The following is a 54,382-nucleotide window of genomic DNA, read 5'->3' as shown; positions in this document are numbered from 1 at the left end:
GCACTCGTTCGTGGTGACCGCGGCCCCCGGCACCGGCCAGCTCGACACCGCCGTCAACACGGTGGGCACCCTCGTGGCCGCCGGCCGGACCGTCCTGGTCCTGGGGGAGCGGCGCACCACGCTCGCCGCGTTCGGGCGGCGGATGGACGGGCTGGGCCTGGGCACCGCCGTGCTGCCGCTCTCCTCCCAGCTCAGCGACACCGACGTGGCCCAGCAGCTCGTCCGGGCGGTCGCCCGCAACGAGCGCGCCGAGCGCCCGGACCTCGCCGAGCTGCACGAGACGCTGCGCACCAGCCGGGACCGGCTCGCCGAGCACGTGCGGTCCCTGCACACCGTGCGGCCGCGGTGGTCCGTCTCCCCGTACCGGGCCGTGCAGGCGCTCGCGGAGCTGACCTCCCGCCGGCCGGCGCCCGCCACGGCCGTGCGGTTCCCGCGCTCGGTGCTCGACGCCGTGTCGGAACGGGGCGACGTCGTCGCCCGGCTCGAGCGCGCCGCCGAGCTCGGGGCCTTCGACGCGGGGACCCTCGCCGGGCCCTGGACCGGGGCGCGCCTGGTGAACGAGGACGAGGCCCGCCAGGCGCACCGGCTCGCCCAGTCCCTGCTGCTGGAGCTGACCACCCTCGAGACCGGGATGCGGCACGTGCTGGCCACCGGCGGGCTGCGCGGCGGCACGACCGTCCCGGAGTGGGGCCGGCAGCTGCGCCTGCTGCAGGAGGTCCAGGACTCCCTGACCCGCTTCACCCCCGACATCTACGACCGCCCCGTGACGGACCTCGTCGCCGCGACCGCCGGATCCGGCTGGCGGCGGGAGCACGGGATCGAGATGACCGGGCTGCAGCGCTCACGGCTGCGCAAGGCTGCGAAGGAGTACATCCGGCACGGGGTGCACCTCTCGGACCTGCACAGCGCCCTGCTGCGCGTGCAGTCGGAGCGGGAGCGGTGGCGGGAGTGGGCCACCTCGTCCACGCACCCGATGGTCTCCGAGCGGGTCGAGGAGCTCGTGGCGGTCCAGGCCCGCTTCGTGGAGGACCTCGAGGGCCTGGCCATCGCCCTCGAGGGCTCGCCCACCGGCGACGACCTCCTGGGGCAGCCGATCGACCGGCTGCGCGAGACCCTGGACGGGCTCATCAACGACGAGGAGAACCTCGCCGTGCTGCCCGAGCGCACCGTCCTGCTGGACGAGCTGCGTGGTCAGGGCCTCGGCGAGCTCGTGGACGACCTCATCCGGCGCACCGTGCCCCGCGCCGAGGTCCCCGGGGAGTTCGACCTCGCCTGGTGGCAGTCCACGCTCGAGGCCATGGTCACCGGCGACGACTTCCTGGCGATGCCCGAGGGCCACACGCTGCGCAAGGCGGAGTCCTTGTTCCGCCGGGCCGACGCCGCGCACGTGGCCTCCGGGGCCGGCCGTCTCCTGTGGGAGCTCGCCGACCGCTGGCAGCGCACCGTGCGGCGCTCCCCGCGCGCGGCGGCCGCCCTGCGCCCGATGCTCCGGGCCGGCGCGGCCCCGCTCGAAGAGGTCAGCACCTCGGCCGGCGAGCTGATCGGCTCGCTGGTGCCCGTCTGGACGGCCAGTCCGCTGGTGCTCTCCGCGGCGCTGCCCGAGGACCACGAGTTCGACGCCGTGGTGGTGCTGGACGCCGAGAGCTCCCCGCTCGCGGCGGTGCTGCCGGCGCTGACCCGGTGCCGGCAGGTCATCGCGTTCGGGGATCCGCACCTCGGCCGGCCGCAGCCGTTCACGGTGGCGCCCACCGCGGTCCCCGCCCCGGGCACCCAGCCGGTGGTCGAGGTGGACAGCGCCTTCGACGCCCTGTCCCGCGTGGTGCCGGAACGGACGCTGCGGACCGTGTACCGGTCCATGGACGAACAGGTCTTCCGCCACCTCAACGATCAGTTCTACGGCGGACGACTGAGCAGGCTCCCGCACGGCGAGTCCGTCACCGGGGCCACGCCCGTCCTCGACGTCGAGTACGTCCCGGACGGCGTGGGCGCCCTGACCGCCGGGATCGAGGGCATCCAGGCGCCCGCCGCCGAGGTGCGGCGCGTCGTGGACATGGTCTTCGAGCACGCGGCCCGCCACCCGCGCCGGTCGCTGGCCGTGGTCACGGCCAGCGCCGTGCACGCCGCGCGGATCGCCCAGGCCGTCCGGCAGCGGATGCGCGAGGAGCCCGCCGCCGCGGCCTTCTTCGCCCCGGGCCCCGAGTCCTTCCGGGTGGTCGACCTGCACCGGGCGGCGGGCATCGTGCGGGACACGGTCATCTTCTCGCTGGGCTTCGGCAAGACCGCCAACGGGCGCACCGTGCCGTACCTCGGGGCACTGTCCGAGCGCCACGGCCGCCAGCACTTCGTGCTCGGCATGACCCGGGCCCGCCACACCACCCGGATCGTGACCTCCCTGCACCCGGGCGAGATGGAGGGCAAGGGCCTGCAGCACGGGGCCCGGGACTTCGCCCGCGTGCTCGCCGCGCACCTCGGCGGCCCGCCCCCGGGGGAGGAGCGCGCCCGGGACACCCACGACGACGCCCTGGTGGTCGACCTCGCCCGCCGGCTCGAGGAGCGCGGGGCCTCGGTGCGGCTGGACTACGCGGGCGTCCTCGACCTGGTCGCCTGGGCCGGCACGGAGTCGATGTCCGCGGGGGCCGCGGTGCCGGGCCGTGCCGGCGACGAGGACCGGCCGCTGCGGATCCCCGTGGCCGGGCAGTCCGACGGCTCGGCGGAGAACGCCGCCCTGTCCGTGCGGGAGCGCTCGCGGCTGCGGCCCCAGCAGCTCGAGCGCACCGGCTGGAACTACCTCACGCTGTGGACCATCGAGGTCTTCACCGACCCGGACACCGTCGCCGAGCTGATCCGTCGGTATCTCGGCCTGCCCGCCGGCCCGCAGCGGAGCACCCGTGCCGGCTGATCCGTCCCGCCTGCCCGGCGGGGCACCCGTGCCGGGCGAGCCGGAGGACTCCACGCCCGGGCAGGACGTGCCGCCGCGCCCGCGCGGACGCGGTCCGCGGCGAGCCACCGGAGGAACGTTCACCGGGGCGGAGCCGCGCCTGCCCGGCCTGGACGGTCGGGCGCCCCGGGCGGAGGGGGAAGGCGCGGACGGGAGCGGGGAGCGGGCCCACGAGGAGTGGCTCAGGGCGCAGCGGCCTCCGCACTGGGACTGACCGGCGCCGGAACGAGCACCACGGTGGTGCGCCCGGTGCCGCTGGTGCCCGCGAGCTGCGCGGCGCCCTCCTGCGGGGCCCCCACCACCAGCAGTCCCTCCTCCTCGGACGCCGCGGTCCCCGCGAGCAGGCCGCCGTCCCCGCCGGAACCCGCGGCGGGGACCCACAGCACGGGCAGGCCCCGACCCAGCACGTGGCGGTCGCCCGGTGCGGCACCGTCGGACAGGTGGACGACGTCCACGTGGTCGCCCGCGCGCACGTGCCGCAGCACTCCGGGATCGTCGATGCGCAGGGTCACCGCCGTGACGCCCTCGGCCTGCCCGGTCAGCAGGCCCGGTCCCACGAACGCGGTCTCCGTCAGCGGCTGCCCGGGGCCCGCGGCGCCCGCGAGGACGCGCCCGGACAGCTCCGCCGGATCGGCGACAGCGCCCTCCGGCGCCAGCCCGGGCGGATAGGCGGCCACCACGAGCTGCTCCGGAGCGACCACGGTTCCCGCGGGCAGCGCATCGGCGGCGGTGACCACCGGTACCGTCCTGGTCTGGGGCGGTCCGAGCCGCAGGACCACCAGGCCCACCGCGAGCCCGAGGAGCAGCGCGGCCACCAGCCGGCGGCGCCGGGACAGCACCGAGCGCAGATGCAGGGACAGCGGGTAGCGGCGTCGGACGGTCCGGGGGCGTCGGCTCATGCGCCGCACACTACGGGGACGGCGCCCCGGCCCCGGATGCGCCGGGAACGCCTGGGGAGGGGCGGGGGCCGCGGCCCGGAGGACTTCTTCCGTGCAGTCCGGACGCCGGGACAGCGTCCGGAGGCCCGGTCAGTCGGAGGGCACGCCCGCGCTCGTGGCCGCGGACGACGAGGACGCGCCCGCGGTCGCCGGGGCCTCGGCCTTCGCGGCGGCCGCCGCCGGTGCGGCCCCGTCGGAGGAGGACGTGGACGCGCCCGAGTCCGCGCCCGAGTCCGCGCCGCCGGAGCGCGAGTCGTTGCGGTAGAAGCCGGAGCCCTTGAACACCACGCCCACCGTGTTGAACTTCTTGCGCAGACCCCCGTCGCACTCCGGGCAGACGGTCAGGGCGTCCTCGCTGAACGACTGGCGGATGTCGAACGCGTGGCCGCAGTCCTTGCAGGCGTAGGCGTAGACGGGCATGGATCCTCCTCGGAAGCGTCGACGAGTGCGCTCGCTGGCACTCGAAGGGGTCGACTGCCGATCCTACCGCGTTCCCGGCACCGGGCCGGCGGGTCCGTCCAGGCGCACGGTCCCGTTCTCCGTGAGGGCCAGCGGCACCGGGGCGTCGAGCTCCTCGACCGGCACGGTCCCGGCCGGGAGGACCTCGTCGGCGAAGACGCACACCGCGGTGCGCAGCTCCGGGTGCGCCGTGCGCGGCAGCGCGGCGAGGAAGCGGTCGTAGTAGCCGCCGCCGAAGCCCAGCCGCGCGCCGTCGGGCGACACCGCGAGCGCGGGCACCAGCAGCAGGCCCACCGCGTGCATCACCTCGGCGCCGTGGCGGGCGCCGACGGGCTCGCGCAGACCGCCGGCGCCGCCGGTCCGCACGGGGGTGCCCGGCGACCACCGTGCCCACGCGAGCCGGCGCCCGGGCTCGCACACGGGCACCCAGATCCGGTGGCCGCGGTGGTGGGCGGTGACGAGGGCCGGCTCGAGGGGCGGTTCCGTGGCCAGCGGGAGGTACGCGGCGACGTCGAGGTGTGGGCGGTCGGCCAGCAGCTCCGCGAGGTGCCGGTCGAACGCGACGGCGGCGTGCGCCCGGGCGGCCCGGGAACGCCGCGCACGGGCCGCCAGCAGCTCCCGGCGCAGGTGGGCCTTCGCCTCGGCGGGGCCACGGGGGTCGGTCATCGTCGTGTCCGCTCCTGTCCGGCGATCGGGCCGGGGGCGGCGCCCCGGACGCACCGGCCCTCCCGGGCCGGTGGTGCGAGGCTAGCCGCGGCCGCCTCGGCGGGCAACCGTGCCCGGCCGGGAATCCCCTGGCCCGCGCCCCCGATCCGTTAGCCTGAGCCCATGAGTGGAAACAGCAACCCCCGGACGGTCCGGAAGGCCGTCATCCCCGCCGCCGGGCTCGGCACCCGATTCCTGCCCGCGACGAAGGCCATGCCCAAGGAGATGCTGCCGGTCGTGGACCGCCCGGCCATCCAGTACGTGGTCCAGGAGGCGGTCGACGCCGGCCTCCAGGACGTCCTGATGATCACCGGTCGCTCCAAGAGGGCGCTGGAGGACCACTTCGACCGGGTGCCGGCCCTGGAGCACCAGCTCGAGGAGTCGGGCAAGACCGAGCTGCTCCGGGAGGTCGAGCACGCCTCCGAGCTCGGCGAGATCCACTACCTGCGCCAGGCGGACCCCAAGGGTCTGGGCCACGCGGTGCTGCGAGCCAAGATCCACATCGGCGACGAGCCCTTCGCGGTGCTGCTGGGCGATGACCTGATCGACGCCCGGGACGCCCTGCTGACCGAGATGATCGCCGTTCAGGAGCGCACCGGCGGTTCCGTCGTGGCGCTCATGGAGGTCCCGCAGGAGCAGATCAGCGCCTACGGCTGTGCCGACGTCACGGCCGTGGCGGGCGAGGAGTACGTGCGGATCAACGGGCTCGTGGAGAAGCCGTCCCCTCAGGAGGCTCCTTCCAACCTGGCCATCATCGGCCGCTACGTGCTGCACCCGGACGTCTTCGAGGTGCTCGAGAGCACCGCCCCCGGGCGCGGCAACGAGATCCAGCTCACCGACGCGCTGCAGACCCTCGCCCAGCGCGAGGGCGAGGGCGGCGGGGTCTACGGGGTGGTCTTCAAGGGACGGCGCTACGACACCGGGGACAAGCTCAGCTACCTCAAGGCCAACATCATCCTGGCCTCGGAGCGCGAGGACCTCGGGCCCGAGCTGTGCGAGTGGCTCAGGGAGTACACCCGGACCCTGCCGGTCGGCTGAGAGGCCGCGCTGCCGTGGCCGGACAGCTCCGGTGGCCCGTCACCGTCTCGTGGGGGGACCTTCGGCTGCGCCCGCTGGCCCGGGGCGACCGCCGCGAGTGGGACGTCGTGCGCGCCCGCAACCGGGACTGGCTCGACCCCTGGGAGGCGACGAACCCGGCACCCGGTGGGGCGTCGCCCACGTTCGGGCAGTTCGTGCGCACCCTCGACCGGCAGGCCCGGCAGGGCACGGCCCTGCCGTTCCTGATCACGGAGCGGGTCCCGGGGACGGAGCGGTTCGGTCTCGTCGGCCAGCTGACCGTCTCCGGGATCTCGTGGGGGTCGTTCCTGTCCGCGACTCTGGGCTACTGGGTGGACCGGGACCAGGCGGGGCGCGGCGTGGCCCCCATGGCGGTCGCCATGGCCACCGACTACTGCTTCCAGGGCGTCGGGCTGCACCGGATGGAGATCAACATCCGGCCGGAGAACACCAAGTCCCTGCGGGTGGTGGAGAAGCTCGGGTTCCGGGACGAGGGGCTGCGCAAGGACTTCCTGCACATCGACGGGCGCTGGACGGACCACCGCAGCTTCGCGCTCACGGCGCCGGAGGTGCCCGGAGGACTCGTCCGCCGGTTCACGGGTTCGGACCGCCCCGCCGTGTGGCAGTGACGCGACCGGTCGTGTCCACAGGGATACCCACAGGCGCGCCCGAGCGGTAGTAGGCTGTCGCTCACGGCCCGAGCCCGGGCCCCGGACACGCCGGCGCAGCGCGCCGGCGGCTCTCGTCCGCTCGATCCAGCGACCACGAAGGCAGGACCGCGACCATGATCTGGGTGAGCAGCTCGGCCGTGCTGGCCGTGGTGTGCGCGCTGTCGATGTTCTGGGTCGTGCCGCGACTGCAGCGCCGCCGGGAAGCCCTCGTCGAGGCGCAGGTCGAGGTCACCGGCACCGGTCCCGCCCCGGACGGTCCCCCCGCGCCGATCGAGCAGCCCTCACCCGCGTCCCGCCGACGGAGGAACAACATGGCGACCACCGACACCGTCTCCCGGCCCGCCGACGGAAACCCCGGACGCTCCCGAGGACGACCCCTGCGCATCAAGCGGGACCGCGCCGGCATCCTCCTCGCCGGGTGCGCCGCCCTTCTGGCCGCCCTGGTCACCGCGGTCGTCGCCCCGTTCTCCGCCGCAGTGAGCTGGCCGTGGCCGGTCTTCCTGCTGCTGGTCGGCACCGGCTCCGTCCTGGCTCTGCGCTACCTGGCCGTCCAGGACCGGGCCGCCCGCCGCGCGTCGCGTCCCGCGGTGCGGGCTCCGGAGGCGGAGCCGCACGCGCCCCGGCAGGACGTCGCCCTGTTCGACAACGAGCACGCCGTGGCGGAGGAGGCCCGCGACCAGTCGCGACAGGCCGCCGAGGGTCTCGACCTGCCCACCCCCGAGGAGCAGCCCCGGATGCCCGCCCCGGCGGCCTTCACGGTCGAGGAGCTGCGGGCCGAGGCGCTCCGGGTGGCTCGCGAGTCCGCCCCCGCTGCCCCGGCCCGCACGTGGGAGCCGGTGCCCGTGCCGCGGCCGACGTACGCCGAGGCCCTTGTCGTCCAGCGCCCCGAGCCGGAGCCCCTGCCGGTGCCGGAGCAGCCCGCCGCCCGCTCCGCGAGCCTGAAGGACGCCGTGCGCACGGGCGAGGAGCAGAGCCGCGCCGCCCTCGACCTCGACGACGTCCTCAAGCGCCGCCGCGCCTGAGCACACGCTCTGCGCGACCCGGCCGGACGATCCGCCGCACACCCTCCGGGAGCGTGCGGCGGTGGCGTTTCCCGGGGCCCGGCGCCGTCCCGGTATCATCGCCACAACGGCCGGTCGTCGGTTCCGGCGGCCGGTGGCCCCGACCAGGAGGACACCCATGACCGCCGTCGCCCACCGCGAGGTCGAGCGCAAGTACGAGTTCCCGGAGGGCACCGAGGCCCGAGTGGACTGGAGCGGGCTGGAGGGGTGCACCGTCTCGGCGGAGCCCGTGGAGCACCGCATGGAGGCCGTCTACTACGACACCCAGGACATGGCCCTGGGGCGGCGGCTGGTCGCGCTGCGCCGGCGCAGGGGAGGGGCCGACGACGGGTGGCACGTGAAGTTCCACGGCCCGGGTGGACGCCACGAGGTGCAGGTGCCTCTGCTGCGCACGCCGGACCGGATGCCCGCGTCCGTGCGGAACCTTCTCGCCGGGCTGACCGGGGGACAGGAGCTGCGCCCGGTCGCGACCCTCCGCACCGTCCGGAAGGTGCACCTGGTCAGCGACAGCACGGGGTCTGGGGTCGCCGAGCTGGCCGTGGACGTGGTCGACGCCGTCGACGAGCGCACCGGGACTGCGCGGTCGTGGTCGGAGTGGGAGGTCGAAATCGTCGACGGCGCGGTTCCCGAGGAGCGCCAGGAGCAGATCTTCGCCGCGATCGAGGCCGTGGTCTTCGCGGCCGGCGGGCAGCCGTCCACCTCCCGGGCGAAGATCGCCCGTGCGCTCGGCGAGGAGGACGACGACGCCCCGGCGGAGTCCGGCCGGACGCAGGAGAACGTGGACCAGAAGCGGCAGGCTGAGAAGGCCAAGAAGGACAAGGGGAAGAAGGGGAAGAAGGCGGGGAAGAAGGAGAAGACTGCGGGCGAGGTGGCCGGGCCGGGCGTGCTGCGCGCGGTGCTGAGGGAACTCGGGGAGCAGTTGGTGCTCTGGGACTTCAAGGTCCGCCTCGACGTGCCGGACGCGGTGCACCAGATGCGCGTGACGTCCCGCTCCCTGCGCAGCGTGCTCAGGGCGGCCAGGCCGTTCTTCGACGGGGACGCGGCGGAGGAGCTGGACGCCAGGCTCCGGGAGCTCGCCCGGACGCTGTCCGCGGCGCGGGACGCGGAGGTCACCGCAGAGCTTCTCGCCGGACGGGTCGAGGCACTCGACGGCCGGGTGGAACCCGCCGCGGCGGAGAGCCTGCGGCGGCGCGCCGAGGAGGAGGCGCGGACGGCGGCCGCGAAGGTGCGCCGGCACGTGACGGGCCAGGAGCACCTGCGGCTCCTCGCGGACGTCCAGGACGTCGCGGCCGCCCCGCCCCTCACCGAGGAGTGTGCCCGGCTCTCGGGGCGCGAGATCTCCGACGCGCTGGTGCACCGGGCCCTGCGGAAGGTGGTGCGCGTGGCGGAGCGCGGCGTCGAGGCGGGGCCGGCCGGCGGGACGGACGCGGAGCAGCGGCTGGAGCACCTGCACGAGGTTCGCAAGGCGGTCAAGCGCGTGCGCTACGTCGACGCCGTCCTCGGCCGGACCGGACTGCGACCGGGCAAGCAACTGCGGCGCGCGGCCCGTGACGCGGAGGACTACCAGGACGAGCTGGGCCGGATCATGGACGCCGCGGTCGTCGAGCGGTGGCTCGCGGGCACGGCGGCCGCCCTCGCGCGCTCGGGTGATGATCGCTACGCCGTGGGTGCGCTGCACGGTGCCGAGGTCGTCCGGCTGCGCGCCGGGACCGACGGCGGAATGGACGTGGTCGGGGTGCTCCTCTCCCAGCTGCGGGAGGACCTCGCCTGACGGGCGCCCCGGGACACGAGATGAGGGAGCCTTCTTCCGTCCAGATGGTGAGACGATCGGCAGGACCGCCTGGTAACAATTAGCTAGACTATCTAGCGGTTAGACGCATCGAGCCGGGGGGCTCGATGTCGGACTGAGGGGCGCCTCCGGGGGGAAGCGCCCACGTGCAGCCCGTTCCCGTCCAGCCACGCACCCATGGTGCGACGGAGGCGTCCCTGCCCGGGAGAAGGCGGGGCGCCTTCGTCATGGCGTCAGAGTTTGCTTCGCGTGCTCAATGAGCTCGCCCATCATGTCCACCACGACCTGACGCTGCAGCATGGGCAGCGGCGCAGTGCTCTCCGCCATCGCCGTCTGCAACAGGTTGTAGAAACGGCAGATTTCGTGGAGCCGCTCCGGAGTCATCATGCAGGAGAGACTAACCGTCCCGTCCGCCTCGCGGCAGAGGGCGCATGCATCGTCTGCTGCCTCGGGCACCACTCCGCCGTTCCCGACGCCGACGTGCTGCATCATGCGCCCCGGCGCAGCGCCCCGCCGTCTTCAGGTGCGGGCGCTTTCGTCGTGGAGATCAGGCAGGCGCCGATCGCCAGCGGAGCTGCCCCTGGCACGGACCGGTCGAGCTGAGCGGCCACCGTGTCAGGGTGCGCCGTGAGAGCGACGGCCATGACGAGGACGGTCGCCCGTCGGCGCGCCGTTCCCGGCTCGCACCGCCACCCTGGCGGTCCGGAGCTGACGGAGGAGATCGCTCCCGCAATCCGTCGGGCCTCCGCGCCCGGCATGCCCCCCGGTGCCGGGACCCGCCGCTCGCACGACCGCAGGGAACCCGACGGGTGGGCCCGGATCCCCACGGACCTCCGGACGTTCGTCGTCGACGGCGACGTACTCATGACGGAGGACGAGCCGCGGCCGGAACTGTGGCGGCAGTACGCCGACGGTGGGTGCTCGGTGTCCTCATCCTCGCAGGCCGGGTGCGGCCGGTCGTCAGGGAGGTTTCTGCACGGGTCGACACCTGTGACTGCCACCGAGAGCCTCGGTGGCCGCTGCGGCGCGGGTGAAGCATGCACAGGCCACGGGCGGCCGCTCGGCGTGCGCTGGAGGCTGTCGTGCGTGAGCGTGCCGGGGACGTCGGGCAGGACGCCACCGGGCCACCACGGCCGAGCGGTTGACCGCTGGCTGGACGCGGGAGCTGGAGCAGTCCAGGCTGCGGGCTCGAACCGTGGCGGAGTGCCGGGCGCTGGTGGACGGGGCGGTGGTCCCAGCGGCGGATGGCCCGGCCCTGCACGAGGTCGCCGTGGGTCGGGGGACCGCGCGGCAGTCAGTGCCCGAGACGGATGCTGGGCACCGCACGGGCAGCCCCCCGGTTCGTGGTCGCGGTGCTGTTGCGGCGGCTGGTGAGCGTGCAGGAGGGTCTGCGGGGCTCGCCGCGACCGCAAGCGGGGACACAGCGGGGTCTTGACCCGTTCAGGCCGGAGGAGCAAAGGGCCCTCACCCGGCGTCATGCCTGATGAGGGCCCTTTCTCGGGGTGGAGCTAAGGGGAATCGAACCCCTGACCTTTTCATTGCGAACGAAACGCTCTACCAACTGAGCTATAGCCCCGGGCAACCGTTCCATCCTATACATCCCGCGCCGGTTTCGCACCTCGGGCACCCGGCGCGTCCGGGGCCGTTCCCGCCGGTGGTCGGGGAGCGGGACCGGCAGTGGGTAGATTGGCCGCCATGGACGACACGCCCGGACCTCAGGACCCCGCAGCCGACACGGCCGGCGAGGCGGCCGAACTGGCCGTCGCCTTCGTCCCCGGCGTCATGCCCGGCAAGTGGTTCTTCCGTTGGCGGGACCGCAACCCGGGCCGCGTCCTCGCCGAACGCCCGCTCGAGACGGATGCCTGGCAGGAGGAGTTGGGGGAGGGACGCGCCCACGCCTGCTTCGTGCGGCTGGCCGCCCACCCGCGCCCCGGCGTCGACGACCTCGCGTCACTGCGCGAGCGGTACCGGGCGGTGGAGCTCTACGCGGAGCAGCAGGTCGTGGTGCTGCCCCGGGACCACGAGCTGACCCTGCTCGACGAGGTCCCGGTCGCGGAGCTCGTGCACGAGGTGCTGCTGCAGGATCCCGTGACCCTGCCCGAACGGCACCGGCTGCGCTCCCCGGAGGCGGTCGCCGCGGACGCCCCGCTGCCTCCGATGCGCCACGCCCGGGACGCCGTCGAGCTCGTCGCCGCAGGGCTGGGGCTGGTGGTCGTGCCCATGTCGCTCGCGCGCCTGCACCACCGCAAGGACCTCGTCCACCGGGTGGTGCCCGATGCCGCCACGGTCCCCGTGGCGCTGGTGTGGCCGCAGGACCTTCCGGAGGAACAGGAGGAGCTCGTGCAGGACTTCGTGGGCGTCGTCCGCGGCAGGGGGCTCAACAGCTCCCGCGGCGGGGCCGCACCGGCGTCCCCGGCCGCGGAGGACGGGCCGGCGTCCGGGGCGGGTCCGGCACAGGCGCCGTCGTCGCGCCGTGGGGGGCAGCCCCCGCGGGGGGCGCGGCGGGCCGGCGCGCCCCGGGGCGGTCGCGGCGGGCCCAAGGGGGGTCGCCGGTCCGGCAGTCGCGGTCGGCGCTGAGGGCGCCGGCGGCCTACGGCTGCTCACCGGTCCGCTGCTGCTCGACGGCCACCGTGTAGGACCACAGCTCCGAGGCCGTGCCCACGGGACGGGGGCGCTCGCCCTCCCCGGCGGTGGAGCCGCCGCCGTGGGCCCGGGCGAAGTCCTGCGAGGACCGCCAGGCGTCGTAGGACTCCTCGTCGGCCCACCGGGTGAGCACGAGCCACTGCGTGCGCCCGTCCGTGGGCTGCAGCAGCTCGAACCCCTCGAAGCCCGCGACCCCGGCCATGGAGCCGCTGTGGGCGGCGAAGCGCTGGCCCAGCTCGTCGCCCGCGTCGGCGGGGACGGTGATGGCGTTGATCTTGACGATGCTCATGCGTCCGATCCTGGCACATCACGCCGGACGGCCCTGACCTGGCCCGTCTCCGGCGGACCGGGCGCGGCGGGCCCGGCGTCGGCCTGCCGGACCACGGTCTGGTTCAGCAGGGGCACGTGCAGGCCCTCGCGGTCGAGCATCTTCTTGATCCGCAGCCGCAGCGCCCGGGCCACGTCCCACTGCTTGAGGGGGACGGTGCGGACCGCCACGCGCACGGTGACGGACTCGCCGGTCACGGCCTCGACGCCCCAGACCTCCGGGTCCTCGGTGATGAACTCGCCGACCTTCGGGTCGTCCCGCAGCAGAGCCGCCTCGTGCAGGATCAGCTCCGTCACCAGCTCGATGTTCGTGTCGTAGGGCACCGGCAGGTCCAGCACGCAGCGGGCCCAGCCCTGGGACTGGTTGCCCACCCGCAGGATCTCCCCGTTGCGCACGTGCCACAGGGTGCCGTTGACGTCCCGGACCTGCGTCACGCGCAGTCCCACGGACTCCACGGTCCCGGTCGCCTCGCCGAGGTCGACGACGTCCCCGATGCCGAGCTGGTCCTCCGCGACCATGAAGATCCCGGACAGGTAGTCCTTCACGAGGGACTGCGCCCCGAAGCTGAGGGCCACGCCGGCGATGCCGGCGGACGCCAGGACGGGGCCGATGTCGTAGTCGAGCTCCGAGATGACCATCACCACGGCGACGGCCCAGATCACGACCGTCGTCACGGACGACAGGACCGATCCGATGGTGTGGGCGCGCTGGGACTGCCTCGCGCCGGCCAGGCCGGCGTCCTCGACCCAGCGCGGCCTGCCCCGCTCCATCCGGCGCACGATCCGCGACCGGCTGCCTTTCGCGATTCCTCCCGTGACCCGGCGGATCAGCAGCCGCACCACGGCGGACAGGATCGAGGCGCCCAGCACCACCAGCAGGATCCGCAGGGGCTTGTCGAGCCAGAACTCCCACATCGGGTCCAGGGCCGGCACGGGGGAGGACAGGGGGAGGAGGACGGGGAGGAGCATGGGGGAAGCGTAGCGAACGACGTCCGCGGCCCGGCAGCCGTCCAGCCGTCCCGGAGGCGCGTCGGGCACAATGGGGGTCGCACCCGCCGGGCCGCCGCCCCCGCCCACCACCGAGGACCCATGACTGCAGCCAGCCCCGCACTGCCCGCCGCCCCCGACCCGAGCGCGACCCCGGGCGCGGCCGTCCTCGCCGCCCAGGACACCGGGGCCCAGGCGGCCGGTGCCGAGACGCTGGGCGGGATCGCCGACTGGGCCGTCGACGTCATGGAGGCCATCGGCGCTCCGGGCGCCGGACTGCTCGTCGCGCTCGAGAACCTCTTCCCCCCGCTGCCGTCCGAGGTGATCCTCCCGCTGGCCGGTTTCACCGCGAGCCAGGGCAGCTTCTCGCTGGGCGCAGTGATCTTCTGGGCGACCCTGGGCTCGGCGGTCGGCGCCGTGGCCCTTTACTGGATCGGTGCCGCGCTCGGCCGCCGCCGGCTGCGGGAGATCGTGGACCGGATGCCGCTCGTCGACCTGCACGACCTGGACCGCACCGAGGCGTGGTTCGAGCGGCACGGGAGGGCCGCGGTCTTCTTCGGGCGCATGATCCCCGTCTTCCGATCGCTGATCTCGGTCCCCGCAGGCATCGAGCGGATGTCCTTCGGCGCGTTCGTCCTGCTCACCACGGCGGGCTCCCTCATCTGGAACACCATCTTCGTGCTCGCCGGGTACTACCTCGGCGAGAACTGGCACGTCGCCGAGCGGTACGCCGGGATCTTCTCCCGGATCGTGGTCGTCACCGTGGTGGTCCTCGTCGCGTGGTGGGTGCTCCGGCGGGTGCTGCGCAGCCGCCGGGGCCTGTCCGACGCCGCTCGCCGCGACCGCGGTCAGCTGTGACCGCGGCGGTCACCACCACCGTTCGAGCCGGAACACGGTGTAGAGCACCACGCCCGTCAGGAGCGTCAGTACCAGCGCCATGGGATGGCTCCACGCCCACGACAGCTCCGGCATGAAGCGGAAGTTCATCCCGTACACGGAGCCGACGATCGAGGGTGCGAACAGGATCGCCGCCCAGGAGGAGATCCGCTTCATCTGCTCGTTCTGCTCGATCGCGGCCTCGTTCTGCCGCGCGGCGAGCTCCTCGAGGAACCGGCGCAGCTCCATCTCCAGCGGCGCGACCGCCCGGTGGAACGCGCTGACCTCCCGGGTGAGCTGACAGATGCGCCGCGAGACGACGCCGTCCCCGGACCCCGAGAACAGGGCGTCCGAGCTCTTGTCGATGTCGTGCTCGAGCCCGTCGACCACGGGGTGATGGTCGTCCACGGTCTGGTCGAGCACCGCGTACAGCACCGCCTCCGCGCCGGTCCCCAGCAGCACGGGCTGCGACTCCGCCCGCGATCGGACCCGTCCGACGCGCCCGTGCTCGGACTGCCGGACGGTGATCACGAAGCCGGGTTCCGTGACGTTGTGGATCTCCCCGGAGGCGACCGTCCCGGTGGCGTCCTGGTGGACGGCGTGGTGGACGATGCTCCTGCGTCCATCGTCCCCGGGTGCCCGGGAGCGACCCGGGCGACGGGCTCGAGGCCGGTCGTGGCGGCACGGCGGACCCCCGGGCGGCACCGCGGCCGCCCGGAGCGGGGCGCCGATCCGCCGGGCCGCCCGCCGGGGGCTGTCGGCGCCCCTCCCCGGGCGTTCCTAGAATGGGGGCATGAGTTTCCCCATGGACACCCGGGTGGGTGCCTACGCCGTGATCGTCCAGGACGGGGCGGTGCTGCTGAGCCACTGGAATCCCCGCCACCCCACGCTGCAGGGGGCGTGGAGCCTGCCCGGTGGAGGCATGGAGATCGGGGAGCAGCCCGCGCAGACCGCGCTCCGGGAGGTCCACGAGGAGACCGGATTCACCGTGGAGCTCGACGAGCTGCTGGGCGTGCACAGCCGCCACATGGACGCCGGCGAACGGCTGGACGGCCGCGACCGGCCCTTCCACGCCCTGCGCGTGATCTACCGCGCCCACATCACCGGCGGGACGCTCACGTCGGAGCAGGACGGCTCGTCCGACGAGGCCCGCTGGTTCCCCCTGGCGGCGCTGCCGCAGCTGCCGCTGGTCGGCCTCGTGCCCGTGGGCCTCGCACTGGCCGGGCTCGTCGCCGCGGGGCCCTCGGACCCCGACTCCGCGGGCCCTGCGGCAAGGGGGAAGGGCCGGTGAGCTGCCGTCGCACCACCGCGGGCCTGCTCGCCGTCGCCGTGCTCACCGGGTGCGGCGGCGAGGCTCCGGAGCAGCCCCCGGTCACCGTGACGGCCCCCGCCGCGGAACCGGTGCGGATCGCCGCGGGGCCCACCGGGCAGACCGCCGTGCTCGCCCACGTCTACGCCGGGCGGCTCCAGGAGGCGGGCTTCGACGCGAGCGTGGTCGACGCCGGGACCAACCGCGCCGACTACCTCGGGGCCCTCGAGCGGGGGGACGTGGAGGTCGCCGCCGACTACTCCGGCAATCTCTATCTGCACCTGCGCGGCCGGGCCCCCGTGGGCCCCGCCACCGCGGCGCCCACGGACGGCGCGACTCCCACCCCAACGCCGTCCCCGGACGCCGAGGACGGCGGGCTCGCCGAGGACCTCTCCGAGCTGCTGGGGCTGGGGGAGGAGCGAGCGGACGACGACGACGTGCTGGCGGGGGTGCAGGACGTGCTGCCCGAGGGACTGCGGACCCTCGAGCCGGCGCCGGCGGAGAACACGGTGGCGCTCGTCGTGACCCGTCCGACCGCCGTCGAGCACGGGCTCAGCGACCTGGAGGACCTGGGCCCGGTGTGCGGCGGCCTGGCCCTGGGCACGGACCTCGACTTCGCGGGCCGCTCCTACGGGCCGGAGGGACTGGAGGAGGCCTACGAGTGCGTGCCCAGCAGGTTCGTGCCGTTCGGCGCCCAGGACGACCTCGTGGACGCCCTGCTCGAGGACCGGGTGCAGGCCGCGGTCCTGTTCACGGCCTTGCCCGCCATCGAGGACAACGCCCTCGTGGTCCTGGCCGACCCGCTCAACAACTTCGTCCCGCAGCGCGTGGTCCCCGTGGCCGCGCAGGATCTGCCGGACGCGGCCGCGGACGTCGTCGACGCGGTCTCCGCGCAGATCGGCACCGACGACCTGGTGCTGATGACCCGGATGACCTCGGCCCGCGACCCGTACACGCCCGAGGAGGCCGCGCGGTACTGGCTCGAGGGCGGCGACGACACCTGAGCGGCGCACTGAGGGTGCCCCGGACCGCGTACGGCCCGGGGGTAGGGTGTACCGCATGTCAGTGGTGAAGCAGTCCGACAAGCTCAAGAACGTCCTCTACGACATCCGCGGTCCTGTGCTGGAGCAGGCGGAGCACATGGAGGCGGAGGGTCACCGGATCCTCAAGCTCAACATCGGCAACCCCGCGCCGTTCGGCTTCGAGGCACCCGACGCGATCCTCGTGGACATGATCAAGAACCTGCCCAACGCGCAGGGCTACTCGGACTCCCGCGGCATCTACTCGGCGCGCACCGCCGTGGTGCAGTACTACCAGACGCGCGGGATCATGAACCTCGACACCGACGATGTGTACCTCGGCAACGGCGTCTCCGAGCTCATCACCATGACGCTGCAGGCGCTGTGCAACCCGGGCGACGAGATCCTCATCCCGTCCCCGGACTACCCGCTGTGGACCGCCTCCGTGGCCCTGTCCGGCGGCACCCCCGTGCACTACCGGTGCGAGGAGGACAACGACTGGAACCCGGACCTGGAGGACCTCGCGGCGAAGATCACCCCCAACACCAAGGGCATCGTGATCATCAACCCGAACAACCCCACCGGCGCGGTGTACTCCCGCGAGGTCCTGCAGACCATCGTGGACCTCGCCGCGGAGCACGAGCTGATCCTGTTCTCGGACGAGATCTACGAGAAGATCACCTACGACGCCGCGGAGATGGTCAACGCCGCGACCCTCACCGGCGAGGACGTGCTCTGCCTGACCTTCTCCGGACTCTCCAAGGCCTACCGGGTGGCCGGGTACCGCGCCGGGTGGCTCGCGATCACCGGGCCCAACTGGAAGGCCGAGAGCTTCATCGAGGGCATCAAGCTGCTCGCCAACATGCGCATGTGCGCCAACGTCCCCGCCCAGCACGCGATCCAGACCGCACTGGGCGGCTACCAGTCGATCAACGACCTCATCCTCCCGGGCGGGCGGCTCAAGGCCCAGCGTGACCTCGCCCACCGGCGGCTCAACGAGATCGACGGCGTGTCCTGCCGGCAGGCCGACGGCGCTCTGTACCTGTTCCCCAAGCTCGACGTGGAGAAGTTCAACATCGTCGACGACGAGAAGTTCGCTCTCGACCTGCTCAAGGAGCAGAAAATCCTCGTCAGCCACGGCCGGGCGTTCAACTGGCCGGAGCCCGACCACTTCCGGCTCGTCACCCTGCCGTCCGTGGAGATGCTGGCCACGGCGCTGGACCGGATCGAGGAGTTCCTCGGCAACTACCGCCAGTGAACGGCGGGCCGCGCACCGCGGCCCGCCCCGCACCCCCAGGAGGTCCCGCATGAGCACAGCCGACCAGAGCCCCGGCACGGGGTTCGAGCAGGACGTGCGGCCCCTGCTGCGCGCCCGTCCGGGGCTGTCCCTGGACGCCGTGGACACCGGCTCCACCCCGGGGTTCACGGGGAACAAGAAGCTCGGCACCGCGCTGCGCGTCTCCCGGGACGCCGAGCTGTCCGAGCTGCAGCGCCAGATCTACGCCAACGCCACGGTGGGCGCCCGGCACCGGGTGCTCCTCGTGCTGCAGGGCATGGACACCTCCGGGAAGGGCGGCGTCATCCAGCATGTCCTGGGCGGGCTGAGCCCGCACGGCGTGCACACCCACGGCTTCGGCCGGCCCACCGAGGAGGAGGCCGCCCAGCACTTCCTCCAGCGGGTGCGGCGCCAGCTGCCCCGTCCCGGCGTGATCGGCGCGTTCGACCGGTCCCACTACGAGGACGTGCTCGTGCCCGTGGTGCACGACGTGCTCGACGACAGGCAGCTCGAGCGGCGATACACCGAGATCCGGCACTTCGAGCAGGAGCTCGCCGACGACGGGGTGGTCGTCGTCAAGGTGTTTTTGCACCTGGGCCTCGACGAGCAGCGCGAGAACCTCCTCGCCCGCATCGGCGACCGGACGAAGCAGTGGAAGTTCGACCCCGCGGACCTCGAGGCCCGCAGCCGGTGGGACACCTACATGGCCGCCTACGAACGGGCCATCGACGCCACCGACGCCGCCCACGCGCCCTGGTACGTGGTGCCCACCGACCGGAAGTGGTACGCCCGGGCCGTGGTCCAGGACCTGCTGATCTCCGCGCTCAGCGGTCTGCGGCTCGACTGGCCGGACCCCGGCTACGACGTCGAGGACGCGCGCCGGCGCCTCGCCGAGCTCTGACCCCGCGGCGGTGAGGGCTCAGCCGCGCCCGGCGCCCTCGTCACCGCTGACGCCCTCGCCGTCGGTGTCCGCGCGCCGGCTCCGGGCCGCGTCGAGCCGCTCGCGGGCGCCGTCGAGCCACTGCTCGCACCGGGTGGCCAGCGCCTCACCGCGCTCCCAGAGCGCGAGGGACTCCTCGAGGGACGTGCCCCCGGCCTCGAGCCGGGAGACGACCTGCACGAGCTCCTCGCGGGCCTGCTCGTAGCCCAGGCCGGCGATGTCGGACAGGTCGGGTGCTGCGGGGTGGTCGGTGCTCGCCATGGGTGGCGCCTCTCGCTCGGAAGGGTCGGGGACGGTCGGGGTGTCGGTGCCGCGGGGGATCAGGGGGAGCCCGGGCGCTCGCCCGGGCGCCGGGCGGACACGGTCTCGGTGCGCACGCCGAGCTCGCCCGCTGCCAGGCGCACCCCCAGCAGGTCCCCGGCGCGCACGGCGGTTGCGTCGGTGACCACAGCGCCGGAGGCGTCCAGGACCACGGCGTAGCCGCGCTGCAGGGTCTCCTCGGGCGACAGCGCCCGCACCCGGGCGCGCAGGTGCCGCACGGCGTCGAGCTCCCGCAGCGTGCGGGAGTCCACCGCGGACAGCGCCCGGGTGCGCCACCGGTCCACGTCCTCCTCCCGGAGCAGGATCATGTCCTCCGGCTGGGCCAGGGCGGGCCGGGAGCGCACGGCGGCGAGACCGGAGGTCTCCCGGTCCAGGAAGCCCCGCACGGCGCGGTCCAGGCCCGCCCGCGCCCGGGCCACCCCGGCGCGCTCCTCGACGACGTCGGGGACGATCCGCTTGCCGGCGTCCGTGGGCGTCGAGGCCCGCAGATCGGCCACCCGGTCGAGCAGCGGCTGGTCGTTCTCGTGCCCGATGGCACTGACCACCGGGGTCCCGGCGGCCGCCACGGCGCGGACCAGGGACTCGTCGCTGAAGGCGAGCAGGTCCTCGAAGGATCCGCCGCCGCGGGCGATCACGATGACGTCCACCTCCGGCATGCCGTCGAGCTCGCGCAGCGCCTGCGTCACGGCGCGCACCGCCCCGGCGCCCTGCACGGCGACCTCCCGCACCTCGAAGTCCACGGCCGGCCAGCGCAGGGACGCGTTGCGAATGACGTCCTTCTCGGCGTCGGAGTTGCGCCCCGTGACGAGGCCGACGCGACGGGGCAGCAGCGGCAGCGGCTTCTTCCGGGCGTCGTCGAAGAGCCCCTCCTCGGCGAGCACCCGCCGCAGGCGCTCGAGCCGCTCCAGCAGGTCCCCCAGCCCCACCGGGCGGATGCCGCGGCCCAGCATCGACAACCGGCCGGTCTTGGCCCAGAAGTCCGGCTTGAGCTGTGCGACCACCCGCATGCCCTTCTCCAGCGGGCGGTCCAGGTGGGCGGTCTCGTTGGCGAACAGCGTCACGGGCACGGAGATCTCGGCGTCGACGTCCCGCAGGGTCACGTAGGTGACGCGGGCGCGCCGGTTGAGCTCGATGATCTGCCCCTCCACCCACGTGGGCGCGCAGCGGGCGATGTAGGCGTGCAGGTTCTCGGAGAGCATCCGCAGCGGCCACGGGTTCTCCGGGGTGGTCCGGTCCGCCCGGGACGGCAGCTCCCGTTCGCCGCCCGCCGGCGCGTCCTGCTGCGGCTCCAGATACGTCATGACTCATGCTTACCACCCGACGGGGACAGCCGTGCACGCTCCTCGTCGTGCGTACAGTGGTTCCGTGAGCCCCTCAGCACCCCCCGCCTCCGGACCCCGTTCCCGACGACGCGCCGCGACGGTCCTGCGCACCGGCCTCGGCACCGTCCTCGGCCTGGCCGCCGCGTCTCTCGTGGCCCTGCTCGTGCCCCTGCACTGGGCCCAGGACACCGTGGTCTCCCGCGACGGGTTCACCCGGGTGGTGGGCACCCTCGCCGAGGACCGGCCGTTCCAGGAAGAGCTGGCCCGCACCGCCGTGGAGCAGATGGCCGACCGGATCGTGGGGGAGCGGGCCACCGGCGTCGGGTTCCTCGACCGGATCCTCGAGGACGCCGTCCGCCGGGCCGCCGACGTCGCCGCAGACCTCACCTCGGATCCCGCCTACCAGCGCGCGTGGACGGAGTCGCTCGCCCGCACGCACGAGGCCAACGTCCCCGTGGACGGCGGGGTGGATGAGGCGCCGAAGAACCTCGTGCTGGACATCGGCCCGGTCCTCCAGGAGGTCGACGCGGCCGTGCAGCGGGCCGTGGGCGTGGACGTCGGCCTGACGGACCGGGAGAGCCGGATCACCGTCCCGGGGTCGAACACCGGGCGCCTGATCGAGGCGGGGACCCGGCTCACCGACATGGCCGTCCCGCTCACGTGGGCCGCCGCGGTGCTCGCGGTGCTCGCGCTGCTGGTGACGCGGCACCGCTTCGCCACGCTCGCCGTGCTGGGACTGGGCACACTCGCCGGGCTGGGCGTCGTGTGGCTGCTCGTGGAGCAGGGCGTGCAGCGGGCCTCCGGAATGCTCGGCGCCGACCCGGTGGTCCGGCTCGCCGCCGACCGGGTCGTCGTCCTGCTCACCGGCTCCCTCGGCGAGCAGATGGCCACGGCCGCCTGGGCGGCCGGGATCACGGGCGTCGTGGGCCTCGTGGGGGCCATCCTGGTGTCGGGCGGATCACGGCGCGGGCCCCGCCCCACCGCGTAGCATGGAGGCCATGCCGACCACCGTTGCGCTCTCCATGCCCACCGTCCCCCGTTCCCGGCGCTCGCCGGAGGACGTGGCCGCCGCCGCTCCCGTGGCCGGACCGAAAAAGGTCCTGCTCGCGTCCCCCCGCGGCTATTGCGCCGGTGTGGACCGCGCGGTCGTCGCCGTGGAGAAGGCGCTCGAGCACTACGGCGCCCCGGTGTACGTGCGCAAGGAGATCGTGCACAACAGGTTCGTGGTGAGCACCCTCGAGGAGCAGGGCGCCGTGTTCGTCGAGGAGACCGACGAGGTCCCCGAGGGGTCCCTGCTGATCTTCTCCGCCCACGGCGTCTCCCCGGCCGTGGTCGAGTCCGCGAAGTCCCGCGACCTGCACACCATCGACGCCACGTGCCCGCTGGTCACCAAGGTGCACCGCGAGGCCGTGCGCTTCGCGAAGAGCGACTACGACATCCTGCTGATCGGCCACGACGGCCACGAGGAGGTCGAGGGCACCTCCGGCGAGGCGCCGGAGCACATCCAGGTGGTGAACAGCCCCGACGAGGTCGGCCAGGTCGTGGTCCGCGACCCGGACAAGGTCGTGTGGCTGTCCCAAACCACCCTCAGCGTGGACGAGACCCTGGAGACCGTGCAAAAGCTGCGCGAGCGCTTCCCCTCGCTGCAGGACCCGCCCAGCGACGACATCTGCTACGCGACCTCCAACCGGCAGACCGCGATCAAGAAGATCGCCCCGGACGCGGACCTCGTGATCGTCGTGGGCTCGGCGAACTCCTCGAACTCCGTGCGGCTCAAGGAGGTCGCCCTCGAGTACGGCGCGCGCCGCGCCGAGCGCGTGGACTTCGCGAACCAGGTCGACGAGGCCTGGTTCGAGGGCGTCGCCACCGTGGGCGTCACCAGCGGCGCCTCCGTGCCGGAGGTCCTCGTCAAGGACGTGCTGCGCCTGCTCGCGGACTACGGCTACGGCGAGGTCGAGGAGGTCGTCACCGCCGAGGAGGACGTGCTGTTCTCCCTGCCCAAGGAGCTGCGCGCCCGGCTCACCGCGGCCGGGGACACCTCCCACCGGCTCGGCGGCCGCGGGGCCCGCCCCACCCGCTGAGCCACAGGACCAGCCCCACCTGCTGAGCCGCGGGCAATCCTCCTCGTTCAGCCCGCCGCGCGCTCGTCGAGCTGTTCGGCCGCTCCGCCGCCCGAGCGGGTGCGGCCCGGGCGCTCCACCGACTGCGGCAGCTGCGCCGTGGCGGTGAACTCCGGGGCCGTGAGCGGCCGCGGTGCCACCACGAGCGGGTGCGTGGTGAGGCGATCGTCCTCCGCGAGCGTGGGGTCGAGGTCGTTGATCCGCCGGGCCGTGGGGAACACCCGGGTCTCCACGGAGCCCGTCAGCCGGTTGTAGGTCTCGACCGACTTCTGCAGCGACCGGCCCATGTCGTCGAGGTGCTTGCCGACCGTGCCCAGCCGCTCGTAGAGCTGGCGGGAGAGGTCGAAGAGCTCCTTGGCGTTCTCCGTGAGCCCGTTCTGCCGCCACGTGAAGGCCACGGCCTTGAGCGAGGCGAGCAGCGAGACCGGGGACACGAGTGCCACGTTGCGGCTCGCGGCGTGGTCCAGCAGGGTCGGGTCCGCGTCCAGGGCCGCGGACAGCGCCGACTCGGCGGGCAGGAAGCACAGCACCAGTTCGGGGGAGGCGTCCCGCGCCTCCCAGTACTTCTTCGAGGCCAGCGCGTCCACGTGCCCGCGCACGGCCTTCGCGTGGCCGGCCAGCTGCGCCCGGCGCCCGGCGTCGTCCTCGGCGTCCTGGGCGCGCAGGTACGCGGTCATGGGCGCCTTGGCGTCCAGGACGATGTCGCGGTCCCCCGGCAGGTGCACGACCATGTCGGGGCGGACGGCGCTGCGCTCGCCGTCCGCGGTGGTGCCGTTGGAGGCGACCTGCTCCCGGAAGTCGACGTGCGCGGTCATCCCCGCCGCCTCGACCACCCGGCGCAGCTGCACCTCACCCCACGTGCCCCGCGCGGAGCCCGAGCGCAGCGCGGAGGACAGGGACGTGGTCGCCGTGCGCAGGTGGTCGCCCACCTCGCGGGTGTGGGCGAGGGCCTGGGCGATGCCCCCGTACTGCTCGGCCCGGTCCCGCTCGAGCGCCGTCACGTGCTCCTCGACCGAGCGCAGCTGGTGGGCCACCGGCGCCAGGGCCCGCAGGACGTTGTTGTCCTGCACGGAGCGGGCGTCGGCGTCCCGCAGCCGGTCCTCGAGCTGGGCGCGCGCCTCCACGGCCGCCGCCCGCTCGGAGGCCAGGTCCACGAGCCGGTCCTGGACGGCGGCGAGCTCGGCCTGCAGCCCGGCCCGCTCCTCCCCGGCCGCCCGCGCGTCCCGGGCGGAACGGGCCCGCGCCACGGCGGCACCCAGGAGGGCGCCCACGAGGAGGGCGAGCAGGACGAGGGCGACGACGAGGCTCACAGTCATGCCCAGCAGTGTGGCACGCCACCCGGACACCGCACGGCAGCGGCGCTCACGCCGGCTCCTTCGGCCGCCCTGCCCGCCGCGTCATCACCGCCGCACCGTGGTCCGGCGCACGGCCAGCAGCACCACGGCTGCGAAGACCACGGTCCAGAACCCGGTGTTGAGCAGCAGCGCCCAGAGGGGGTCGGACTCCACGGGCGGTCCGCTGGTGGCCACGACGTCACCCTCCACGAGCGGATACCGGGCCAGCCCGGCCAGGCCGTAGAGCGGGGTGAACCGCGCGATGTCGAGCATCACCCCGGTGAGCGGGACGAAGAGGTTGCCGAAGAAGCTGAGCACCACGAGCATCCCGGAGGCCGCCCCCACCGCGGACTCGGAGCGGAACAGCAGCCCGGCCGCCAGGCCGTAGAGGGCGAACACCGAGGAGCCGGCCACGACGATCGCCGCGGTGGCGGGCCAGCGCCAGCCGCCCAGCTCGGCACCGGTCAGGGCGCCCACGGCGTAGACCACGAGGACGGGCAGGACGGCCATGGCCAGGGCCACGGCCACCTTCGCGAGCACGTACCCGTGCCGCGGCGCCGGGGTGAGCCCGATCTGGCGGCCCCAGCCGCGGGCCTGCTCCACGGCGGCGGAGCCGGCGATCGAGGTGGTTGCGGTGACGGCGCCGTACACCGCCATGGAGATCATGTTGTACCCACCGGCGTTGCCGTGGCCCACCGGCAGGTCGGAGAAGTCCCCCAGCGCCGTGAACATCACGTACAGCACGGCGGGCAGGACCACGACGAAGAAGGTGTTCTCGACCATGCGCACGTTGCGGCGCAGGTCGTGGGCGGCATAGGCGATGCTCATGGTGCTGGTCCTCCAGGGGCCGGAACGGGGGTCGCGGGATCGGTCAGTCGGCGGTGAGGCCCAGGAAGGCCTCCTCGAGCCCGGCGTGGGTGATCTCCAGCTCGCTCGCGCCCGGGGTCGTGAGCAGGTGCCGGGCGATGGCGTCCGTGTCGGGACCCGTGAGCCGCCGGCGCCCGCCGACGGGCTCCAGCGGGGTCGACCCCGGGACGACGACGGGCTCGGGCCCCTTCCAGCGGAAGCTGACCACCCGGTGGCCGGCCAGGGCCTGGACCTCGGCGGTGGCGGCGTCCGCGACCACCCGCCCGCCCTTGAGCACCACGGTGCGCGCGGCGAACTCCTCGGCCTCGTCGAGGTAGTGGGTCGCGAACACGACCGTCCGGCCGCGCTCCGCCTCGGCGTGCATCGCGGCCCAGAACTCCCGCCGGGCGCTGACGTCCATCCCCGCGGTCGGCTCGTCGAGGACCAGCAGGTCCGGCTCGGGCAGCAGGGCCAGCGCGAAGCGCAGCCGCTGCTGCTCGCCGCCCGAGCACTTGGAGACCTTCCGCCGCGCGAACCCGGCGGCCCCCGCCCGGCCCAGGGCCTCGTCCACGGGGAGGGGGCTCCGGTGCAGGGTGGCGACCATGGCGACCGTCTCCCGCACGGACAGGTCGTCGAGCAGCCCTCCGGTCTGCAGGACCGCGCCGATCCGCCCGGCGCGCACGCTCTCGCGCGGTGCGGCGCCCAGGGTGCGCACGGTGCCGTCGTCGGGGTCGGTGAACCCCAGCACCATGTCGAGGAGGGTGGTCTTCCCGGCGCCGTTGGGCCCGAGCAGCGCGACGACCTCGCCGCGCTCGACGCGCAGGCTCACGCCGTCCACGGCCTGGACGCGCCGCTCGCCGCGCCCGAAGCCCTTCCGGACACCGGAGACGTCGACGGCCGGGGAGGCGGCGGCGCTCGCGGACGGCGCGGTGCTGGAGGCCGGGGAGGATCTCATGCTCCGACTCTGCTCCACGGCGCGCCGTACCGGAAGCCCCGGTGCCGCGACACGCCCATGGCATCGGTCACGCGACCCGGAACCGGCGGGGGCGTGCCGGCCCGGCGGCCGGTAGGATGGTCTCCCGTGGCTCTTACTATCGGAATCGTCGGACTGCCCAACGTCGGCAAGTCCACCCTCTTCAACGCGCTGACCCGCAACACCGTCCTGGCGGCGAACTACCCGTTCGCGACCATCGAGCCGAACATCGGCGTGGTCAACCTGCCGGACCCGCGGCTGGACCGGCTCGCGGGGATCCACGGCTCGGACCGGATCCTGCCTGCGACCGTGTCCTTCGTGGACATCGCCGGCATCGTCAAGGGCGCGTCCGAGGGGGAGGGGCTCGGCAACCAGTTCCTCGCCAACATCCGCGAGGCCCACGCGATCGCCCAGGTGGTCCGCGCGTTCGACGACCCGGACGTGATCCACGTCGACGGCGAGATCGACCCCGCCTCGGACATGGAGACCATCAACACCGAGCTGATCCTGGCCGACCTGCAGACCCTCGAGAACGCGATCCCGCGCCTCGAGAAGCAGGTCAAGATCAAGAAGGCCGACCCCGCCAAGCTCGCCGCGATGCAGCAGGCCCAGACGATCCTTGAGCGCGGCGACACGATCTTCGGGGCGGCCGAGAAGGAGAAGCTCGAGGTCGGCCAGCTGCGCGACCTCAGCCTGCTCACCGCCAAGCCCTTCATCTACGTCTTCAACGCCGACGACGGGGTGCTCGGCGACGAGGCCAAGCAGCAGGAGCTGCGCGAGCTCGTGGCACCCGCCGACGCCGTGTTCCTCGACGCGAAGCTCGAGTCCGAGCTCGTGGAGCTCGACGCGGAGGAGGCGAAGGAGATGCTGGAGATGTCCGGGCAGGACGAGGCCGGTCTCGACAAGCTCGCTCGCACGGGGTTCCACACCCTCGGGCTGCAGACCTATCTCACCGCCGGGCCCAAGGAGTCCCGGGCCTGGACCATCCCCGTGGGCGCCACCGCCCCGCAGGCCGCCGGCGTCATCCACACCGACTTCGAGCGCGGCTTCATCAAGGCCGAGATCGTCTCCTTCGCGGACCTCGACGCCGCCGGGTCCATGGCCGACGCCAAGGCCGCCGGCAAGGTCCGGATCGAGGGCAAGGACTACGTCATGCGCGACGGCGACGTGGTGGAGTTCCGCTTCAACGTCTGAGCGGGCCGGGCAACCCGTGCCGGCGCTCGGGTCACTCCGGCCCGGGGCGCCTGCGGTGCTGCTTGGTCTCGGAGCGCCGCCGTTTTCCCTCGAGCCGTCGCCGCCGCGAGCCGTTCGTGGGCCGGGTCGGTCGCCGGACGAGGGCCGGAACCAGGGCATCACGGAGCAGGGCGGCAAGGCGTTGTCTCGCCGCAGTACGATTGCGCCGCTGCTGCCGGTGCTCCGCGGCGCTGACGGTGAGCACCGTGCCCGAGAGTCTCCCGGAGAGCCGGTCCAGGACGAGCTCGCGCTGGGTGTCGCTCAGCGCTGTCGTCGTGGCCAGGTCGAGGCTGAGCTGCACCCGTGAGTCGGTGGTGTTGACGCCCTGGCCGCCCGGACCGGAGGCGTGCGAGAACTGCTCGACGAGCTCTCCCGCCGGCACCCTGAGGCCGCGGGGCGCGCCGGGGCCCGGGGGCACGTGCAGGTCGTCCACACGACGATTGTGTCGCACCCGCGACGTGGTTGCCGCTGCCGGCACCGGTCGGATGCCTCCGGAGCCCGATCACGTTCTCCGGGTACGACGGCTCGCACCAGCAGCGGGCGGGGAGACCTTGGACCGGGCTCCTACGGAGCCATGGGGACGCGGTGGGGGACGGTCTCCGTCTCCCGGGCCGGGACCGGGTCGTCGGCCACGATCCGCAGATCGGTGAGATCCGCGCCCTCGAGGTGCGGCAGCACCTGGGTGGCCAGCAGGGACAGTGCTGTGCCGTACGCACCGGCCCTCGTCTCGGCCTCCACGGTGATCCGGAGGCAGGCGCCCTGCGCCCCGCTGCTCCGGGCGACGCAGTGCGCCGCCGAGATGATCCGGCTCAGGGCACCGACCGCGGAGGCGTCCACCCTGCGGGTCGTCCGGACCGTCGCCTCGGCGGTCCACGTGCTCACGGGGTGCCTCCGGCCCGAAAGCCTTCCGACTGCTGGTCCCGGGACCGGGCCGGCGCGGTGATCCGCACCGGGCCGGTGACCGGCTGCACGTCGTCGAGGCTCCAGCGCAGGAGGTCCACGGCCGAGGGCTCCGCTTCGGGCGCCTGGTGCAGGTCCACGGTGACGTCCGCCTCAGGGAACAGCGCTCGGGCGCGGACCGCGAGCGGCGCCAGGGCCTGCTGGTTGGTGCCGGTCAGCAGGCCCGTGACGACCAGGCTCACGTGCCGGCCGTCCAGATCGATCCGGACGAGCACCGAGAGCTTGTGCCCTCCAGGTGCTCCTCCCGGCGCGGTGGGCGCGCGCTGTCCCGCCCTCGCCGTCATGATGTCGTCCATCGTGTCTCCCCCGTCGGTGCAGCCGCGACAGGGGTCCGCTCCCACGCCCTGGGTCCGCGTCGTCCCTGACGCCGCGACGGTCGGCCCTGCCCGCACGACCATCGTGGGCTCGTGGGGGGATCGGCCGCCAGGGTGTGCTCCCGACGAGTGCGTTCTCCGGCTCGTCGATGCTCTGCGCGGCACCCGGACGCACGGGGGCCGGTGCGCCGCCGTGGCCCCGGCAGCGCACCGGTGCCTACAGCTGGTCGTCGGTGGCGCCCTCCGGCGGTGCCTCCGCCTCGAGGTAGTCCTCGACGTCCACCAGGACGGCAGGGCCGGACTGCGCCACCTGCAGCGCGACGGCGAGGCTCGCCACGTCGTCGTCGTCCAGGGGCTGGTCGGGCAGGTCCACGGCGTAGCGGGCCTCACCGTCGACGAGCACGGGCGTGATGTGGGCGGTGCCGCTCGTGAGGTCGACCGCGGTCGCGGGGGCGACCGGCTCGACGTCCTCGGGTGCCGGGCGGTCGTCGGGGGGTGCGGGAGAGCTCATGGGATCCATCCTTCGTTCGGGTGCTGTCAGGCTACTGCCTGATGCCGTCCGCGCAATGGATCGGCCTAGCATGGACGACATGACGCACCCGCTCCAGTTCGACGGCGACGATCCGGTGCTGGTCCGCGTGCGCTCGATCTGCCTCGCGCTGCCCGGCGCGCAGGAGAGGATCTCCCACGGTCGCCCGTGGTTCTGCACGAGGACCGGTTTCGCGGTGTACGGCGGCACGCTGCGAGGGGACGTCTCGACCGCCTTCGACGCGGCGCTGCTGGTCAAGGCCGATCCGCAGGAGCGCCCGGCCCTGCTGGCCGACACGCGGTTCTTCGAGCCGGCGTACCTGTGGCCCTCGGGCTGGGTCGGGTTGGACCTGTCCCCGGCGGGCCCCGACTGGGCCGAGGCCGCCGAGCTCGTCGAGACGTCCTACCGACTCACCGCGCCGCGCCGTCTGGTGCGAGAGCTCGACACCCGCCGCTGACGGGCCGGGCGGGCGCGGGGATCAGCGCAGGGCCCGTTTGATGTCGGCGCGCTCCTTCTCGAGCTTGCGCACCCGGTGGCCGAGCTTGAAGAGCCGGACGGAGCCGACGAGGCCCATGATGAGGGCACCGGCGACCGCCGCGAGCAGCATGGCGACGCCGAGGGGGAGGCTGAACTCCCACCCCAGGTAGTTGAAGCGCGCCGGGACGTTGTTCTGCAGGATGAACACCAGCAGCAGGACCAGGATCACCAGGCCGAGGATCAGGGCCGTCCACATGGCGCCCGAGACGCCCTGCTTCTGGTGCTCGTCCAGCGCGGGGTCCGTGCCCACCTGCCGGCGGCCGGACGGTTCCCGGCCGGCCGCCGGGCGGTCCGCGGCGGACGGGTCCGGCGCAGGACTCCGCGGCTGGTCCCCGGGGGAGGGATCGGGCCGGTACGGGTCGGAGGATGCTGGGGTGGGGGCCATGACGGTTCTCTCCCTGGTCGCGGACGGGTCGCGGTGACCCTGTGGTTCTCACGGTAGTCCTGGACGACGCGCCGCTGGAACCCCGACGGTGCTCAGCGGGTCGTGCCAGTCTCCCGGAGGAAGCGGCGCAGCTCCGCGGCGACGAGCGCGAGCGCGTCCTGCTGGCCCAGGGGCCCGGAACGGCGGACCGTCAGCGCGTGGTCGGCGCCCTCCACCGGGACGACGTCGACCGCCGGCGCGCCGTCCGCGGCGGCCGCGACCTCGTCCGCCGAGCCGAAGGCGTCCCGCGTCCCCTGCAGCACGAGCACGGGGACCGTGGGCCGCAGCAGCTCCTCGGCCCGCGAGCGCTCCGGCCGGCCCGGAGGGTGCAGGGGGAAGGCCAGGCAGACGACGGCGGACGCGCCCACCGCGGCGGCCGTCCGGCACGCCACGCGCGCCCCGGCGCTGCGTCCCCCGACGACCACGGGCCGCCCGTCCGCCAGCCCGCGCACGGCCGGCGCGGCGGCCAGCCACCCGGCGTCGAGGGCGGCCGGACGGGGGGCGATCCTCCGGCCGGCGAGCACCCACGGCTGCTCGTGGCGCACGACCGTGACGCCGTGGCGGGGGAGCTCGTCGGCGAGGGAGGCGAGGTCCTGGGCGCCGGCGCCCCCGCCCGCGCCGTGGCCGAGCCACAGCAGCGCCGTGGGGGTCGCGGCCGGGGAGACGAGCAGGCGCCCCGGCCCGGTCTCGGTGGGCACGGTGAGCTCGGTGGGCCGGGGCATGGACTCCACGGTAGCCGGGTGGTCTCCCGCCACGGGCCCGTGGTGCTCGCCGGACGGGGTGCGGCCTAGCATGTGACCATGGCATCCCCGCACGCGGCCGGCGGAGCCCGGCCGAGCCGGGCGGACCTCGAGGCCGCCCGGAACACGACCCTGCCCGATCTGCTCGGCCCGGACCTGCGGCTGCTGGTCTGCGGCATCAACCCGAGCCTGTGGGCCGCGGCCACGCAGGCGCACTTCGCCCGGCCCGGCAACCGGTTCTGGCCGGCCCTGCACGACGCCGGGCTCACCGGCCGGCTCGTGGATTGCTCGGCCGGGATGAGCGCGGAGGACCGGGAGCACGTCCTGGGCCGGGGCCTCGGCATCACGAACCTGGTGCGCCGGGCCACCGCCCGGGCCGACGAGCTGGACCCCGCCGAGTTCGCGGCCGGCCGCGAGCGGCTGGCCGAGCTCGTCGCCGAGCTGCGCCCCGCCGTCGTCGCGGTCGCCGGTGTCACCGCCTACCGGCACGCCTTCGCGGATCCGAGGGCCGTGCTCGGGCGCCAGGGCCGGGAACTGGCCGGGGCGCAGCTGTGGGCGCTGCCGAGCCCGAGCGGGCTCAACGCCCACGCGTCCCGGGCGAGCCTCGCCGCCGCGTTCGCCGAGGCCGGCCGGGCGGCGGGTCTCCCCGCAGCCCGCACGCTCCCGTGACCCGGTCCCGGGTGCCGCGGGCACCTCAGACGAACAGGAGCAGACTGACCGCCATGACCGCCATCCCGGCCACCAGCCCGTAGACCGAGAGATGGTGCTCGCCGTACTCCTGGGCCGTCGGCAGGAGCTTGTCCAGCGAGATGAAGACCATGATCCCGGCCACGCCCGCGAACACGACGCCGAAGAGGACGTCGTCGAGGAACGGGAACAGGACGAGGTACCCGAGCACCCCGCCGACGGGCTCCGCCAGGCCCGAGAGGAACGCCCAGCGGAAGGCCCTCCGGCGGCTGCCCGTGGCGTGGTGGATCGGCACCGCCACGGAGATGCCCTCGGGGATGTTGTGCAGCGCGATCGCCACGACCACCGGGATCGCCACGGAGGGCTCCTGCATGGCCGCCACGAAGGTCGCGAAGCCCTCGGGGAAGTTGTGGATCGCGATCGCCACCGCGGTCATCGTCCCCATCCGCATGAGCCGGCGCTGCCGTCCGGCGTGGTCGTGCGGGTACTCGTGGGGGTTGACGCGCGACGGCACGAGCCGGTCGATCACCGCGATCAGGGCGATCCCCGCGAAGAACCCGCCCGCCGTGGCCCACGCCCCGGAGCGCCCCCCGAGCTCCGCGACCAGGGCGACCTGGGCCTTGACGAAGATCTCGATCATGGACACGTAGATCATCACCCCGGCCGAGAAGCCGAGGCTCACCGCGAGGAACTTGGCGTCGGTGCGCCTGGTGACCAGGGCCAGGAAGGCGCCCACACCCGTGGCCAGCCCCGCGAACAGCGTCAGGCCGAAGGCGAAGAGCAGCTCGTGCACGGGCGGGTGGACTCCGTTCCTGGCCGGGGTGGGGCGCTCGCAGTCTAGCGAACCGCACGGGCGCCCTCGGGGGCCGCCCGGCGGTGCGCCAGAATGGTCCGATGACGACTTCCTCCGGGCAGGCCCCGGACGCGGACGGCCCCCCGGCAGGTGTCCCGGACGGGCTCGCCGACCGGTACACGACCGCGTGGGAGCTGGTCCCGGACGGGCGGGCGCGGGACGAGGACGGGGCCCTGGTCCTGCCGGTGCGCACCCGCGCCGGGGAGCCGGCCGTGCTGCGGCTCTCCCCGCCGCGGCCCGGCGCCGAGCACGAGCACCTGGCCCTGCGCGTGTGGGCCGGCCGCGGGGCCGTGCGGCTGCTCCGGGCGGAGCCGGCGGACCGGGCGCTGCTGCTCGAGCGCACCGCCGAGCGGGACCTGCACGACCTGCCGGTGCTCGAAGCCTGCCGCGTGCTGGGCGAGCTGACCCGGTCCCTCGCCCGGCCGCCGCGGCCCCCGTTCCCGCGCCTGTCCTCGACCGCCCGCCGGTGGCAGACGGAGCTGGCGGGAGCCGTGGACCTGGACGCCCGGTTCCCGCGCCGCTTCCGGCTCCAGGCCGTCAAGGGCCTCGAGCGGCTCCGGCGCGACGAGCTGGACGCGGCGCTCGTGCACCAGGACCTGCACTATGGTGCCGTCCGCGCGTCGGCGCGCGCCCCGTGGCTGGCCGCCGGGGCCGACGCGGTGGTCGGCACCCCCGAGTTCGCGCTGGTTCCCGCGCTGTGGCACCGCGCGGACGAGGCAGGGCGCGGCGGGGCGCTGACGGCGGCCCTGGCGGACCGGATGGAGGCCCTCGCCCTGGCGGCCGGCGCCGACGACGAGCGCCTCCGCGCGTGGGTGCTCGTCCGGTGCGCGGTGGCGGCTCGGGACGAGGTCGCCCGTCCCACCGGGGCCCCGCACCGCGACGTCAGCCGGCTGGTCCAGCTGTGCAAGGCCGTCCAGCGGGGCGCCTGACCCAGCCCTCGGCCGGCCCGCACCCGGGAGGCGGAGGAGCGGCGGAGACCGCGGCCCGGCCGGCGCGCACCGGGCGTCCTGCCGCAGGGGTCAGTCGGTTCGGCGGCCGAGGGCCTCGACGGTCTCCGCGGCCAGGGCGATGCCGGCGCCGCTGTAGAGGTTGAAGACCGTCCGGACCCCGTGCCCGCGCAGCTCCTGCACCTCGTCGTCGTACTGCGCCACGGCGGCCACGGCCCCGGCGAACCCGGACTCGGTGAGCTGTCGCAGGGCCACAAGGTTGGAGCCGTGGAAGGGCATGGCCAGCACGGCGACCTGCACGTGGCCGGTCGCGAGCACCCGCTCCCAGAACTCCTGGTCGGTCGCGTCCGCCTCCTGGACGTCGAAGCCCCGCGTCCGCAGCCTGTCGACGCGGTCCGTGGCGTTCTCGATGCCGACCACGGAGAAGCCGTGCTCCTCGGCGAGCTCCCGGTAGGCCGCCTGCCCCACCCGGCCCATGCCGAGCACGAGGACATCGGCGTGGCCGATGTCGATGGGGCGGTCCTCCGGGTGCAGCTTGTCGTCCGGGTGCTCCGGCAGCCTCTGGGCGAGGGTGCTGGTCAGGGAGGAGCCGCGCCGGTTGAGCAGGGCCGAGACCACGAAGCTCAGGGCGACCGCCACGGAGAGCATCACCAGCCAGTCCTCGTCGAACATGCCGGCGGAGACGCCGATGGCCCCCACGATCAGGGCGAACTCGGAGTGGTTGCCGAGGGCCAGGCCCGTGCGCAGGGACGTGCGGCGGCGCAGCCCGAACACCCACAGCAGCAGCACGAACATCATCACCTGCACCGGCAGGAGGGCCAGCAGCAGCACGCCCATGGTGACCATCTCGAGGGTCGGCATCCCGTGGAAGCCGATCGAGACGAAGAAGGCGACCAGCAGGAGGTCCTTGAGCGTGAACAGGGTCCGGGAGAGCTCGCCCGCGTTCGCGTGCGAGGCCAGGAGCATGCCCACCAGGAGCGCGCCGAGGTCCCCCTTCAGACCCACCGCGGAGAAGGCGATGTAGCCGGGGACCAGGGCCATGAGCACGCCGAACAGGGCCTGCAGCTCGCCGTGGCCGATCCGGTCCCAGACCCGGCGGAACAGCCACGCCGCCGGCAGCAGCAGGACCAGCCCCAGGGCCCACGGGCTCGGCGGGGTCTCGCTCGTGACGGTGATGAAGACGACCGCGGCGAGGTCCTGGATGATGAGGACGCCGATCGCCACGCGCCCGTAGAGGGACGTGGTCTCGCTGCGCTCCTCGAGGACCTTGAACACCAGCACGGTGCTCGAGAAGGACAGGGCGAACCCGGCCAGGAGCAGCGAACGGAGGTTCTCTCCCGGCAGCTGCAGCCCCACGAGCATGAGCAGGCCCAGGAATCCCGCCCCGAGCGCCGTGCTCAGGACCATGTGGATCCCGGCCGTCCCCCAGATCTCCTTGCGCAGCAGGGACCGGGCGTCGAGCTTGAGGCCGATGCCGAACAGCATCAGGGTCACGCCGACGTCGGCCAGCTGGTCGAGCACGGGGAGCCGCTCCACGCCCAGACCGTTGAGCACGAAGCCGGCCGCGAGGAATCCGATCAGGGGCGGCAGGCGTGCGAGGACGGCCAGGGCACCGGCCCCGAAGGCGACGACGAGATACACGGCGACCGTAGACACAGGCACCTCCCTCGCCGGCCGGTGGTGGGACCCTCCCAGTCTAGAGCGGGTCCGGGTCCTGCTCCCGGACCGGCCGAGCGTGCCCGGCGGTCCGCACCGCCTACAGTGGTCGCAGCACTGCGCAGCGAGGGAAGGACCGGAGCATGCACGAGAGCCAGGGGCCCGCCGGCGCCACGTCCGCGCTGACGCGGTCCCAGCGGCTGGACCGGCTGCCGTTCACCACCGAGCACCGGAAGCTGCTGGTCGGCTCCGGCGTCGGCTGGGCCCTGGACGCCATGGACGTGGGCCTGATCTCGTTCGTGATGGCCGCCCTCGCGCAGGAGTGGGGTCTGGGCTCCGGGGAGCTGTCCCTGCTCGCCTCGATCGGCTTCGTGGGCATGGCTGTGGGCGCCAGCCTCGGCGGGCTCCTGGCCGACCGGCTCGGCCGGCGCCAGGTCTTCGCCCTGACCCTGCTCGTGTACGGCACGGCCACGGGGGCGTCCGCGCTCGTCGGCTCCCTCGCCGCGCTCGTGATCCTGCGCTTCGTGGTCGGCCTCGGCCTCGGCGCCGAGCTGCCCGTGGCCTCCACCCTCGTCTCCGAGTACGCCCCCCGGCGGATCCGCGGCCGCGTGGTGGTGGTCCTCGAGTCCTTCTGGGCCGTCGGCTGGATCCTCGCCGCCCTCGTGGGCTACTTCGTGGTGCCCTCCTCCCCGGACGGCTGGCGCTGGGCGCTCGTGGTGGGCCTCGTGCCGGCTCTCTACGCCGTGGTCGTGCGCCGGGCCCTGCCGGAGTCCGTGCGCTTCCTGGAGCACCGGGACCGCACGGACGAGGCCGAGGCCGCGGTGCGCAGGTTCGAGCGGGCCAGGCCCCTGGGCCGCTCCCGGGCCGTGACCGCCGCGCAGGCCCGGACCGCCGAGGAGGCCGGCCCGCGCCCGGCGGAGACGGCGACCCGGATCTGGGCCCCGTCCCTGCGGCGGCGCACGGCGGCCCTGTGGACCGTCTGGTTCTGCATCAACTTCGCCTACTACGGGGCGTTCACCTGGCTGCCCACGCTCCTGCTCCAGCAGGGCCTCACGCTGACGACCTCCTTCGGCTACGTCCTGGTCATCACGCTCGCCCAGCTGCCCGGCTACGCCGCGGCGGCCTGGCTCATCGAGGTCTGGGGCCGCCGGATCACGCTGGCCGTGTTCCTCGGGGGCTCCGCGGCGAGCGCCCTGCTCTTCGGCATCGTGTCGATGGGCAGCATCGTGCTCCCGTGGCAGGTGATCGGCTCCGGCATGGCGCTGTCCTTCTTCAACCTCGGCGCGTGGGGCGCGCTGTACGCGATCGGCCCCGAGCTCTACCCCACCGCGCTGCGCGGAACGGGCACCGGGGCGGCCGCGGCGTTCGGCCGGGTCGCCTCGATCCTGGCCCCGCTGACCGTCCCGGTGCTGCTCGCGCTCGGCGGGGAGCGCTACGACGTCGTCACGGTCTTCACCGTCTTCGGCGCCGCCTTCCTCGTGGCCACGCTCTCCGCGTTCGCCCTGCCCGAGCAGCGGGGACGGGCCCTGTCGTGAGCGCCGAGCCCGTCCTCGGCGACCGGGAGATCGGTCTGGCGCGACTGGCCGCCCAGGGGCTGGCGCGGCCGCCGGACGCGGCCCCGGAGGACATCGTGCGCTCCCTGGGCGCGGTCCAGGCGCAGGACCTGCCCGGCGCCCTCGTGTCGGTCGGGCTGCGCCGGGGCGCCGGGACCGCCGGGCTGCGGGAGGCCTTCGACGCGAGCCGGATCGTGCGCACCTGGCCCATGCGCGGGACCCTGCACCTGGTGCCCGCCGAGGAGCTGCGGGCCTGGCTGGCCGTGCTCGGGCCCCGAACCGTCTCCTCGACGGCCGGCCGGCGGCGCGAGCTGGGCATCGACGAGCGCCTGCACGCCGCCCGGGAGACAGCGCTGACGGCGCTGCGCCACGGCCCGCAGCCCCGTGAACGGCTGCACGCCGCGTGGGACGAGGTCGGGTTGCTGGGCGCCCCCGGCCGGGCCTACCACCTCATGCTCGCCCTGCACCTGGACGCGAGCCTGTGCATGGGACCCCTGGCCGGGGACGCACGGGACCAGCTCGTGGTCCCCGTCGCGGACTGGATCCCGGACGCGGAGGACGAGCCCGGTCACCCCGCGGCGGATGCCGGCGTGCCGCCCGTCGTCGTGCGCTGGGTGCGCCGGTACCTGCGCAGCCACGGCCCCGCCTCCGTCGCGGACGCCGCCCGCTGGGCGGCGCTGCCGCGCTCCACGGTGCGCGCCGCGGTGGGCCTTCTCGACGACGTCGTGGCCGTGCGAGACCGCGGCGGGCAGGAGCTGTGGTGCGCCCCGGAGGTCCTCGAGGACGCGGTGCACCCCGGCCGCCGGGCTGCCGGGGTGCACCTGCTGCCGCCGTTCGACGAGTACGTCCTGGGCTACGGGGACCGCTCGCACGTCCTGGCCGGCCAGCACGCGGCGCGCATCGTCCCCGGCGCGAACGGCGTCTTCAAGCCCACCGTCGTGGCCGGCGGGCGGATCGTGGGGACCTGGGGGCGCAGCCGGCGGGCCTCGTCCCCGGGTCTCGTGCTGGAGCCCTTCGAGGAGTTCTCGGCCACCCGCCGCCGGGCCGCCGAGCGCGCGTTCGCGCGGCTGCCGGTCCTCTGAGCCGAGCGCGGCCGGAGGCGCCGCCCCGCGGGCACCTGTGGGGCGGCGCCTCCGGCCGCGGACGGCTTTCCGGCACCCGGCGGTGGCCCGGGTCACAGGGTGCTGGATAGGGTGGGCGCATGAGTGAACCCACCCGCCTGTCCTCGGACCTGTCCCGGCTCGAGCGCGAGACCGACAGCTTCCTCGCCACCGTCGAGTCCCTCTCCGACGAGGAGCTGGCCGCGCCCTCGCTGTGCGGGGGCTGGACCCGCGCCCACGTCGTCGCCCACCTCGCCTCCAACGGCCGGGCCCTCGTCAGGCTCGTCGACTGGGCCGTCACGGGCGAGGAGCAACGCCCCTACGCGTCCCCCGAGGCCCGCAACCGGGAGATCGACGAGTACGCCGCCCTGCCCCGCGAGGAGCTGGTGCGCAGGGCGCGCGAGAGCGCGGCCTACTTCGCCGAGCAGTCCCGTCGGCTGGGCGGCGAGCTCGCCGTCGAGGAGGTGCACATGCACGGCAAGCGGATCCCCGCCCCGGCCGTCGTGGCGCTGCGCAACTCGGAGATCGTCGTCCACCACCACGACCTCGACACGGACTGGACCCTCGAGCGGGCCGAGCCCGACTCGCTGGTCGACGCCCTCGAGGCCGCCGTGCGCACCATGCGCGCCAAGGACGCCCCCGGCATGACGCTGGTGACGCAGGAGCGCGACGAGTGGGTGATCGGCGACGGCGCCCTGCGCGTCGAGTCCGACCGGAAGGGCCTGCTCGCGTGGCTGGCCCGCGGCGACGGCGGGCGCGTCGACGCCCACGGCCCGCTGCCGGTGCTCCCCGGCTGGTGACAGCACGCTCCGTGCGCAGCGTCCGGCTGGGGGCGCCGGCGCCCCGGGCCTGAGGGGAGCAGTCCCTTCCCCGGCCGCCGAGACCCCCTGCGCCGGCAGCTCGCCCTGCTCGATCGGGGATCCGCGCCGGGACGCGGGACGCGGCGCGGGGCGGGAGACGGGGGAGTCGGCGGGGTCACAGGCGCCCGGGGTGCCGCCCGAGCGGCCCCGCGGGGTAGAATGGTCTACGGCCCGCTGAGCGGGCGCTCCCGCCCGGGTCCCTCCGGGTGCGCGGCGGCGCCCCGGCCGCACCCATCGGGAGGGCTGCACCTCCCCCCGCATCTCCACCCGAAGAGAGACCCACGCGTATGCCTGTCACCTCCACCACCGCCCAGCGCGCCGACCTCCGCAACGTGGCCATCGTGGCCCACGTCGACCACGGCAAGACCACCATCGTGGACGCGATGCTCCAGCAGACGCACGCGTTCTCCTCCCACGGTGAGGTCGAGGAGCGCGTGATGGACTCCGGTGACCTGGAGCGCGAGAAGGGGATCACGATCCTCGCCAAGAACACCACGGTGTTCTACGACGGTCCCTCCGCCGAGGGGGAGACCATCACCATCAACGTCATCGACACCCCCGGCCACGCCGACTTCGGCGGTGAGGTCGAGCGCGGCCTGTCCATGGTCGACGGCGTCGTGCTGCTCGTGGACGCCTCCGAGGGCCCGCTGCCGCAGACCCGCTTCGTGCTGCGCAAGGCCCTCGAGGCCAAGCTCCCCGTGATTCTCGTGGTCAACAAGGTCGACCGCCCGGACGCCCGGATCGAGGAGGTCGTGCACGAGTCCATGGACCTGCTGCTGGGCCTGGCCTCGGACATCTCCGAGGACGAGCCGGACCTCGACCTGGACGCCGTCCTGGACGTGCCGGTGGTCTACGCCGCGGGCCGTGACGGCCGGGCCTCCCTGGCGCAGCCCGAGAACGGCGGCCTCCCGGACAACGAGGACCTCGAGCCGCTGTTCGCCACGATCATCAAGCACGTCCCCGCGCCCTCCTACGACCCCGAGGGCGTGCTGCAGGCGCACGTGACCAACCTGGACGCCTCCCCGTTCCTGGGTCGTCTCGCCCTGCTGCGCATCTTCAACGGCACCCTCAAGAAGGGCCAGACCGTGGCCTGGGCCCGCGCGAACGGCGAGCTCAAGAACGTGCGGATCTCCGAGCTGCTGGCCACCAAGGGCCTGGACCGCGTCCCGGCCGAGTCCGCCGGCCCCGGTGAGATCGTGGCCGTGGCCGGGATCGAGGACATCACCATCGGCGAGACCCTCACCGACCCGGAGAACCCGCAGCCCCTGCCCCTGATCACGGTGGACGACCCCGCGATCTCCATGACCATCGGCATCAACACCTCCCCGCTGGCCGGCCGCGCCAAGGGCACGAAGGTCACGGCCCGACAGGTCAAGGACCGCCTCGACAAGGAGCTCGTCGGCAACGTCTCGCTCAAGGTGCTCCCCACCCAGCGTCCGGACGCCTGGGAGGTCCAGGGCCGCGGCGAGCTGGCCCTCGCGATCCTGGTGGAGCAGATGCGCCGCGAGGGCTTCGAACTGACCGCGGGCAAGCCCCAGGTCGTGACGAGGACCGTCGACGGCAAGGTGCACGAGCCCTACGAGCACATGACCATCGACGTGCCCGACGAGTTCCTCGGCGCCGTGACCCAGCTGATGGCCGGGCGCAAGGGCCGCATGGAGGCCATGGCCAACCACGGCACCGGCTGGGTGCGGATGGAGTTCAAGGTCCCCGCCCGCGGGCTGATCGGCTTCCGCACCAGGTTCCTCACCGAGACCCGCGGCGCCGGCATCGCGTCCTCCTACGCCGACGGCTACGAGCCGTGGGCCGGAGACATCGAGTACCGCACCAACGGTTCGATGATCGCCGACCGCGCCGGCGTGGTCACCCCGTTCGCGATGATCAACCTGCAGGAGCGCGGGTCGTTCTTCGTGGAGCCCACCTCGGAGGTCTACCAGGGCATGATCGTGGGCGAGAACTCCCGCGCCGACGACATGGACGTGAACATCACGAAGGAGAAGAAGCTCACCAACATGCGTGCGGCCTCCTCCGACACCTTCGAGAACCTCACGCCCCCGCGCAAGCTGACCCTCGAGGAGTCCCTCGAGTTCGCCCGCGAGGACGAGTGCGTGGAGGTCACCCCGGACGCCATCCGCATCCGCAAGGTGATCCTCGACGCCAACGAGCGGATGAAGGCGCACCGGGCCCGGGCCCGCGCCTGACCCCGGAACGCAGCATCACCGCGCAGCCGGACCGGCCGTGACCCAGCAGCCCGTTCCGTACTACCCCGAGCAGGGCGTCCTCGTGCGCGAGGACGCCCTGCCCGAGCTGCTGCCTCCGGGCCTGCGCCCGGAGGACGCCCGGCTCCTGTTCGTGCACGCCCACCCCGACGACGAGTCCATCGCCACCGGCGCGACCATGGGCCGGTACGCAGAGCTCGGTGCGCAGGTCGTGCTGCTCACCATGACCCGCGGCGAGCGCGGCGAGGTCATCCCCGAGCCGCTGCACGCGCTCGAGGTCGGCCGCCCGGAGTGCTCCGACGACGGCACGGCCCTGGGCCGCCACCGGGTCGGCGAGCTCGACGACGCCGCGGCCCGGCTGGGCGTGGCCGAGCACTTCTTCGCGGGGGAGCCCCCCGCCCTCGATCCCGCCGTGGGCTTCGCCGGCGGCACGCGCCACTACCACGACTCCGGCATGTCCTGGGGCGCCGACGGGCGGGCCGCCCCGGCGGCGGACTCCTCGCCGCACAGCCTCACCGCGGCCACGGCCGACGAGGCCGCCGCCCATGTCGCCGCCGCGGTCCGGGCCGTGCGCCCGCACGTTCTCGTCACCTACGACGACGACGGCGGCTACGGCCACCCCGACCACGTCCGCACCTCAGCCGTCGCGGTGCGCGGCGCCGAGCTCGCCGCCCGCCCGGGCGCGGACGCCGACGGAGCGCTCGTCGACTCCTGGCGCACCCCCCTCGTGTGGGCCGTCGAGGGCGAGGCGCGGCCCGGGGACCGGCGGCCGCAGGCTGCGGTGCACGGCGCCGCCGGGCGCAAGCGGGCCGCCATGGCCGCCCACGCGACCCAGCTGGTGCTGGCCGAGGACGGCTCGAGCTTCGCCCTCTCCAACGGGGTATGGCAGCGTTTCAGCGCCCTCGAGACCTACCGTCTGCTCGCCGGGGACCCCGACGCGGTCGTCGAGGAGCAGGTGCCCCGGCCCGCCCGGGCCTCCGTGCTCTCGACCCTCGTGACATCCGTCGCGGCCGGCGCCGTGGCGGCGTCCGTGGCCACCGTCCTGCACGGCGCGGTCTGGTACTCCGCCGCCGGGTGGTGGTTTCCCTGGGGACTGCTCTTCGCGACCGCCCTGCTGCTCAGTGTGTCCCTGTGGGTCGGCACGGCGACGCGCCGCGTGTGGGCCGCCGCCGTGCCGGGACTGATCGGCTACCTCGTCTCCTGGCTCTTCGCCTACGGCGGGGACGGCTCCGTGATCGTCGTGACGAACCCGGGCACGCCCGTGGGGATCCTGGGCCTCGCCTGGTTCGGGCTGGTCTTCACGGTGACCCTCCTGTCCGTGCTCGTCACGGCCGGCTGGCTGCGCGCCCGGCGGCGGCGGACCGGCACCGTCTGAGCTCCCCGCCCCGCGGGCCGGAGGCGCTCAGTCCTGTCGCGGGCGGCGCCGAGGCGGCACGGGCGGGACGACCCGTGCGGCCCGGATGCCGTCGGCGCCGATCAGCACGTCCCCGCGGCGGGTCCGCACCGTGACGGCCTCCTCGTCCGCGGCCAGCAGCTCCCCCAGGGCATCGGTGAGCGGCATCCCGGAGGCGTCGTCGGCGGGCAGGGCGTAGCGCACGCTCACGCGCGTACCAGCAGGCAGGCCGGTGAGCAGACCCAGCGCCGCAGATGACGTTCCGGACGGCGATGTTGAGCCGGATGTCGGATGCTCCATGGCTGTCATCCTAGCCAGGGCGCCGTGGCTAGACTGGTCGGAGCAACCCCGGAGAAAGGTTCGAACCCCCGTGACCTACGTCATCGCCCAGCCCTGTGTCGACGTGAAGGACAAGGCCTGCGTCGAGGAGTGCCCCGTCGACTGCATCTACGAGGGGGAGCGCTCGCTGTACATCCACCCCGACGAGTGCGTGGACTGCGGTGCGTGCGAGCCGGTGTGCCCCGTCGAGGCCATCTACTACGAGGACGACACCCCCGACGAGTGGGCCGACTACTACAAGGCGAACGTCGAGTTCTTCGACGACCTCGGCTCGCCCGGCGGCGCCGCGAAGCTCGGCAACACGCACACCGACCACCCCATGATCGCCGAGCTGCCGCCGCAGAACCAGGACGTCGCCCTGTGACGCAGGGGGACAGGTCCTTCGGCCTCGCCCTGCCCGACTATCCGTGGGACACGATGGCGCCGTACCGCGCCGTCGCCGCGGAGCACCCCGGCGGGGTCGTGGACCTGTCCATCGGCACACCCGTGGACCCCACCCCGCTGGTCGTCCAGGACGCGCTGGCCGCCGCCGCCGACGCCCACGGCTATCCGACCACCCACGGCACCCCTGCACTGCGCGAGGCCGTCGTCGCGTGGTACGCGCGGCGCCGCGGCGTGCCCGGTCTGGACCCCGCCGCGGTGATGCCCACGGTCGGCTCCAAGGAGCTGGTCGCCTGGTTGCCGCTGCTCCTCGGTCTGCGCCCCGGTGACGTCCTCGTGCGCCCCACGGTGGCCTACCCCACCTACGACATCGGGGCCCAGCTGGCGGGCGCCGAGCCCGTGGCCGCGGACGACCTCGACGAGCTCGACGAGGACGTGCGCTCCCGGGTGCGCATGGTGTGGCTGAACTCGCCCGCCAACCCCACCGGCATCGTCCGGGACGCGGCGTCGCTGCGGAGCGTGGTCGACCAGGCCCGCGCCCTCGGGGCCGTGGTCGCCTCCGACGAGTGCTACGCCGAGCTCGGCTGGGGCGCCTGGGACGTCCAACAGGGAGGCACCCCGGTGCCGTCGGTGCTCGACCCCCGGGTCAGCGGAGGGGACGACTCCCTGCTGCTCGCCGCGTACTCGATGTCGAAGCAGTCGAACGCCGCCGGCTACCGGGCCGCGTTCCTCGCGGGGGACGCCCGGCTGATGGCGAGCCTGGTCAACTCCCGCAAGCACGCCGGGATGATCGTGCCCGCACCGATCCAGGAGGCCATGCGGGTCGCCCTGGGGGAGGACGCCCACGTCACCGCCCAGAAGGCGCTCTACCGGTCCCGCCGCGAACGCCTCGTCCCCGCCGCCGAGGAGTTCGGCCTGCGGGTCGAGCACTCCGAGGCCGGGCTGTACCTGTGGTGCACGGCCGGGGAGGACACGTGGACCACGGTGCAGCGCTTCGCCGAGCGGGGCGTCGTGGTGGGCCCCGGGGTGTTCTACGGCACGGCCGGCGAAGGGTTCGTCCGCCTCGCCCTCACCGCCACCGACGAGCGGATCGACGCCGCGGTGGAGCGGCTCGGCCGCGCCTGACACGCTCCGCCGCGGCGCCGGGATTGGTCCCTGCGCGGACGGAGCGGGTAGGTTGGGACCTGACGATCGCTGTGTCCCGGGACCGGGACGTGCTGCGCCGACGGCGGCGCCCGGCACGGCGACCACGGGCACCGGACACCGACATCCACTCGCGGAGGACGAACATGACTGAGTCTGCACAGAAGACCGGGACGGCCCGGCTCGACTACGGGAACGGCAGCCCTCTCGAGCTGCCCATCCAGGACGCCACCGAGGGCAACCGCGGGTACGCCATCACGAACATGCTCAAGGAGACCGGCAACGTCGCCTTCGACCCCGGGTTCATGAACACGGCGAACGCCCGCTCCGCCATCACCTACATCGACGGCAACAACGGCATCCTCCGCTACCGGGGTTATCCGATCGAGGAGCTCGCCCAGCACTCCAGCTTCATCGAGACCGCCTACCTGCTCATCTACGGCGAGCTGCCCACGCCGAGCGAGCTCGAGGACTTCGACAACCGGATCCGCCGGCACACCATGGTCCACGAGGACCTCAAGAGCTTCTTCAACGGCTTCCCGCGCAACGCGCACCCCATGCCCGTGCTGTCCTCGGCCGTCTCGGCGCTGTCCACGTTCTACGGGGACTCCCTCGACCCGTTCGACCAGGAGCAGGTGGAGATCTCCACCATCCGGCTGCTCGCGAAGGTGCCCACGCTGGCCGCCTACGCGTACAAAAAGTCCAAGGGCGAGCCGATGCTCTACCCGCAGAACGACCTCAACTACACGGAGAGCTTCCTCCGCATGTGCTTCGGCGTGCCCGCCGAGGACTACGAGATCGACCCGGCGATGGGCAAGGCCCTGGACGTGCTGCTGATGCTGCACGCGGACCACGAGCAGAACTGCTCCACGTCCACCGTCCGGCTCGTGGGCTCCTCCCACGCGAACATGTTCGCCTCGGTATCGGCGGGCATCAACGCCCTCTACGGCCCGCTGCACGGCGGCGCCAACGAGGCCGTGCTCGGGATGCTCAACCGGATCCAGCTGGAGGGCGTCAAGCCCGAGGACTTCATGGAGCAGGTCAAGAACAAGGAGTCCGGCGCCCGGCTCATGGGCTTCGGCCACCGGGTCTACAAGAACTACGACCCCCGGGCCCGCATCGTCAAGGACTACGCCCACGAGATCCTCGAGAAGCTGGGCGGCAACGACCAGCAGCTCGAGATCGCCATGCGGCTCGAGGAGAAGGCCCTCGCCGACGACTACTTCGTGGAGCGCAAGCTCTACCCGAACGTCGACTTCTACACGGGCCTCATCTACAAGGCGATGGGCTTCCCGGAGAAGATGTTCACCGTCCTCTTCGCGATCGGCCGGCTCCCCGGCTGGATCGCCCAGTGGCGCGAGATGATCGAGGACCCGGAGACCAAGATCGGCCGCCCGCGCCAGCTCTACGTGGGCGAGGGCGAGCGGCACTACCCGCAGCGCTGAGCAGTCCCGCTCCCGGTACCGGCCACCGCCGGGCCCGTTCCCTCCGGGGCACGGGCCCGGCGTCCGTCGTTCCGCCCCGGCGCCCGCCCCGGTAGCGTGGTGCCATGGACGAGCAGCGGCACACCCCGGACCGGATCACCGAGCTCGGCCCGGGCGACGTCTTCGTCTTCGGCTCCAACGCCCGCGGCGCCCATCTCGCGGGTGCGGCGCGCACGGCAGTCGAGCGCTTCAGCGCCGTCCCGGGCCAGGGGCACGGTCTGCAGGGTCGCTCGTACGCGATCGACAGCATGAGCGGGCTCCCGGAGCTCGAGCGGGAGGCGGCGGCGTTCGTGGCCTTCGCCTGGGAGCACCCCGAGCTGACGTTCTGGCTCACCCGGGTGGGCACGGGCATCGCCGGTCACGACGAGCGGCGGGTGGCCGCCCTGTTCGCCGACGCTCCGCCCAACGTGGTCCGGCCCCGGGGCTGGTGAGCCCCGGGGCCGGACCTGCACCCGGTGCTCAGGCGCCCGCGGCGTAGCCCTCGGGGTTGCTCCGCTGCCAGGTCCAGTGGTCCCGGCACATCGTGTCGAGGTCCCGGTCGGCGGACCAGCCCAGTTCGGCCAGGGCCGTGGACGGATCGGCGTAGGACACCGCGGCGTCGCCGGGCCGGCGGTCCACGACCTCGTAGGGGATGCTGCGCCCGGAGGCCCGCTCGAAGGCGGCGTGGACCTCGAGCACCGAGTAGCCCTTGCCGGTGCCCAGGTTCCACGTGCGCACCCCGCCGTGCTCGGCGATGTGGTCCAGCGCCCTGAGGTGCCCGTCGGCGAGATCCACCACGTGGATGTAGTCGCGCACGCCCGTCCCGTCGGCCGTCGGGTAGTCGGCGCCGTAGACCTTCAGCTTCTCCCGCCGGCCCACGGCCACCTGGGCGATGAACGGCAGGAGGTTGTTCGGCACGCCCGAGGGGTCCTCGCCGATCCGGCCGGACTCGTGGGCGCCCACCGGGTTGAAGTAGCGCAGCAGGGCCACGTTCCAGGACGGGTCCGAGGCGGCGAGGTCCACGAGCATGTCCTCGATGTGCTCCTTGGTCCGCCCGTACGGGTTCTGCGCGTCCATGGCCTGCTTCTCGGTCAGCGGCATCTCCTCGGGGGCGCCGTAGACCGTGGCCGAGGAGGAGAACACGAGGGACCGGCAGCCGTGGGCCTCCATGGCGTCCAACAGGTTGAGGGTGCCGGCCACGTTGGTGCGGTAGTACCAGAGGGGCTTCTCGGCCGACTCGCCGACGGCCTTGAGCCCGGCGAAGTGGATCACGGCCTCCGGGCGGTGCTCCGCGAACACGGCGTCGAGTCCCTGGGGGTCGAGGAGGTCGACCTCGGCGAACGCCTCCACGGGCCGTCCCGCAAGCTCCTCGACGCGCTCCAGCGAGGTCCGCGAGGAGTTCGCGAGGTTGTCCATCACGACGACGTCGTGTCCGGCCCCCAGCAGGGCGAGGACGGTGTGCGAGCCGATGTAGCCGGTTCCCCCGGTCACGAGAATCTTCATGGTCCCAGCGTATCGGCCGGGCCGCGGCGGGCTCGTCAGCGGCTCGCGAGGACGACGACGACGTCGTCGGGCGGGGGAGCGCCCTCCGGGTGCGCCTCGGCGGTGTCCACCCAGCCCGGGGCCGGCGCGAAACGGGTGGTGCGCTGGTCCGCCCGGACCCAGGTGCGTCCGTCGAAGGACACCTCGGCGACGCCCAGCGCGTCCGCCTGCGCGACCGCCCAGTGCGCCGCCGCCCAGCCCGCGGGCTCCCCGGGCGTGGGCATGACCACCCGGTCCCCGTCCGTGCGCGGGGCCGGGAGCGCCGGCCCGAACGCGGCGCCGAGGGCTCCGGCCGCCCGGCCGGGGTCCCCGGAGCGCTCGGGCTCGTCGAGCACGCAGTTGAGCGAGGCCTCGGTGGCGCCGGTCAGGCTGCCGGCGAGGGCCCGGGCGACGCCCTCGTGCCGGGCGTATGCCTCCGGGTGCGCGGAGCGCTGGACCGCCTGCGCGGCGTCGGTGACGGACATCGTCTCGTAGTCGAGCTCGGCGAGACCGTCGTAGAAGGCGGCGGTGGCGTAGGCCGGGTCCATGATCTGCTCGACCGTTCCCCAGCCCTGGGAGGGGCGCTGCTGGAACAGCCCCACGGAGTCCCGGTCCCCGTAGTCGATGTTGACCAGCTGTGACTCCTGCATCGCGGTGGCCAGGGCCACGACCGCCGCGTACGGGTCGGTGCCGCGCGCCACGGACTCCGCGGTGATCAGGGCGGCGTTGGCCGACTGCTCCGCGGAGAGGGTGTGCCGCTGCGGCTCCCCGTCCCCGTCCGTGCTCGAGACCACGCACCGGGGCTCCCCGGCCGAGGGCCGGCCCGCGCGCAGCTCGACGGCCACGAGGATCCCCGCCGCGAGCACGGCACCGACGAGCAGGAGCACGAACAGCGGCAGCCGCAACGACCTGCTGAGGCTGCCGGGGACGGGGGAGGACACGAACGCTCCTGAGCAGGCGGGAGGGGCAACGGACGGGGAAACGGGCGCGGGAGAGGGACGCCCGACGCCGCGCAGGGCGGGACGTGCCCGTCCTGGCGCGGCGTCGGGCGGCGGACGGCGCCCGCGGTGCTCAGTTGGCGTGCAGCGCCGCGTTGAGCTCCACGGTCCCGCCGGCGCGGGGCAGCACCTCGACCGCGCCGGTGAGGGAGTTGCGGCGGAACAGCAGGTTGGACAGGCCGGAGAGCTCCGAGGCCTTGGCCGTGGACCGTTCGCCGTCCGAGTGCACGCTCACGCGGGTCCCGGCGGTGACGTAGAGACCGGCCTCGACCACGCAGTCGTTGCCGAGGGAGATGCCGACGCCGGAGTTCGCGCCGAGCAGCACGCGCTCGCCCACGGAGATGCGCTCCTTGCCGCCGCCGGAGAGGGTGCCCATGATGGAGGCGCCGCCGCCGACGTCCGTGGCGTCGCCCACGACCACTCCCGCGCTGATCCGGCCCTCGACCATGGACTGGCCCAGGGTGCCGGCGTTGAAGTTGACGAAGCCCTCGTGCATCACCGTGGTGCCCTCGGCGAGGTGGGCGCCGAGCCGGATCCGGCTGGCGTCGCCGATCCGCACGCCCGTGGGGACGACGTAGTCCACCATCCGCGGGAACTTGTCCACGCTGTGCACGGTCACGTGCCCGCCGGAGGCCTTCATCCGGAGCAGCGCGGAGGTCAGCTCCTCGGCGAGCACGGGCCCGCGGTCCGTCCAGGCGACGTTCGCCAGCAGGCCGAAGACGCCGTCGAGGTTCAGGGTGTTGGGCCGGACGAGGCGGTGGGAGAGCAGGTGCAGGCGCAGGTACGCGTCCGCGGCGTCGGCGGGCGCGGCGTCGAGGTCGATCACGGTCTCGAGGATCTCGCGGCGGACGTTGCGGTCGGGGTCGGCGGTGGCCGCGAGCCGCAGGTCCGCGTCGAGGGAGGTGTCGACCGCGCCGGAGAGGGACGGGGTGGGGTACCAGACGTCGAGGACGGTGCCCTCCTTGGGGCCCGAGGCCACGACGGTGGCCAGGCCCAGACCGGAGGCGGGACGGGAGGTGGAAGCAGTCATGGCCTCCATCCTACGGGGGACGCCGGTCCCGGGCCGACCGGCGGGGACGGCCGCCCCGTTATGCTGGCAGCCATGATCGCACCGGAGCTCGACCTCGCCGCGGACCCCGCCGACCTGACGGCCGCCCTCATCGACATCGCGTCCGTCTCGGGCTCGGAGGGCCCCCTCGCCGACGCCGTCGAGGCCGCGCTGCGCCGGCTCCCGCACCTCGCCGTGCACCGGGACGGGGACGCCGTGGTAGCGCGCACCGACCTGGGCCGCGCCGAGCGGGTCGTGCTCGCCGGCCACCTCGACACCGTGCCCCTGCCGACCGCTCCCAGGGCTCGGGGGACCGTGCCCTCCACGTGGACGGGCACCGGCGGCGACCGGGTGCTCTACGGCCGGGGCGCCACCGACATGAAGGGCGGGGTGGCCGTCCAGCTCGTCCTGGCCGCGGCCCTGACGGCGCCGAACCGCGACGTCAGCTACGTGTTCTACGACCACGAGGAGGTCGACGCCGCCGCCAGCGGGCTGGGCCGGCTCCAGCGGCACGCCCCCGAGCTGCTGGAGGCGGACTTCGCGGTGCTGCTCGAGCCCACCGACGGGACCGTGGAGGGCGGGTGCAACGGCACGATGCGCGTCCGCATCACCACCACGGGCCGCGCCGCCCACTCGGGACGGTCCTGGATCGGGGAGAACGCGATCCACAAGCAGGCCGGCATCCTGGCCCGCCTGACGGCCTACGAGCCGCGGACCGTGACGGTGGAGGGGCTCGACTACCGGGAGGGGCTCAACGCGATCCGGATCGGCGGCGGCGTGGCCGGCAACGTGGTCCCGGACACCGCCCACGTGGAGATCAACTACCGCTTCGCCCCGGACAAGAGCCCCGAGGACGCCGTGGCACACGTGCGGGAGGTGTTCGACGGCTACGAGCTCGAGCTCACGGACCTCTCCCCGGCCGCACGGCCCGGCCTGGACCGTCCCGCGGCCGCCGCGTTCGTGGCCGCGGTGGGCCAGGAGCCCAAGCCCAAGTACGGCTGGACCGACGTGGCCCGCTTCTCGCAGATGGGCGTGCCCGCCGTGAACTTCGGCCCCGGGGACGCCCTGCTGGCCCACACGGACGACGAGCACGTGCGCGCCGACGCGGTCCGGGAGTGCTACCGGGCGCTCGCCGCGTGGCTCACGGCCTGAGCGGCGTCAGACGGTCGTCTCCTCGGCGGCCATGGGCCCCTCGGCCGGCTTGGTCCGGCCCGCGGTGCGGTAGCTGAGGAAGCGGGACAGCCACGCGGCCAGCACGGTCAGCAAGTAGTTGATGAGCACGAAGAGCAGGGCCACCACGAACAGCGTCTGCAGGATGTTGCCGTCCCCGGAGCCCAGGCGCCGGGCGCTCGCGAGCAGCTCCGGATAGGTGATGATGTAGCCCAGCGCGGTGTCCTTGAGGATCACCACGAACTGGCTGACCATCGAGGGCAGCATTGCCGTCAGGGCCTGGGGCAGCTCGATCATCCGCAGGGACCGGGAGGGCGTGAGCCCGATGACGAGCCCTGCCTCGCGCTGACCCTTGGGCAGCTGGTGCACGCCCGAGCGGATGAGCTCGGCGATGACCGACCCGTTGTAGAACATCAGCCCCAGCACCACGGCCCAGAACGGCACGTTGGCCGGTTCCACGAGGCCGGCGCGGCCGATCCCCAGGTAGAAGAAGATCATCATCACCAGCACGGGCACGGCCCGGAAGAACTCGACCACCACGGTGCAGACGAAACGCACCGGGGCCAGCTGCGAGAGCCGGCCGAGACCGAAGACCAGGCCGAAGACGATCGAGAGGACCACGGCCAGCAGCGCGGCGCGCAGGGTGTCCCACAGGCCCGGCAGCAGGAAGTTCTCCCACGCGCGCGCGGTGAACAGCGGGGACCACCGGTCGGCGTCGAGCTGGCCCTGCTCGGCGAGCGCGCCCAGCACGATCCAGGCCAGCGCGGCGATCAGCAGGACGCCCGCCACGTTGAAGAGGAGCGTGAGCCGGCGCGCGCGCGGCCCCTGGACGTCGAACAGGACGTTCTGGGTCTTGGCCATCAGCGCTTCACCGCCAGTTTCCGGGAGGCCCAGGTGGTGAGCAAGCCCACCGGGACGACAATGAGGACGAAGCCGAGGGCCACCACCAGGAAGATCGCGATGATCACGTCCGGGCGGAACTCGATCATGGTCTTCATGAGGGAGGAGATCTCGGTGACCGACGCGGCCGCGGCCACCGTCGTGTTCTTGGTCAGCGCGATCAGGGTGTTGCCGAGCGGGGTGATCGCCCCGCGCAGCGCCTGCGGGAAGACGACGAGCCGGGCCGCCGGAAGGAAGCTCAGCCCGATGGCCCGGGCGGCCTCGGCCTGTCCGGCCGGCACCGTGTTGACCCCGGAGCGGATGGCCTCGCAGACGAAGGCCGCGTGGTACAGGCTGAGGCCGATCACGGCGTAGAGGAAGAAGTTCCGGTCGAAGTCCGCGGAGAGGTTGACGCCGAGCTGGCTCCACACGCCCAGGACCAGGAAGACCAGGATGATGGTCAGCGGCGTGTTGCGGAACAGGTTCACGTATCCGGTGCCCAGCAGCCGCAGCGACGCGATGGGGGAGATGCGCATCAGGGCGACCAGCGCACCGAGCACCGCCGAGCCGATCGCGGCCCAGAAGGTCAGCTGGATGTTGACCCAGAAGGCGGCCAGGACGTTGTACTGCTCCAACAGGCTGGCGAAGTCGGTCAGGTAGTCGCTCACGGGAGCTCCCGGGGATCGGGCTGGTGCTGGGTCACGCGAGGGCCCTTCGTCATGGATCGATCAGCGTGCTGCTCCTGCGTGGGCCCGTGGCCGGCCGGATCACGGCCGGCCACGGGGTGCTCACGCGTCCGTCGTCACTCGCCGCAGGGCTCGGGCTCCGGCGGGTTGAGCTCCTCGTTGTAGGAGTAGTCGGCCCCCTCCGTGTTGGCGGTGACCGCCTCCTCCCAGGCGCCCTCGTCGACCATCTTGGTGATGGCCTCGTTGACGGCCTCGCACTGGTCGGAGCCCTGGGGCAGGCCGACGCCGTAGCGCTCCTCCGAGAACGTGTTGCCGACCACCTTGAACTTGCCCTGGTTGGCGTCGGTCGAGGCCAGGCCCGCCAGGATGATGTCGTCCGTGGTGACGGCGTCCACCTGGCCGGACTCCAGCGCGGTGAGGCAGTCGGCGTAGCCGGGTTGCTCGACGAGGTTGGCGCCCGGCTGGTCGTCCTTGACCCGCTGCGCGGAGGTCGATCCCGTCACCGAGCAGAGGTTCTTGCCCTCGAGGTCGGCGGGGCCGGTGATCGAGGACTCGTCGGCGCGGACGAGGAGGTCCTGGCCGGCCACGAAGTAGGGGCCCGCGAAGTCCACGGTCTGGTCGCGCTCGTCGGTGATCGAGTAGGTCGCGAAGATCATGTCCACCTGGTCGTTGGAGAGCATGTTCTCCCGGTTGGCGGACGGGGACTCGACCCACTCGATCTGGTCCTCGGCGTAGCCGAGCTCGTTCGCGACGTAGGTCGCGACGTCGACGTCGAAGCCGGTGTACTCCTCGCCGTCCCGGAAGCCGAGGCCCGGCTGGTCGTACTTGATGCCGATCCGGACGGACTCGCCCGAACCGCCGGTCTCCCCGCCGCCGGTCTCGCTCCCGCCGCCGGCGTCGCCGCCACCCCCGCACGCGGTGAGGGTCAGGGCCGCGGCCGCGGCCATCGCGGCAAATCCGAGGGGTCTGGTGTTGCGCATGGTGTGCTCCTTGCTGTGGGAGTGGTGGCGTTCGGTCGGAGGGACGGGTGGGCGGTCAGTGGCCGAGGATCTTGCCGAGGAAGTCCTGGGCGCGCGCGGAGCGCGGATTCGTGAAGAACTCCTCGGGGGTGTTCTCCTCGACGATCTGACCGTCGGCCATGAACACGACGCGGTCGGCGGCCTTGCGGGCGAAGCCCATCTCGTGGGTGACCACGATCATCGTCATGCCCTGCTTCGCCAGGGCCACCATGGTGTCGAGCACCTCGTTGATCATCTCGGGGTCGAGGGCGGAGGTGGGCTCGTCGAAGAGCATCACCTTGGGCTCCATGGCCAGGGCCCGGGCGATGGCGACGCGCTGCTGCTGGCCGCCGGAGAGCTGCGCGGGCAGCTTCCCGGCCTGGTTGTCGACGCCCACGCGGGTCAGCAGCTCCATGGCCTGCTTCTTCGCCTCGCCCGCCGACTTCCCCCGCACCTTGACGGGGCCCAGGGTCACGTTCTGCAGGACCGACTTGTGGGCGAACAGGTTGAAGGACTGGAAGACCATGCCCACGTCCGCGCGGAGCTTCGCGAGAGCCTTGCCCTCCTCGGGCAGCCGCTTGCCGTCGATGAGGATCTCGCCGTCGTCGATGCTCTCGAGCCGGTTGATGGCCCGGCACAGGGTCGACTTGCCGGAGCCGGAGGGTCCGATCACGACCACCACCTCGCCGCGCTTCACCTCGAGGTTGATGTCCCGGAGCACGTGCAGGTCCCCGAAGTGCTTGTTGACGTGCGACATGCGGACCAGGGCCTCGGCCGTCCCCGCGGTGGGGGAGGCCGGTGCGGCGGCCGGCGGAGTGGCGTGTGACATACCGGAAAGATATCCCAGAATCGTTCGGCGTGATGCCGGACACGTGGCAATCATGTGAATTGCTTACCCGTCCGTAGAAATGTTGCGGCGTCCGTGCCCGCACGCCCGTCCGCACCGGCCGGCGCATAGCCTGGGAGCATGACCGAACTCCTCGTGGTGCTGACCGGGCTCGTGCTGCTGCTCACGGTGGCGGGCGTCGTGGTCCTGGGCCGCGACCGGCTCTCCGGCCGGATCGCACCGGCCCGGGACGGGATCGCTGTGGGGCGCGCCCCCGACGCCCCGCTCGTGCTGCCCGAGCGCCCGACGGCGGAGGACGTCGAGCGGATCGCGTTCTCCGTCCGGCGCCGCGGCTACGACCCCGCGGAGGTCCACGCCGTGCTCGCCCATCTCGCGGACCGGCTGCCGCCGCCGGAGGACCCGCCGTCCCGCCCGGTGCCGGGGGCGTGAGCGCCCGGCCGGCCACGGCCCGCCGGTGGGCACAGGCGCCCTGGTGGGCACAGGCCCTGCTGGTCTGGGCGGCCTCCCGGATCTGGGCGTGGGCCGTGTTCACCACGGTGGGCCGGCAGCAGGGCCCCGGCCCGTGGGGGGACGGCGCCCTGGGCTACCTCGAGTTCACCGGCACCTGGGACTCGGACTGGTACGAGCGCATCGCCCGGGAGGGCTATCCCGCGGTCCTGCCCCGGGACGGGTCCGGGCAGGTGCAGGAGAACGCCTGGGCCTTCTACCCGGTCTTCCCGCTGGTCGTCCGGACGGTCTCGGCGGTGACCGGCTCGGGCTGGGACGTCACCGCCTCGGCCGTGTCCCTGACGGCGAGCCTCGGCGCCGTCCTGCTCGTCCACCGGCTGTTCCTCCGGTTCGCCCCGCCGGCCACCGCCCTGTGGGGCCTCGCGTTCGTGGCGTTCAGCCCGGTGGCCCCGGTGCTCCAGGTCCCCTACGCCGAGTCGCTGCACCTGCTCCTGCTCGCGGGCGCGCTGCTGCTGGTGGCGCGGGGGGATCACCTCGCGGCCGCCCC

At 73.8% G+C, this 54,382-nt stretch carries 57 protein-coding genes and 1 tRNA gene (2 of these 58 running past the window's edge); 29 read left to right on the top strand and 29 right to left on the bottom strand.

The window, feature by feature from the left end; all coding sequences use genetic code 11:
• Positions 1-2,899, top strand: partial view of a hypothetical protein gene (locus ACFYE1_RS01055; RefSeq protein ID WP_387739019.1) — the 3' portion only. 896 nt of this gene lie to the left of the window's left edge; only the last 2,899 of its 3,795 coding nucleotides appear in the window; its start codon lies beyond the left edge, outside the window; its stop codon occupies positions 2,897-2,899.
• Between the two features lie 221 nt (positions 2,900-3,120).
• On the opposite strand, the gene ACFYE1_RS01050 is transcribed toward ACFYE1_RS01055, so the two are convergent.
• The 3 genes from ACFYE1_RS01050 to ACFYE1_RS01040 form a co-directional block, all read right to left on the bottom strand.
• Complete coding sequence (locus ACFYE1_RS01050) at positions 3,121-3,837, bottom strand: SAF domain-containing protein (RefSeq protein ID WP_387739017.1); 717 nt, start codon at positions 3,835-3,837, stop codon at positions 3,121-3,123.
• Between the two features lie 129 nt (positions 3,838-3,966).
• Positions 3,967-4,296, bottom strand: a complete 330-nt coding sequence (locus tag ACFYE1_RS01045; RefSeq protein ID WP_387739015.1) for an FmdB family zinc ribbon protein — start codon at positions 4,294-4,296, stop codon at positions 3,967-3,969.
• Positions 4,297-4,359: 63 nt separating this feature from the next.
• Positions 4,360-5,001, bottom strand: coding sequence for a 5-formyltetrahydrofolate cyclo-ligase (locus ACFYE1_RS01040; protein WP_387739013.1), 642 nt, complete (start codon positions 4,999-5,001; stop codon positions 4,360-4,362).
• A 162-nt stretch (positions 5,002-5,163) separates the two neighbouring features.
• Between ACFYE1_RS01040 and galU the strand changes: the two genes are divergently transcribed.
• The 4 genes from galU to ACFYE1_RS01020 all read left to right on the top strand — a co-directional run bounded on the left by galU (position 5,164) and on the right by ACFYE1_RS01020 (position 9,599).
• Positions 5,164-6,078: a UTP--glucose-1-phosphate uridylyltransferase GalU gene (galU, locus tag ACFYE1_RS01035; protein ID WP_387739010.1), complete on the top strand. Its 915-nt coding sequence runs from the start codon at positions 5,164-5,166 to the stop codon at positions 6,076-6,078.
• A gap of 14 nt (positions 6,079-6,092) precedes the next feature.
• Positions 6,093-6,725, top strand: a complete 633-nt coding sequence (locus ACFYE1_RS01030; RefSeq protein ID WP_387739008.1) for a GNAT family N-acetyltransferase — start codon at positions 6,093-6,095, stop codon at positions 6,723-6,725.
• Between the two features lie 155 nt (positions 6,726-6,880).
• Positions 6,881-7,789, top strand: coding sequence for a hypothetical protein (locus ACFYE1_RS01025; protein WP_387739006.1), 909 nt, complete (start codon positions 6,881-6,883; stop codon positions 7,787-7,789).
• 157 nt (positions 7,790-7,946) lie between these two features.
• A complete protein-coding gene (locus tag ACFYE1_RS01020; protein WP_387739003.1) occupies positions 7,947-9,599 on the top strand; it encodes a CYTH and CHAD domain-containing protein in 1,653 nt (550 codons plus the stop codon).
• A gap of 243 nt (positions 9,600-9,842) precedes the next feature.
• On the opposite strand, the gene ACFYE1_RS01015 is transcribed toward ACFYE1_RS01020, so the two are convergent.
• Positions 9,843-10,109, bottom strand: a complete 267-nt coding sequence (locus ACFYE1_RS01015) for a hypothetical protein (RefSeq protein ID WP_387739001.1) — start codon at positions 10,107-10,109, stop codon at positions 9,843-9,845.
• 1,011 nt (positions 10,110-11,120) lie between these two features.
• Positions 11,121-11,193: transfer RNA gene (locus ACFYE1_RS01010), tRNA-Ala, on the bottom strand.
• Between the two features lie 119 nt (positions 11,194-11,312).
• On the opposite strand from ACFYE1_RS01010, the gene ACFYE1_RS01005 reads away from it, so the two are divergent.
• The gene (locus tag ACFYE1_RS01005) at positions 11,313-12,194 is read left to right on the top strand and encodes a LysR family transcriptional regulator substrate-binding protein (protein ID WP_387738999.1); all 882 of its coding nucleotides are present in this window, start codon (positions 11,313-11,315) and stop codon (positions 12,192-12,194) included.
• 13 nt (positions 12,195-12,207) lie between these two features.
• Here the strand turns inward: ACFYE1_RS01005 and ACFYE1_RS01000 are convergent, their stop codons facing one another.
• Positions 12,208-12,549 (bottom strand): antibiotic biosynthesis monooxygenase family protein, encoded by a 342-nt coding sequence (locus ACFYE1_RS01000; protein ID WP_387738997.1) that lies wholly within the window; start codon positions 12,547-12,549, stop codon positions 12,208-12,210.
• Positions 12,546-13,556, bottom strand: coding sequence for a mechanosensitive ion channel family protein (locus ACFYE1_RS00995; protein ID WP_387738996.1), 1,011 nt, complete (start codon positions 13,554-13,556; stop codon positions 12,546-12,548). Before ACFYE1_RS00995 ends, ACFYE1_RS01000 begins: the two co-directional genes overlap by 4 nt.
• Before the next feature lie 120 nt (positions 13,557-13,676).
• Here ACFYE1_RS00995 and ACFYE1_RS00990 point away from each other — a divergent pair, with 120 nt between their 5' ends.
• The gene (locus ACFYE1_RS00990) at positions 13,677-14,432 is read left to right on the top strand and encodes a DedA family protein (RefSeq protein ID WP_387738995.1); all 756 of its coding nucleotides are present in this window, start codon (positions 13,677-13,679) and stop codon (positions 14,430-14,432) included.
• Between the two features lie 9 nt (positions 14,433-14,441).
• Here the strand turns inward: ACFYE1_RS00990 and ACFYE1_RS00985 are convergent, their stop codons facing one another.
• A complete protein-coding gene (locus ACFYE1_RS00985) occupies positions 14,442-15,155 on the bottom strand; it encodes a CorA family divalent cation transporter (RefSeq protein ID WP_387738994.1) in 714 nt (237 codons plus the stop codon).
• 88 nt (positions 15,156-15,243) lie between these two features.
• On the opposite strand from ACFYE1_RS00985, the gene ACFYE1_RS00980 reads away from it, so the two are divergent.
• From ACFYE1_RS00980 to ACFYE1_RS00965, 4 genes are read left to right on the top strand one after another with little or no spacing between them, the layout of a single operon-like run.
• Entirely contained in the window at positions 15,244-15,741 is a 498-nt protein-coding gene (locus ACFYE1_RS00980) for an NUDIX hydrolase (protein WP_387738992.1), read from the top strand.
• Entirely contained in the window at positions 15,738-16,763 is a 1,026-nt protein-coding gene (locus ACFYE1_RS00975) for a glycine betaine ABC transporter substrate-binding protein (protein ID WP_387738989.1), read from the top strand. The genes ACFYE1_RS00980 and ACFYE1_RS00975 overlap by 4 nt, the downstream gene beginning before the upstream one ends.
• Before the next feature lie 55 nt (positions 16,764-16,818).
• Positions 16,819-18,036: a pyridoxal phosphate-dependent aminotransferase gene (locus ACFYE1_RS00970; protein WP_387738987.1), complete on the top strand. Its 1,218-nt coding sequence runs from the start codon at positions 16,819-16,821 to the stop codon at positions 18,034-18,036.
• A gap of 49 nt (positions 18,037-18,085) precedes the next feature.
• The gene (locus tag ACFYE1_RS00965) at positions 18,086-18,955 is read left to right on the top strand and encodes a PPK2 family polyphosphate kinase (RefSeq protein WP_387738985.1); all 870 of its coding nucleotides are present in this window, start codon (positions 18,086-18,088) and stop codon (positions 18,953-18,955) included.
• A gap of 18 nt (positions 18,956-18,973) precedes the next feature.
• Here ACFYE1_RS00965 and ACFYE1_RS00960 read toward each other — a convergent pair whose 3' ends face one another.
• Positions 18,974-19,255 carry an exodeoxyribonuclease VII small subunit gene (locus tag ACFYE1_RS00960; protein ID WP_387738983.1) on the bottom strand — a complete coding sequence of 94 codons (282 nt, stop codon included), beginning with the start codon at positions 19,253-19,255 and terminating at the stop codon, positions 18,974-18,976.
• A gap of 59 nt (positions 19,256-19,314) precedes the next feature.
• Positions 19,315-20,616, bottom strand: coding sequence for an exodeoxyribonuclease VII large subunit (gene xseA, locus ACFYE1_RS00955; protein ID WP_387738981.1), 1,302 nt, complete (start codon positions 20,614-20,616; stop codon positions 19,315-19,317).
• Between the two features lie 64 nt (positions 20,617-20,680).
• On the opposite strand from xseA, the gene ACFYE1_RS00950 reads away from it, so the two are divergent.
• Both ACFYE1_RS00950 and ACFYE1_RS00945 read left to right on the top strand, forming a co-directional pair.
• Positions 20,681-21,625, top strand: coding sequence for a hypothetical protein (locus ACFYE1_RS00950; protein ID WP_387738979.1), 945 nt, complete (start codon positions 20,681-20,683; stop codon positions 21,623-21,625).
• Between the two features lie 10 nt (positions 21,626-21,635).
• Positions 21,636-22,718 carry a 4-hydroxy-3-methylbut-2-enyl diphosphate reductase gene (locus ACFYE1_RS00945; RefSeq protein WP_387738977.1) on the top strand — a complete coding sequence of 361 codons (1,083 nt, stop codon included), beginning with the start codon at positions 21,636-21,638 and terminating at the stop codon, positions 22,716-22,718.
• Positions 22,719-22,765: 47 nt separating this feature from the next.
• Here the strand turns inward: ACFYE1_RS00945 and ACFYE1_RS00940 are convergent, their stop codons facing one another.
• The 3 genes from ACFYE1_RS00940 to ACFYE1_RS00930 all read right to left on the bottom strand — a co-directional run bounded on the left by ACFYE1_RS00940 (position 22,766) and on the right by ACFYE1_RS00930 (position 25,892).
• On the bottom strand, positions 22,766-24,073 hold the full coding sequence (locus tag ACFYE1_RS00940; protein ID WP_387738975.1) for a DNA recombination protein RmuC: 1,308 nt from the start codon (positions 24,071-24,073) through the stop codon (positions 22,766-22,768).
• An 84-nt stretch (positions 24,074-24,157) separates the two neighbouring features.
• A complete protein-coding gene (locus ACFYE1_RS00935) occupies positions 24,158-24,919 on the bottom strand; it encodes an ABC transporter permease (protein WP_387738972.1) in 762 nt (253 codons plus the stop codon).
• A 43-nt stretch (positions 24,920-24,962) separates the two neighbouring features.
• On the bottom strand, positions 24,963-25,892 hold the full coding sequence (locus tag ACFYE1_RS00930; RefSeq protein ID WP_387738970.1) for an ABC transporter ATP-binding protein: 930 nt from the start codon (positions 25,890-25,892) through the stop codon (positions 24,963-24,965).
• A gap of 126 nt (positions 25,893-26,018) precedes the next feature.
• Here ACFYE1_RS00930 and ychF point away from each other — a divergent pair, with 126 nt between their 5' ends.
• Entirely contained in the window at positions 26,019-27,104 is a 1,086-nt protein-coding gene (gene ychF, locus ACFYE1_RS00925) for a redox-regulated ATPase YchF (RefSeq protein WP_387738968.1), read from the top strand.
• A gap of 31 nt (positions 27,105-27,135) precedes the next feature.
• Here ychF and arfB read toward each other — a convergent pair whose 3' ends face one another.
• From arfB to ACFYE1_RS00905, 4 genes are all read right to left on the bottom strand, one after another.
• Positions 27,136-27,576 carry an alternative ribosome rescue aminoacyl-tRNA hydrolase ArfB gene (arfB, locus tag ACFYE1_RS00920; protein WP_387738966.1) on the bottom strand — a complete coding sequence of 147 codons (441 nt, stop codon included), beginning with the start codon at positions 27,574-27,576 and terminating at the stop codon, positions 27,136-27,138.
• A 131-nt stretch (positions 27,577-27,707) separates the two neighbouring features.
• Positions 27,708-28,025 carry a hypothetical protein gene (locus tag ACFYE1_RS00915; protein WP_387738965.1) on the bottom strand — a complete coding sequence of 106 codons (318 nt, stop codon included), beginning with the start codon at positions 28,023-28,025 and terminating at the stop codon, positions 27,708-27,710.
• Positions 28,022-28,399 (bottom strand): hypothetical protein, encoded by a 378-nt coding sequence (locus ACFYE1_RS00910; protein ID WP_387738963.1) that lies wholly within the window; start codon positions 28,397-28,399, stop codon positions 28,022-28,024. The genes ACFYE1_RS00915 and ACFYE1_RS00910 overlap by 4 nt, the downstream gene beginning before the upstream one ends.
• A gap of 235 nt (positions 28,400-28,634) precedes the next feature.
• Positions 28,635-28,928, bottom strand: coding sequence for a hypothetical protein (locus ACFYE1_RS00905; protein ID WP_387738961.1), 294 nt, complete (start codon positions 28,926-28,928; stop codon positions 28,635-28,637).
• A 70-nt stretch (positions 28,929-28,998) separates the two neighbouring features.
• On the opposite strand from ACFYE1_RS00905, the gene ACFYE1_RS00900 reads away from it, so the two are divergent.
• Complete coding sequence (locus ACFYE1_RS00900) at positions 28,999-29,403, top strand: MmcQ/YjbR family DNA-binding protein (protein ID WP_387738959.1); 405 nt, start codon at positions 28,999-29,001, stop codon at positions 29,401-29,403.
• 21 nt (positions 29,404-29,424) lie between these two features.
• Here ACFYE1_RS00900 and ACFYE1_RS00895 read toward each other — a convergent pair whose 3' ends face one another.
• Together ACFYE1_RS00895 and ACFYE1_RS00890 are read right to left on the bottom strand one after the other, a co-directional pair.
• Positions 29,425-29,868, bottom strand: coding sequence for a LapA family protein (locus ACFYE1_RS00895; protein WP_387738958.1), 444 nt, complete (start codon positions 29,866-29,868; stop codon positions 29,425-29,427).
• A gap of 92 nt (positions 29,869-29,960) precedes the next feature.
• Entirely contained in the window at positions 29,961-30,629 is a 669-nt protein-coding gene (locus ACFYE1_RS00890; RefSeq protein WP_387738956.1) for an alpha/beta hydrolase family protein, read from the bottom strand.
• A 78-nt stretch (positions 30,630-30,707) separates the two neighbouring features.
• Between ACFYE1_RS00890 and ACFYE1_RS00885 the strand changes: the two genes are divergently transcribed.
• Positions 30,708-31,316 (top strand): mismatch-specific DNA-glycosylase, encoded by a 609-nt coding sequence (locus ACFYE1_RS00885; RefSeq protein WP_387738954.1) that lies wholly within the window; start codon positions 30,708-30,710, stop codon positions 31,314-31,316.
• Between the two features lie 25 nt (positions 31,317-31,341).
• On the opposite strand, the gene zupT is transcribed toward ACFYE1_RS00885, so the two are convergent.
• Positions 31,342-32,127: a zinc transporter ZupT gene (gene zupT, locus ACFYE1_RS00880; protein WP_387738952.1), complete on the bottom strand. Its 786-nt coding sequence runs from the start codon at positions 32,125-32,127 to the stop codon at positions 31,342-31,344.
• Between the two features lie 101 nt (positions 32,128-32,228).
• Here zupT and ACFYE1_RS00875 point away from each other — a divergent pair, with 101 nt between their 5' ends.
• A complete protein-coding gene (locus ACFYE1_RS00875) occupies positions 32,229-33,116 on the top strand; it encodes an aminoglycoside phosphotransferase family protein (RefSeq protein WP_387738951.1) in 888 nt (295 codons plus the stop codon).
• 90 nt (positions 33,117-33,206) lie between these two features.
• Here the strand turns inward: ACFYE1_RS00875 and ACFYE1_RS00870 are convergent, their stop codons facing one another.
• Complete coding sequence (locus tag ACFYE1_RS00870; protein ID WP_387738949.1) at positions 33,207-34,790, bottom strand: cation:proton antiporter domain-containing protein; 1,584 nt, start codon at positions 34,788-34,790, stop codon at positions 33,207-33,209.
• A 143-nt stretch (positions 34,791-34,933) separates the two neighbouring features.
• On the opposite strand from ACFYE1_RS00870, the gene ACFYE1_RS00865 reads away from it, so the two are divergent.
• The 5 genes from ACFYE1_RS00865 (at position 34,934) to ACFYE1_RS00845 (ending at position 41,897) form a co-directional block, all read left to right on the top strand.
• Positions 34,934-36,325, top strand: coding sequence for an MFS transporter (locus ACFYE1_RS00865; RefSeq protein WP_387738947.1), 1,392 nt, complete (start codon positions 34,934-34,936; stop codon positions 36,323-36,325).
• Positions 36,322-37,425 (top strand): winged helix DNA-binding domain-containing protein, encoded by a 1,104-nt coding sequence (locus ACFYE1_RS00860; protein ID WP_387738945.1) that lies wholly within the window; start codon positions 36,322-36,324, stop codon positions 37,423-37,425. The genes ACFYE1_RS00865 and ACFYE1_RS00860 overlap by 4 nt, the downstream gene beginning before the upstream one ends.
• Before the next feature lie 119 nt (positions 37,426-37,544).
• On the top strand, positions 37,545-38,243 hold the full coding sequence (locus tag ACFYE1_RS00855) for a maleylpyruvate isomerase family mycothiol-dependent enzyme (RefSeq protein WP_387738943.1): 699 nt from the start codon (positions 37,545-37,547) through the stop codon (positions 38,241-38,243).
• A gap of 347 nt (positions 38,244-38,590) precedes the next feature.
• Complete coding sequence (typA, locus tag ACFYE1_RS00850; RefSeq protein ID WP_387738941.1) at positions 38,591-40,504, top strand: translational GTPase TypA; 1,914 nt, start codon at positions 38,591-38,593, stop codon at positions 40,502-40,504.
• 37 nt (positions 40,505-40,541) lie between these two features.
• Positions 40,542-41,897: a PIG-L family deacetylase gene (locus ACFYE1_RS00845; protein WP_387738939.1), complete on the top strand. Its 1,356-nt coding sequence runs from the start codon at positions 40,542-40,544 to the stop codon at positions 41,895-41,897.
• 27 nt (positions 41,898-41,924) lie between these two features.
• Here ACFYE1_RS00845 and ACFYE1_RS00840 read toward each other — a convergent pair whose 3' ends face one another.
• On the bottom strand, positions 41,925-42,215 hold the full coding sequence (locus ACFYE1_RS00840) for a putative acetyltransferase (RefSeq protein ID WP_387738937.1): 291 nt from the start codon (positions 42,213-42,215) through the stop codon (positions 41,925-41,927).
• Positions 42,216-42,285: 70 nt separating this feature from the next.
• On the opposite strand from ACFYE1_RS00840, the gene fdxA reads away from it, so the two are divergent.
• From fdxA to ACFYE1_RS00820, 4 genes are all read left to right on the top strand, one after another.
• Positions 42,286-42,618, top strand: coding sequence for a ferredoxin (fdxA, locus tag ACFYE1_RS00835; protein ID WP_387738935.1), 333 nt, complete (start codon positions 42,286-42,288; stop codon positions 42,616-42,618).
• Complete coding sequence (gene dapC, locus ACFYE1_RS00830; protein WP_387738933.1) at positions 42,615-43,760, top strand: succinyldiaminopimelate transaminase; 1,146 nt, start codon at positions 42,615-42,617, stop codon at positions 43,758-43,760. Before fdxA ends, dapC begins: the two co-directional genes overlap by 4 nt.
• A 164-nt stretch (positions 43,761-43,924) precedes the next feature.
• Positions 43,925-45,223: a citrate synthase gene (locus ACFYE1_RS00825; RefSeq protein ID WP_387738931.1), complete on the top strand. Its 1,299-nt coding sequence runs from the start codon at positions 43,925-43,927 to the stop codon at positions 45,221-45,223.
• Between the two features lie 104 nt (positions 45,224-45,327).
• The gene (locus ACFYE1_RS00820; RefSeq protein ID WP_387738929.1) at positions 45,328-45,693 is read left to right on the top strand and encodes an A1S_2505 family phage non-structural protein; all 366 of its coding nucleotides are present in this window, start codon (positions 45,328-45,330) and stop codon (positions 45,691-45,693) included.
• Between the two features lie 28 nt (positions 45,694-45,721).
• Here ACFYE1_RS00820 and galE read toward each other — a convergent pair whose 3' ends face one another.
• From galE to dapD, 3 genes are all read right to left on the bottom strand, one after another.
• Positions 45,722-46,744 (bottom strand): UDP-glucose 4-epimerase GalE, encoded by a 1,023-nt coding sequence (galE, locus tag ACFYE1_RS00815; protein ID WP_387738927.1) that lies wholly within the window; start codon positions 46,742-46,744, stop codon positions 45,722-45,724.
• Between the two features lie 35 nt (positions 46,745-46,779).
• Positions 46,780-47,703, bottom strand: a complete 924-nt coding sequence (locus ACFYE1_RS00810; protein WP_387738925.1) for a hypothetical protein — start codon at positions 47,701-47,703, stop codon at positions 46,780-46,782.
• Between the two features lie 130 nt (positions 47,704-47,833).
• Positions 47,834-48,799: a 2,3,4,5-tetrahydropyridine-2,6-dicarboxylate N-succinyltransferase gene (gene dapD / locus ACFYE1_RS00805; RefSeq protein WP_387738923.1), complete on the bottom strand. Its 966-nt coding sequence runs from the start codon at positions 48,797-48,799 to the stop codon at positions 47,834-47,836.
• A 51-nt stretch (positions 48,800-48,850) separates the two neighbouring features.
• Here dapD and dapE point away from each other — a divergent pair, with 51 nt between their 5' ends.
• Positions 48,851-49,960 (top strand): succinyl-diaminopimelate desuccinylase, encoded by a 1,110-nt coding sequence (gene dapE / locus ACFYE1_RS00800; protein ID WP_387738921.1) that lies wholly within the window; start codon positions 48,851-48,853, stop codon positions 49,958-49,960.
• Positions 49,961-49,966: 6 nt separating this feature from the next.
• Here the strand turns inward: dapE and ACFYE1_RS00795 are convergent, their stop codons facing one another.
• The 4 genes from ACFYE1_RS00795 to ACFYE1_RS00780 all read right to left on the bottom strand — a co-directional run bounded on the left by ACFYE1_RS00795 (position 49,967) and on the right by ACFYE1_RS00780 (position 53,298).
• Positions 49,967-50,839 (bottom strand): amino acid ABC transporter permease, encoded by an 873-nt coding sequence (locus ACFYE1_RS00795; protein ID WP_387738919.1) that lies wholly within the window; start codon positions 50,837-50,839, stop codon positions 49,967-49,969.
• Complete coding sequence (locus ACFYE1_RS00790) at positions 50,839-51,525, bottom strand: amino acid ABC transporter permease (RefSeq protein WP_387738918.1); 687 nt, start codon at positions 51,523-51,525, stop codon at positions 50,839-50,841. The genes ACFYE1_RS00795 and ACFYE1_RS00790 overlap by 1 nt, the downstream gene beginning before the upstream one ends.
• 134 nt (positions 51,526-51,659) lie before the next feature.
• Complete coding sequence (locus ACFYE1_RS00785) at positions 51,660-52,523, bottom strand: glutamate ABC transporter substrate-binding protein (RefSeq protein ID WP_387738916.1); 864 nt, start codon at positions 52,521-52,523, stop codon at positions 51,660-51,662.
• A 55-nt stretch (positions 52,524-52,578) separates the two neighbouring features.
• Positions 52,579-53,298: an amino acid ABC transporter ATP-binding protein gene (locus ACFYE1_RS00780; protein ID WP_387739077.1), complete on the bottom strand. Its 720-nt coding sequence runs from the start codon at positions 53,296-53,298 to the stop codon at positions 52,579-52,581.
• A 210-nt stretch (positions 53,299-53,508) separates the two neighbouring features.
• Here ACFYE1_RS00780 and ACFYE1_RS00775 point away from each other — a divergent pair, with 210 nt between their 5' ends.
• Together ACFYE1_RS00775 and ACFYE1_RS00770 are read left to right on the top strand one after the other, a co-directional pair.
• Positions 53,509-53,817, top strand: a complete 309-nt coding sequence (locus ACFYE1_RS00775; RefSeq protein WP_387738914.1) for a DivIVA domain-containing protein — start codon at positions 53,509-53,511, stop codon at positions 53,815-53,817.
• A protein-coding gene (locus ACFYE1_RS00770) for a hypothetical protein (protein ID WP_387738912.1) crosses the window boundary here: on the top strand, positions 53,814-54,382 show its 5' end (the start). 637 nt of this gene lie beyond the right edge of the window; the window shows 569 of its 1,206 coding nt (coding positions 1-569); its start codon is at positions 53,814-53,816; its stop codon lies beyond the right edge, outside the window. The genes ACFYE1_RS00775 and ACFYE1_RS00770 overlap by 4 nt, the downstream gene beginning before the upstream one ends.

It is taken from the genome of Kocuria nitroreducens, assembly GCF_042879195.1.
GTDB lineage: Bacteria > Actinomycetota > Actinomycetes > Actinomycetales > Micrococcaceae > Kocuria > Kocuria nitroreducens.
This window is presented reverse-complemented; position numbering and strand designations above follow the sequence as displayed.

Excerpts from the sequence above, each read along its gene's own strand:
- galU (WP_387739010.1), top strand. The coding sequence starts at position 5,164 with ATGAGTGGAAACAGCAACCCCCGGACGGTCCGGAAGGCCGTCATCCCC.
- ACFYE1_RS00780 (WP_387739077.1), bottom strand. The coding sequence starts at position 53,298 with ATGTCGCACGTCAACAAGCACTTCGGGGACCTGCACGTGCTCCGGGAC.
- ACFYE1_RS01040 (WP_387739013.1), bottom strand. The coding sequence starts at position 5,001 with ATGACCGACCCCCGTGGCCCCGCCGAGGCGAAGGCCCACCTGCGCCGG.
- ACFYE1_RS00945 (WP_387738977.1), top strand. The coding sequence starts at position 21,636 with ATGCCGACCACCGTTGCGCTCTCCATGCCCACCGTCCCCCGTTCCCGG.
- ACFYE1_RS00935 (WP_387738972.1), bottom strand. The coding sequence starts at position 24,919 with ATGAGCATCGCCTATGCCGCCCACGACCTGCGCCGCAACGTGCGCATG.
- galE (WP_387738927.1), bottom strand. The coding sequence starts at position 46,744 with ATGAAGATTCTCGTGACCGGGGGAACCGGCTACATCGGCTCGCACACC.
- ACFYE1_RS00865 (WP_387738947.1), top strand. The coding sequence starts at position 34,934 with ATGCACGAGAGCCAGGGGCCCGCCGGCGCCACGTCCGCGCTGACGCGG.
- ACFYE1_RS00890 (WP_387738956.1), bottom strand. The coding sequence starts at position 30,629 with ATGCCCCGGCCCACCGAGCTCACCGTGCCCACCGAGACCGGGCCGGGG.
- ACFYE1_RS00980 (WP_387738992.1), top strand. The coding sequence starts at position 15,244 with ATGAGTTTCCCCATGGACACCCGGGTGGGTGCCTACGCCGTGATCGTC.
- ACFYE1_RS00910 (WP_387738963.1), bottom strand. The coding sequence starts at position 28,399 with ATGGACGACATCATGACGGCGAGGGCGGGACAGCGCGCGCCCACCGCG.
- dapD (WP_387738923.1), bottom strand. The coding sequence starts at position 48,799 with ATGGAGGCCATGACTGCTTCCACCTCCCGTCCCGCCTCCGGTCTGGGC.
- ACFYE1_RS01020 (WP_387739003.1), top strand. The coding sequence starts at position 7,947 with ATGACCGCCGTCGCCCACCGCGAGGTCGAGCGCAAGTACGAGTTCCCG.
- ACFYE1_RS00960 (WP_387738983.1), bottom strand. The coding sequence starts at position 19,255 with ATGGCGAGCACCGACCACCCCGCAGCACCCGACCTGTCCGACATCGCC.
- ACFYE1_RS00885 (WP_387738954.1), top strand. The coding sequence starts at position 30,708 with ATGGCATCCCCGCACGCGGCCGGCGGAGCCCGGCCGAGCCGGGCGGAC.
- ACFYE1_RS00895 (WP_387738958.1), bottom strand. The coding sequence starts at position 29,868 with ATGGCCCCCACCCCAGCATCCTCCGACCCGTACCGGCCCGATCCCTCC.
- ACFYE1_RS00930 (WP_387738970.1), bottom strand. The coding sequence starts at position 25,892 with ATGAGATCCTCCCCGGCCTCCAGCACCGCGCCGTCCGCGAGCGCCGCC.
- ACFYE1_RS00965 (WP_387738985.1), top strand. The coding sequence starts at position 18,086 with ATGAGCACAGCCGACCAGAGCCCCGGCACGGGGTTCGAGCAGGACGTG.
- ACFYE1_RS00840 (WP_387738937.1), bottom strand. The coding sequence starts at position 42,215 with ATGGAGCATCCGACATCCGGCTCAACATCGCCGTCCGGAACGTCATCT.
- ACFYE1_RS01050 (WP_387739017.1), bottom strand. The coding sequence starts at position 3,837 with ATGAGCCGACGCCCCCGGACCGTCCGACGCCGCTACCCGCTGTCCCTG.
- ACFYE1_RS00875 (WP_387738951.1), top strand. The coding sequence starts at position 32,229 with ATGACGACTTCCTCCGGGCAGGCCCCGGACGCGGACGGCCCCCCGGCA.
- ACFYE1_RS00855 (WP_387738943.1), top strand. The coding sequence starts at position 37,545 with ATGAGTGAACCCACCCGCCTGTCCTCGGACCTGTCCCGGCTCGAGCGC.
- ACFYE1_RS00900 (WP_387738959.1), top strand. The coding sequence starts at position 28,999 with ATGGACGACATGACGCACCCGCTCCAGTTCGACGGCGACGATCCGGTG.
- ACFYE1_RS00825 (WP_387738931.1), top strand. The coding sequence starts at position 43,925 with ATGACTGAGTCTGCACAGAAGACCGGGACGGCCCGGCTCGACTACGGG.
- typA (WP_387738941.1), top strand. The coding sequence starts at position 38,591 with ATGCCTGTCACCTCCACCACCGCCCAGCGCGCCGACCTCCGCAACGTG.
- ACFYE1_RS01025 (WP_387739006.1), top strand. The coding sequence starts at position 6,881 with ATGATCTGGGTGAGCAGCTCGGCCGTGCTGGCCGTGGTGTGCGCGCTG.
- ACFYE1_RS00775 (WP_387738914.1), top strand. The coding sequence starts at position 53,509 with ATGACCGAACTCCTCGTGGTGCTGACCGGGCTCGTGCTGCTGCTCACG.
- xseA (WP_387738981.1), bottom strand. The coding sequence starts at position 20,616 with ATGACGTATCTGGAGCCGCAGCAGGACGCGCCGGCGGGCGGCGAACGG.
- ACFYE1_RS00995 (WP_387738996.1), bottom strand. The coding sequence starts at position 13,556 with ATGCTCCTCCCCGTCCTCCTCCCCCTGTCCTCCCCCGTGCCGGCCCTG.
- dapE (WP_387738921.1), top strand. The coding sequence starts at position 48,851 with ATGCTGGCAGCCATGATCGCACCGGAGCTCGACCTCGCCGCGGACCCC.
- ACFYE1_RS01000 (WP_387738997.1), bottom strand. The coding sequence starts at position 12,549 with ATGAGCATCGTCAAGATCAACGCCATCACCGTCCCCGCCGACGCGGGC.
- ACFYE1_RS00940 (WP_387738975.1), bottom strand. The coding sequence starts at position 24,073 with ATGACTGTGAGCCTCGTCGTCGCCCTCGTCCTGCTCGCCCTCCTCGTG.
- ACFYE1_RS01045 (WP_387739015.1), bottom strand. The coding sequence starts at position 4,296 with ATGCCCGTCTACGCCTACGCCTGCAAGGACTGCGGCCACGCGTTCGAC.
- ACFYE1_RS00820 (WP_387738929.1), top strand. The coding sequence starts at position 45,328 with ATGGACGAGCAGCGGCACACCCCGGACCGGATCACCGAGCTCGGCCCG.
- ACFYE1_RS00785 (WP_387738916.1), bottom strand. The coding sequence starts at position 52,523 with ATGCGCAACACCAGACCCCTCGGATTTGCCGCGATGGCCGCGGCCGCG.
- ACFYE1_RS00990 (WP_387738995.1), top strand. The coding sequence starts at position 13,677 with ATGACTGCAGCCAGCCCCGCACTGCCCGCCGCCCCCGACCCGAGCGCG.
- ACFYE1_RS01015 (WP_387739001.1), bottom strand. The coding sequence starts at position 10,109 with ATGATGCAGCACGTCGGCGTCGGGAACGGCGGAGTGGTGCCCGAGGCA.
- ACFYE1_RS01005 (WP_387738999.1), top strand. The coding sequence starts at position 11,313 with ATGGACGACACGCCCGGACCTCAGGACCCCGCAGCCGACACGGCCGGC.
- ACFYE1_RS00795 (WP_387738919.1), bottom strand. The coding sequence starts at position 50,839 with ATGGCCAAGACCCAGAACGTCCTGTTCGACGTCCAGGGGCCGCGCGCG.
- ACFYE1_RS00905 (WP_387738961.1), bottom strand. The coding sequence starts at position 28,928 with ATGAGCTCTCCCGCACCCCCCGACGACCGCCCGGCACCCGAGGACGTC.
- ACFYE1_RS00970 (WP_387738987.1), top strand. The coding sequence starts at position 16,819 with ATGTCAGTGGTGAAGCAGTCCGACAAGCTCAAGAACGTCCTCTACGAC.